This is a genomic window from Paracoccus versutus (assembly GCF_000763885.1).
GTDB classification, from domain to species: domain Bacteria; phylum Pseudomonadota; class Alphaproteobacteria; order Rhodobacterales; family Rhodobacteraceae; genus Paracoccus; species Paracoccus versutus.
In genome coordinates, this window is the sequence record NZ_JRKO01000049.1 from 1 (window position 1) to 42024 (window position 42024).

At 63.3% G+C, this 42024-nt stretch carries 44 protein-coding genes, 1 tRNA gene and 1 pseudogene; 23 read left to right on the forward strand and 23 right to left on the reverse strand.

From position 1 onward, the window contains the following. Nucleotides 1-183: 183 nt before the first annotated feature. From IT40_RS19725 to IT40_RS19750, 7 genes are all read right to left on the reverse strand, one after another. Entirely contained in the window at nt 184-504 is a 321-nt protein-coding gene (locus IT40_RS19725) for a hypothetical protein (protein WP_036758850.1), read from the reverse strand. 373 nt (nt 505-877) lie between these two features. Further along, entirely contained in the window at nt 878-1288 is a 411-nt protein-coding gene (locus tag IT40_RS19730) for a single-stranded DNA-binding protein (RefSeq protein WP_036758853.1), read from the reverse strand. A gap of 827 nt (nt 1289-2115) precedes the next feature. Continuing rightward, nucleotides 2116-3033 (reverse strand): DMT family transporter, encoded by a 918-nt coding sequence (locus IT40_RS19735; RefSeq protein WP_036758857.1) that lies wholly within the window; start codon nt 3031-3033, stop codon nt 2116-2118. Continuing rightward, nucleotides 3033-3170 (reverse strand): hypothetical protein, encoded by a 138-nt coding sequence (locus tag IT40_RS28815; protein ID WP_157034089.1) that lies wholly within the window; start codon nt 3168-3170, stop codon nt 3033-3035. The genes IT40_RS19735 and IT40_RS28815 overlap by 1 nt, the downstream gene beginning before the upstream one ends. A 327-nt stretch (nt 3171-3497) precedes the next feature. Further along, the gene (locus IT40_RS19740) at nt 3498-3788 is read right to left on the reverse strand and encodes a hypothetical protein (protein WP_036758861.1); all 291 of its coding nucleotides are present in this window, start codon (nt 3786-3788) and stop codon (nt 3498-3500) included. Nucleotides 3789-3857: 69 nt separating this feature from the next. Next, nucleotides 3858-4535 (reverse strand): DNA methyltransferase, encoded by a 678-nt coding sequence (locus IT40_RS19745; protein WP_036758864.1) that lies wholly within the window; start codon nt 4533-4535, stop codon nt 3858-3860. Between the two features lie 319 nt (nt 4536-4854). After that, the gene (locus IT40_RS19750; protein ID WP_036758868.1) at nt 4855-5271 is read right to left on the reverse strand and encodes a hypothetical protein; all 417 of its coding nucleotides are present in this window, start codon (nt 5269-5271) and stop codon (nt 4855-4857) included. A 359-nt stretch (nt 5272-5630) separates the two neighbouring features. On the opposite strand from IT40_RS19750, the gene IT40_RS19755 reads away from it, so the two are divergent. Beyond that, complete coding sequence (locus IT40_RS19755; protein WP_036758871.1) at nt 5631-6203, forward strand: outer membrane protein; 573 nt, start codon at nt 5631-5633, stop codon at nt 6201-6203. A gap of 25 nt (nt 6204-6228) precedes the next feature. Here IT40_RS19755 and IT40_RS19760 read toward each other — a convergent pair whose 3' ends face one another. The 4 genes from IT40_RS19760 to IT40_RS19775 all read right to left on the reverse strand — a co-directional run bounded on the left by IT40_RS19760 (nt 6229) and on the right by IT40_RS19775 (nt 9090). After that, nucleotides 6229-6771, reverse strand: coding sequence for an AAA family ATPase (locus IT40_RS19760; RefSeq protein WP_036758874.1), 543 nt, complete (start codon nt 6769-6771; stop codon nt 6229-6231). Nucleotides 6772-6981: 210 nt separating this feature from the next. Further along, complete coding sequence (locus IT40_RS19765) at nt 6982-7791, reverse strand: SRPBCC family protein (protein WP_036758886.1); 810 nt, start codon at nt 7789-7791, stop codon at nt 6982-6984. Nucleotides 7792-7804: 13 nt separating this feature from the next. Then, nucleotides 7805-8395, reverse strand: a complete 591-nt coding sequence (locus IT40_RS19770) for an ArsR/SmtB family transcription factor (RefSeq protein WP_036758888.1) — start codon at nt 8393-8395, stop codon at nt 7805-7807. A gap of 236 nt (nt 8396-8631) precedes the next feature. After that, nucleotides 8632-9090 carry a nuclear transport factor 2 family protein gene (locus IT40_RS19775; protein ID WP_036758969.1) on the reverse strand — a complete coding sequence of 153 codons (459 nt, stop codon included), beginning with the start codon at nt 9088-9090 and terminating at the stop codon, nt 8632-8634. 132 nt (nt 9091-9222) lie between these two features. Here IT40_RS19775 and IT40_RS19780 point away from each other — a divergent pair, with 132 nt between their 5' ends. The 5 genes from IT40_RS19780 (at nt 9223) to IT40_RS19800 (ending at nt 13359) form a co-directional block, all read left to right on the forward strand. Continuing rightward, nucleotides 9223-10020, forward strand: a complete 798-nt coding sequence (locus IT40_RS19780; RefSeq protein ID WP_036758890.1) for a helix-turn-helix domain-containing protein — start codon at nt 9223-9225, stop codon at nt 10018-10020. A gap of 151 nt (nt 10021-10171) precedes the next feature. Continuing rightward, nucleotides 10172-10855: a helix-turn-helix transcriptional regulator gene (locus IT40_RS19785; protein ID WP_036758892.1), complete on the forward strand. Its 684-nt coding sequence runs from the start codon at nt 10172-10174 to the stop codon at nt 10853-10855. Nucleotides 10856-10927: 72 nt separating this feature from the next. Next, nucleotides 10928-11782, forward strand: a complete 855-nt coding sequence (locus IT40_RS19790; RefSeq protein WP_036758903.1) for an NmrA family NAD(P)-binding protein — start codon at nt 10928-10930, stop codon at nt 11780-11782. A 172-nt stretch (nt 11783-11954) separates the two neighbouring features. Continuing rightward, complete coding sequence (locus tag IT40_RS19795; protein WP_036758906.1) at nt 11955-12743, forward strand: phytanoyl-CoA dioxygenase family protein; 789 nt, start codon at nt 11955-11957, stop codon at nt 12741-12743. Nucleotides 12744-12849: 106 nt separating this feature from the next. Next, nucleotides 12850-13359: a hypothetical protein gene (locus tag IT40_RS19800; protein WP_052096169.1), complete on the forward strand. Its 510-nt coding sequence runs from the start codon at nt 12850-12852 to the stop codon at nt 13357-13359. A 4-nt stretch (nt 13360-13363) separates the two neighbouring features. Here the strand turns inward: IT40_RS19800 and IT40_RS19805 are convergent, their stop codons facing one another. Next, nucleotides 13364-14941 carry an ABC-F family ATP-binding cassette domain-containing protein gene (locus tag IT40_RS19805; protein WP_036758909.1) on the reverse strand — a complete coding sequence of 526 codons (1578 nt, stop codon included), beginning with the start codon at nt 14939-14941 and terminating at the stop codon, nt 13364-13366. A gap of 244 nt (nt 14942-15185) precedes the next feature. On the opposite strand from IT40_RS19805, the pseudogene IT40_RS30920 reads away from it, so the two are divergent. The 3 genes and pseudogenes from IT40_RS30920 to IT40_RS19820 all read left to right on the forward strand — a co-directional run. After that, nucleotides 15186-15317 (forward strand): annotated as a pseudogene (locus IT40_RS30920) (type B chloramphenicol O-acetyltransferase); the annotation flags it as partial. A 51-nt stretch (nt 15318-15368) separates the two neighbouring features. Next, nucleotides 15369-16121: a YecA/YgfB family protein gene (locus IT40_RS19815; protein WP_243700196.1), complete on the forward strand. Its 753-nt coding sequence runs from the start codon at nt 15369-15371 to the stop codon at nt 16119-16121. A 97-nt stretch (nt 16122-16218) separates the two neighbouring features. Then, nucleotides 16219-17031, forward strand: a complete 813-nt coding sequence (locus IT40_RS19820; RefSeq protein WP_036758974.1) for an aminoglycoside phosphotransferase family protein — start codon at nt 16219-16221, stop codon at nt 17029-17031. A 21-nt stretch (nt 17032-17052) separates the two neighbouring features. On the opposite strand, the gene IT40_RS28820 is transcribed toward IT40_RS19820, so the two are convergent. The 3 genes from IT40_RS28820 to IT40_RS19830 all read right to left on the reverse strand — a co-directional run bounded on the left by IT40_RS28820 (nt 17053) and on the right by IT40_RS19830 (nt 19618). Further along, nucleotides 17053-17550, reverse strand: coding sequence for a hypothetical protein (locus IT40_RS28820; protein ID WP_147307294.1), 498 nt, complete (start codon nt 17548-17550; stop codon nt 17053-17055). Nucleotides 17551-17993: 443 nt separating this feature from the next. Then, nucleotides 17994-18680, reverse strand: coding sequence for a type 1 glutamine amidotransferase domain-containing protein (locus IT40_RS19825; protein ID WP_036758918.1), 687 nt, complete (start codon nt 18678-18680; stop codon nt 17994-17996). An 11-nt stretch (nt 18681-18691) separates the two neighbouring features. Beyond that, nucleotides 18692-19618, reverse strand: a complete 927-nt coding sequence (locus IT40_RS19830; RefSeq protein ID WP_036758921.1) for an oxidoreductase — start codon at nt 19616-19618, stop codon at nt 18692-18694. A 186-nt stretch (nt 19619-19804) separates the two neighbouring features. On the opposite strand from IT40_RS19830, the gene IT40_RS19835 reads away from it, so the two are divergent. The 5 genes from IT40_RS19835 to IT40_RS19845 all read left to right on the forward strand — a co-directional run bounded on the left by IT40_RS19835 (nt 19805) and on the right by IT40_RS19845 (nt 24833). Continuing rightward, nucleotides 19805-21166: a tyrosine-type recombinase/integrase gene (locus tag IT40_RS19835; protein WP_084197306.1), complete on the forward strand. Its 1362-nt coding sequence runs from the start codon at nt 19805-19807 to the stop codon at nt 21164-21166. A gap of 26 nt (nt 21167-21192) precedes the next feature. Then, complete coding sequence (locus IT40_RS19840; RefSeq protein WP_166436109.1) at nt 21193-22347, forward strand: tyrosine-type recombinase/integrase; 1155 nt, start codon at nt 21193-21195, stop codon at nt 22345-22347. Between the two features lie 37 nt (nt 22348-22384). Beyond that, nucleotides 22385-22756 carry a hypothetical protein gene (locus tag IT40_RS28825; protein ID WP_147307293.1) on the forward strand — a complete coding sequence of 124 codons (372 nt, stop codon included), beginning with the start codon at nt 22385-22387 and terminating at the stop codon, nt 22754-22756. A 173-nt stretch (nt 22757-22929) separates the two neighbouring features. Further along, nucleotides 22930-23343: a hypothetical protein gene (locus tag IT40_RS28830; protein ID WP_147307292.1), complete on the forward strand. Its 414-nt coding sequence runs from the start codon at nt 22930-22932 to the stop codon at nt 23341-23343. Between the two features lie 557 nt (nt 23344-23900). Next, a complete protein-coding gene (locus IT40_RS19845) occupies nt 23901-24833 on the forward strand; it encodes an IS5 family transposase (protein ID WP_036758929.1) in 933 nt (310 codons plus the stop codon). Nucleotides 24834-24939: 106 nt separating this feature from the next. Here the strand turns inward: IT40_RS19845 and IT40_RS27875 are convergent, their stop codons facing one another. Together IT40_RS27875 and IT40_RS19850 are read right to left on the reverse strand one after the other, a co-directional pair. Then, the gene (locus IT40_RS27875) at nt 24940-25653 is read right to left on the reverse strand and encodes an NlpC/P60 family protein (RefSeq protein ID WP_084197308.1); all 714 of its coding nucleotides are present in this window, start codon (nt 25651-25653) and stop codon (nt 24940-24942) included. A 378-nt stretch (nt 25654-26031) separates the two neighbouring features. Next, nucleotides 26032-26436, reverse strand: a complete 405-nt coding sequence (locus tag IT40_RS19850; protein WP_036758932.1) for an oxidoreductase — start codon at nt 26434-26436, stop codon at nt 26032-26034. Nucleotides 26437-26510: 74 nt separating this feature from the next. Between IT40_RS19850 and IT40_RS19855 the strand changes: the two genes are divergently transcribed. Beyond that, nucleotides 26511-26876 (forward strand): MerR family transcriptional regulator, encoded by a 366-nt coding sequence (locus IT40_RS19855; protein WP_036758935.1) that lies wholly within the window; start codon nt 26511-26513, stop codon nt 26874-26876. A gap of 36 nt (nt 26877-26912) precedes the next feature. On the opposite strand, the gene IT40_RS19860 is transcribed toward IT40_RS19855, so the two are convergent. The 3 genes from IT40_RS19860 to IT40_RS19870 all read right to left on the reverse strand — a co-directional run bounded on the left by IT40_RS19860 (nt 26913) and on the right by IT40_RS19870 (nt 29847). After that, nucleotides 26913-28028 carry a DNA alkylation repair protein gene (locus tag IT40_RS19860; RefSeq protein ID WP_036758938.1) on the reverse strand — a complete coding sequence of 372 codons (1116 nt, stop codon included), beginning with the start codon at nt 28026-28028 and terminating at the stop codon, nt 26913-26915. 126 nt (nt 28029-28154) lie between these two features. Then, nucleotides 28155-28697 carry an AAA family ATPase gene (locus IT40_RS19865; protein WP_036758941.1) on the reverse strand — a complete coding sequence of 181 codons (543 nt, stop codon included), beginning with the start codon at nt 28695-28697 and terminating at the stop codon, nt 28155-28157. Between the two features lie 49 nt (nt 28698-28746). Continuing rightward, entirely contained in the window at nt 28747-29847 is a 1101-nt protein-coding gene (locus tag IT40_RS19870; protein WP_036758944.1) for an NADH:flavin oxidoreductase/NADH oxidase, read from the reverse strand. Between the two features lie 372 nt (nt 29848-30219). Here IT40_RS19870 and IT40_RS19875 point away from each other — a divergent pair, with 372 nt between their 5' ends. The 4 genes from IT40_RS19875 to IT40_RS19890 all read left to right on the forward strand — a co-directional run bounded on the left by IT40_RS19875 (nt 30220) and on the right by IT40_RS19890 (nt 33730). Further along, nucleotides 30220-30498: an SH3 domain-containing protein gene (locus IT40_RS19875; protein ID WP_036758951.1), complete on the forward strand. Its 279-nt coding sequence runs from the start codon at nt 30220-30222 to the stop codon at nt 30496-30498. A gap of 370 nt (nt 30499-30868) precedes the next feature. Further along, nucleotides 30869-31759, forward strand: coding sequence for a sce7726 family protein (locus IT40_RS19880; protein WP_036758953.1), 891 nt, complete (start codon nt 30869-30871; stop codon nt 31757-31759). A gap of 7 nt (nt 31760-31766) precedes the next feature. Continuing rightward, nucleotides 31767-32702, forward strand: coding sequence for a sce7725 family protein (locus IT40_RS19885; protein WP_036758956.1), 936 nt, complete (start codon nt 31767-31769; stop codon nt 32700-32702). A 5-nt stretch (nt 32703-32707) separates the two neighbouring features. Next, complete coding sequence (locus IT40_RS19890) at nt 32708-33730, forward strand: RES family NAD+ phosphorylase (RefSeq protein ID WP_036758959.1); 1023 nt, start codon at nt 32708-32710, stop codon at nt 33728-33730. A 376-nt stretch (nt 33731-34106) separates the two neighbouring features. On the opposite strand, the gene IT40_RS30565 is transcribed toward IT40_RS19890, so the two are convergent. Continuing rightward, entirely contained in the window at nt 34107-34241 is a 135-nt protein-coding gene (locus tag IT40_RS30565) for a hypothetical protein (protein ID WP_275600380.1), read from the reverse strand. On the opposite strand from IT40_RS30565, the gene IT40_RS27880 reads away from it, so the two are divergent. After that, nucleotides 34240-37122 carry a DEAD/DEAH box helicase gene (locus IT40_RS27880; RefSeq protein ID WP_084197311.1) on the forward strand — a complete coding sequence of 961 codons (2883 nt, stop codon included), beginning with the start codon at nt 34240-34242 and terminating at the stop codon, nt 37120-37122. The two genes, IT40_RS30565 and IT40_RS27880, sit on opposite strands and share 2 nt — an antisense overlap. 315 nt (nt 37123-37437) lie before the next feature. Here IT40_RS27880 and IT40_RS19895 read toward each other — a convergent pair whose 3' ends face one another. Then, nucleotides 37438-38337 carry an AraC family transcriptional regulator gene (locus tag IT40_RS19895; protein ID WP_036758964.1) on the reverse strand — a complete coding sequence of 300 codons (900 nt, stop codon included), beginning with the start codon at nt 38335-38337 and terminating at the stop codon, nt 37438-37440. Nucleotides 38338-38510: 173 nt separating this feature from the next. On the opposite strand from IT40_RS19895, the gene IT40_RS19900 reads away from it, so the two are divergent. From IT40_RS19900 to IT40_RS27885, 3 genes are all read left to right on the forward strand, one after another. Next, entirely contained in the window at nt 38511-39548 is a 1038-nt protein-coding gene (locus tag IT40_RS19900; RefSeq protein WP_036758980.1) for an aldo/keto reductase, read from the forward strand. Nucleotides 39549-40039: 491 nt separating this feature from the next. Next, nucleotides 40040-40189 (forward strand): hypothetical protein, encoded by a 150-nt coding sequence (locus IT40_RS19905; RefSeq protein ID WP_208021342.1) that lies wholly within the window; start codon nt 40040-40042, stop codon nt 40187-40189. A gap of 15 nt (nt 40190-40204) precedes the next feature. Continuing rightward, on the forward strand, nt 40205-41941 hold the full coding sequence (locus tag IT40_RS27885; protein ID WP_084197313.1) for a recombinase family protein: 1737 nt from the start codon (nt 40205-40207) through the stop codon (nt 41939-41941). Here IT40_RS27885 and IT40_RS19915 read toward each other — a convergent pair. After that, nucleotides 41898-41974 (reverse strand) — tRNA-Met (locus IT40_RS19915). The two genes, IT40_RS27885 and IT40_RS19915, sit on opposite strands and share 44 nt — an antisense overlap. Between the last annotated feature and the right edge of the window lie 50 nt (nt 41975-42024).

The window sequence follows — 42024 nt, forward strand, 5'->3', positions numbered from 1 at the left end:
TCCCCAGGGGGAGGATGTTTGAAGGAGGGGGCTTCCAGCCCCTTCCTTCATGGGGGTGAGCGCGAGAGGGGGGCGGCCACGCCCCTCTTTCGTCAGCGCCGGCGGCCGGTCGATCCGGCCGGCGGCGCTTCGGCTGCCAGCGGCAGGAACGGAAGGCGGCCGGAGCCGCCTCCCGTGGCCAGGTCAGTCGCCGGCCAGGCGGCGGATGACGGCACCGACGGGGTGCCAGCCGATATGCGTGCGGCCCTGGGCGACGAGGATGCCGACCGCGGTCGGGTTGGCTTCGATATCCCGGACGGCCTCATCCAGGTCGTCGAACGGTGCCATATTCAGGATCTCGATGGGCCGGCCCTGCGCGTCGATCCCGACCTGGATATAAAGCGGTGCCCACTGCACCTTTTGCAAGGACCGCTCGGCCAGGCGGATGAGGAGGAAGGCAAACCTGCGCTCGCGCCAATACTCCCTGCTGCCGCCGTCGATGCTGGTGATTTCCCGTTCGGTCATGGCATGTCTCCTTTTGCGCTCTGACGGGAGGAGGCCGCACCGTCGCCGCAAGGTGTCGGGGATCGCGCAGCGACCGCCCCCGGGCGGCGAGTGGGGGAGCCGATTTCCTGACGACGCCCTTGGGCGGCGGCTGGAAATTGGGGGAACCGCTCGTCCTCGACAGCGCAGCGGCAGGTGCAAACCTCCGGACGACAGAGCGCAAAAGGAGACATTTAAAACCGGGGGAGGTCTGGAGGGGGTGCCCCCCGCCGGAGGCTTCCCGGCCGGTCGATCCGGACGGGGGAGCCTTCTCTTGCCGACGTGGCCACGAGGCGATCGGCCAGAGACATGGGGAAACCCGGCGGCTGGAACCGCCGGGCCTCGAGCCTCCCGCTCAGGAGGGGATGTCGTCTTCGTCGATGAACCGGCCCTCGTCCTCGTCGCCGGTCTCGGACGGCTGCGCCCGGCTCAGGAAATCCACCGTCTCGGCGACGATCTCGCAGCCGTAGCGGTCGTTGCCGTCCGCATCCTGCCACTTCGTGTAGTGGATGCGGCCGCGCACCAGGACTTTCGTGCCGGACTCGCAATATTGCTGGATGGTCCGGCCCAGGCCGTTGAAGGCGACGACGCGGTGCCATTCCGCGTCCTCGACCCGATAGCCCTTCTCGTCGCGGACGACGCGGCCTTCCGAATAGCGCGGGCGCGAGGTGACCAGCTTGAAGCGGGTGACATCGGTGCCGCCGCGGGTGGTGCGGGTTTCGGGGGCCTGGCGGATGGCGCCGGCGAGGATGACGATGTTCTGCATTGTCTGTCTCCGTTGCTTCTCCGGAGGGACCATTCCCTCCGACGAGACCCGGCCAAGTCCGTCGGGAGGCACCTGCAACTGACGCCCCCTTCGGGCGGCAGCTTGCCCGCAAGGCTTCGGAGTGGTGCGGGCAGCCGCGCGCCCCGCGCGGCAACACGGTCCGGAGCCTTGGGGGTTGCCGGTGAAAACCGCACGGAGTTAGGGGATCGGAAAGGCGGAGGGATTGGTGCGTCCGGGGGGCATGACGGGGACGGATCGCAGAACGGCGGCGTTCTCGCCGGTGCCGTCCTGTCCGCATGGCCCCCGGGACCCGCACCACCCGCAGCGGTGCCGCTTCGCTTCGGCTTGCTGGTCATCCTTGCGTCCGCCGCCGGAAGGCCGGGGCGTTCGGGACGGGAAGGACCGGGCTATCGGGTCGAGGACGCGGGATGGCATGGCTGCCGTTGCCTCGGCACTGGGCCGGATCGTCCGGCAATATTGCGGGGCCGGCAGGACGCTGGCCGCATCGCGGCGGGCATCGACTGCACGGAATGGCAGGATGCGGAAGGCGGGGACCGTTATGGCAGCGGGGTCGGCGGCGGGGTGGATTTCCGTGCCGGGCGTGCTGGCCGGGACCGATGGGGGCGAGGGCCGGTTCGTCGGCGACGATGACATCCTTCTTGCGCGGGGCTAGCGGCCCGGTGGTTCCAGCCGCCGGGTTTCCCATGGACGAGAAAGATCGCGGGCATCGGAAGCAGGTCGCGCGGTCAGATTGCCCGTCGGCGCCGGAGGGTCGGCGGGGTCGAAACAATGCCTGCCACGAATGGCGGTTCAGGGCGATCCCTGCTTCATCGCCTGTCGCGCATGCTGACGGCGATGCCGCCCATGATCGCGGCGGCCCCCAGCAGGTGATAGAGATGCAGGCTTTCATCCATAAACAGCACGGCAAGGATCACGCCGAACACCGGGATCAGGTGGATCGAAAGCCCCGCCCGCGCCACGCCCACCCTCGCCACGGCCATGTTGTAGAGCAGATAGGCGCCGACCGAGGGGAAGATGCCGAGATAGGCCAGCGCCGCCACGCTGGCGCCGGTCCAGATCGGCGCCGGGCCATGCGCATGTTCCCACAGCCAGACCGGCAGGAGGGCGATCAGCCCGACGGTGATCTGCGCGCCCATCAGGCCGATGCGGTCGATCCCGGCGGGAAAGCCGCGCAGCCAGACCGTATAGAATGCCCATGAGATCATGCCGCCGAAGACGATCAGATCGCCCCGCGACAGGTCCAGCGCCAGCAGCCGCTCGGGCACGCCTTGGGTCAGGATCGTCAGCACCCCGGCGAAGGACAGCAGGATCGCGGCGATCTGCCTGCCTCCGATCCGCTGCCGGAAGGTGATCGCAGCCACCAGCAGGATCAGCAGCGGGATGAGCGAGTTCAGCAGCAGCCCGTTCGAGGCCGTGGTGGTCCGCAAGCCGACATAGATGAAGGCGTTGAACGCCACGATCCCGGTCAGCGAGACGGCGACGAGCCGCAGCCAGTGCCGACGGTAGAGATGGAAATCCCGGCGCATCGGTGCGATGGCAAAAGGCAGAAGGATCAGGAGCGCGATGATCCAGCGTCCGGTCAGCAGGGTGAAGGGCGGCACCATATCGCGCATCATGCGCCCGACAAGGAAATTGCCTGCCCAGAACAGCGGCGGCGGCAACAGCAGAAGCAGCCAGATCCAGCGGAAACGCTCCTGTTCGGCCTGTTCGACGGTCGTGGCCATCAGCGCAGCAACCACGCGCCGACCGATGCGGGCAGCCGATCGGCGACCCGCAGGCCTTTGGCATCGCATCCCCGGGACAGCGAGGTGGCCTCGGCCTTTTGCGAAAGCGCGCTGAACCGGAGGCGTTTCTTGTACATCGGTCGGACCCTTCTGAAGCGGGGCCTCGATAGCGCGCGCGGCATCCCCGGGAAACCTCAAAACAAGCGGCATCACCCTTTCCCGCCTCCGGCATGATCCGGACGGGCTCCGATATGGGTGGTCTCCGCCCGTCCGGATCATGCCGCGTCGTTCGCGCTGCCGCATCAGCCATGGGCGCACCTGCCGATATCTTCGCCTTGCCTTCGCGAGCCGGGCCATGCCCGGCGAGCGCGATTTTGTTTGGTGCCTTTCCCATGCGCCGCGCACGCGCGACGGCCGCCGATCCGATGGACCGGCGGCCGTGGTGTTGCGGGTGATCGTCCGACCTATGGCCGCAGCGGGCGCCAAGGTTCATCCGTCCCGGCCGGGCGCCAGGTCAACCGGCGGCACCGGAACGTGGCCCAGGCGTAAAGCAGCGGCTCCATGCCGTGCCACCAGTCGGCCGCGATGTCGCCGCAACGGCCCTCGAACAGCAGCCTGCCGCGCGCGGTGTAAAGCCGGAACTCCACCGGCAGAGCGTCGCCGTCTTCGGGCTTGCCGTGGGCGGGGACTCCGTCGGCGTCCTCGCCCAATCCAATGCAACCGCCGTGATGGTCCTTCGTGACAATCCAGCGCATGTCGAAATCCTTTCCGTAAAGCTGTGGGGTGTGGCGCCCGCCGCGGGGGCCGGCGCCAAGTGACGCGGCCTATGCCGCCGCCTTCCGGTCCCGCTCTTGCAGGGCCGCCATCCGCTTTCCGGCAGTCTGGTAATGCGCCAGGTCCAGCTCCACCCCCAGCCAGTCGCGGCCCAAAAGATGCGCCGCCGCCAGGGTCGAGCCGCTGCCACTGAACGGGTCCAGCACCAGATCGCCGGGTTTCGTGAACGCGCCGATCAGCCTGCGCAGCGCCGCCACCGGCTTCTGCGTCGGGTGCAGCTTGTTGCCGGTATAGGGGAAATCCAGCACATCGGGCACAGGGCTAGCCGGCAATTCGGGATCGCCCTTCGCCAGCAGATAAGCCTGCTCGTGCTCATAGCGCAGGAACCGCGCCGAGGAGGCGTAACGCTTGCGGAACACCAGATGCCCGACGATGCGGAAACCCGCCGCCTTCCATGCCTCCACGAACAAATCGACCTTGTTCCAGCCGTAGAAGCTGACGCAGAAACCGCCCTGCTTCAGAACCCGGTGCATCTGGGCGAAGGCCGGGCGCAGCCAGCGGGCGTTGTCGTCATTGGCGACGGTGCGGCCCTGCCGGTCGCGGAAGCGGGTGACATAGGGCGGATCGGTCAGGATGAAGTCCACCAAGCCGGTGCCGAACGCCTGCATCGCCAGGGTGCAATCGGCATTGATGACGAGGTTGCGGGGGGGGCTGGTCTTGCCAGTCATGTCTCTGTCCTTTCGGGTTGGGGTTCAGGGCAGCGAAGCGCCTGCTCCTGAACCCTTGCCCGTCGGCGAGACCGGGGGTGTAAGGCGCAAGAGAAGTCTTTGGCACCGTGGAATAATTGGAGGGGACCCGCTTGCGGGGAGGAGGCCGTTTATGCCGCGAAAGGCCGAAGAGTTTTCTTGCGGCGCGCCTGGGGCAGCGCCCCAAGCCCTTCACCTCAGAACAAATGGCTTATTGCATTATTCTTCTTTCGACCCTTGCCCTGTCTTCGGGAGTGATCGGAAGGATCGCATGACTGCGGTATGGCCGTAACGACCGGGATCAGGCCTGCGGCGCCAGTTCTCCGAACCCATTCAGATTGATCAGCGCGGCGATGCCGGTGATCAATCCGGCGGTGCCGCAAAGCAGTTTCAGCGCGATGGCGGATTCGATGGCGGTATGGGTGACGCCATGGACGACGGCATATCCGGCGATCATCGCCGGGATCACGAAGACGGCCCGCGCCAGCAGGCCAAGGATCGGGTTCCTCGCCTTGAACAGCGCCAGAAGCACCAGCCCGACCGACAGCAGCGCGGCGGTTGCTGCCGCAAGGACCGAGAGCAGGAACCCGGCCTCGGTCGCGTGGATGAAACGGAAGGTCTCGACCGCGACCATCACCGGCAGGGCCCAGGTGGCGAGATACCAGGCGATGACGCAAAGCGCGGCAGTGAGCATGACGGCAAGCAGGATCAGGATCATGGAAGCCTCCGGATCAAGGGGATCGGGGATCGTTCACGACAGGCTGCCAGAAGGTGATACGCTCCGCCTGCGACCAGGGTTCACTACGCCGTTGCTGCGAAAAACAGCATTCCCAACACCCTGCGATGGGTCAAGCGAACGGGCGGAAGACCGGACAGATGATGCGGATAGATGCCGAGAGCGCCCGGCGGCCGGCTATACACTGCCGGGGGACGGCCCAAACTCCCCTGTGATCAGTGCGTTGGCAAGGGACGCGTCGTAAAAATGACACGCGGGGGCGAACCTCGGATTCCGGCGGCTTCCCCGGCTCGCCCTCCGGGGATATGCGGCGAACAGGCATCGCTCGCGGAGACACTGACTTGAAAATCGCCGTTTACGCCCTTGCGGCTTCTTTCCTGGCCGGCGCCTCGTTCGCCGGTGGCTTCGCCGCTCCGGTCGGGCCGGCTGATGTCGCGCCAGCCGCCGCCGAGACCGACTGGACGGGCTTCTATGCCGGCCTGCATTATGGCCAGGGCGAATTCACCGCATCGCGCGGCCGGGCGAGCGCCGATCTGGGCGACATCGACGCCTTTGGTGTGCATCTGGGCTATCTGCGCGACATGGGCCGGTTCGTGCTGGGCGGTGAGCTGGACTACAACAATGTCGACCTGCAGAACGGGACGGCCGGCAGCAGCGACATGTGGCGGCTGCGTGGCCGCGCGGGCTACGACATGGGGCGGTTCCAGCCCTATCTGACGCTTGGCGTGGCGCGGCTGTCGGATTCCGGCGAATCGGAAACCGGGGTGACCTGGGGCTTCGGCGGCGATTATCTGGTGAACGACACTGTTTCGCTTGGCCTGGAATACAGCCGGTCGAGTTTCCAGAACGTGGTGGATACCGACATCGACCTGGACGCCGACCTGCTGCAGGTCCGTGCGTCCTATCGGTTCTGAAGGACCGCGTGCAGGCGATCCCCGATCAGGCGATGCGCAGGTTCTTCGCGACGAAATCGGCCCGCGCCTCGATTCCCGCCAGCGGCAGTTCGACGATCCGGTAGCCAAGCCGAGTATAAGTCTCGGCCATGATCCTGCCGGTCGCCTCGGCTTCCAGACTGTCCTGCTTGCGCTCCGTATCCTGCGTGAAGATATCCTCCCAATAGGGCGCGAGAAAGACATGCCTGTTATAGGGACATAGCTTCGCCGCCGCCTCGACATGGGCAGGAACGGGCAGACCGCAAAGCGTGAGATAGCCGATAACATCGGGAATGCCACGATCCATGATGACGATATCCGTCATCGCCGCGGCCTCGTGCCAGGACCGCATTTCCCAACTCAGCATGAGTTCGGCGAAGGCCGCCCGGTCCGCCCAAGGCAGGGCCGATCCGCCGATCCTGACCTGATCCTGTATGATAGCACGACCGGCCTCCGGCATGCTGCGATAGCCCCGCCAGATGAGCGCCTCGATCAGGCTGCTCTTGCCCGAGCCGGGACCACCGGTCACGACGAATATATGATCGTTCATGCGTCTTCCTCAAACTGGCGTCGTCATTGGCGCAGGGACAAGATGGCCGAAACCAGACCAGCGCCATGACCTAGCTCAGGCTGCATGACCAATACTGAGCCGAACAGGGGGACCGGGGCGGGCGATCAACCCCCGGCGCTTCGGATGATATCAGGCCACTGTCCCGACGATGGGCTGGCGCCGAGGATTCCTCCGATCCCGGCCAGGATGTTACGCGTCCCCTGCCTTCTCGATGGTTTCCCGCAGCCATTCGCGCCATCGCGGCTGGCTCGCCGCAGCGCGTTCCCCGGCGTCCTCGCCATAGAACCAGAAGCTCATGCTGGCATTCGTCGTCCCGCCCATGCCATAGGTCCCGATCAGCGCGATGCCGGGCGCGGGCTGCTCCAGCCGCAGCAGGACGTAGCGCTGGCTGTCGCCCTGCTCGATATATTCGACGGTGCCGGACAGGGACTCGGGCGCTTGGAGGGCAAATGTCTCGCCGGTATCCGTGCCGGCAAGCCCGAGCCCATGGGTCAGCCGCTTCCAGACCGCCAGCTGGGGCGCCTCGACGCTCGCCATGGCAAAACCCACAGCCGCCTGCATCCCGGCGAAATGCGCAAGGTAGAGCCGCAGCACCTGGAAGAAGCCGGGCCAGCCGCCCTCGAATCCCTCCATCTGGTCGTCCCAGTCGTCGGTCGAGGCGAACAGCGAATGGACCATGCGGATGACGCAGCGGCTGCCCGATCTGGCCGTCACGGTGATCTCGGTGGCCAGCGGCGGCGCCCCCTCGGCCCAGTCGCGCTCGACATAGCCGAAGCGCGAGGGCGGCTCCCATATCGTCACTTCGCCGGTGGATTCCCCGTTCTCGCCCATGTCGAAGCGCAGCGCCCCGCCGACATGTTCGTCGATCGTGGCCGGGGTGAACCAGGCGGTATTGCCCGGCCCGGTGGCGATCGCCTGCCAGACCTGTTCGGGCGTGCCGGGCACCAGCAATTCCATCTCGACCCAGCGCTTGCCGCTGTCGTCCTTCTTGACGGGCATGAGGGATATCCTTTCAGGGTTGGGCCTCGTCCGGGGCCGGATAGGCTGCGACGATCAGCCGGTGCGGCCGGCCGGCCGGCGCGCTTTCGTCGTGATAGCGCGTCGCGAGCGCCGCGACGGCGTTGGTCAGATCGGCGGCGAAGGCGGCCCGCTCGGCCGGCGAGCGGAAGCGGATGGTGCTGTCGATGGACAGCGTGGCAAGCCGCTTGTCCTTTTGCCGCGCGGCGCGCCACAGGGCGCCCACCTCGCGCAGGATGCGGGCGGCGAGCGCGATCAGATAGCTCGCCGACAGACGGTCGTTGCTGCGGGCCGGATCAGCACCGATCGGTCCCAGGGCCGCGGGCGAGACGACGTAAGAAGCCGCCGTCGCCGCCATCAGCCGCTCGATCAGCCCGCCCCATTGGCGCTGTTCCACCGCCCTGACAAGGCCGTGATCCTCCAGCACCCGGAGATGATAGTTCACCTTCTGGCGTGTCAGCCCGACGCGCGCGGCGAGCGAGGCGGCCGATGCCGGCTCGGAAAGCTCGGCCAGTAGGCGGGCCTTGATCGGGTCCAGCGCAGCCACGGCAGCAGCGGGATTGTCGATGACATCGAGATCGAGCATGGAGGCATCATCACATTGACAGATATTTTTGTCAATGCGGGTTGCCGCGACCTTTGGGGCCGGTCCCGAGGATTGTCGGCAGGACAGGCGTGGCCATGACTGCGGCGCGGCGGATACGGACCAGCACCGGCATCCGCGCCACCGTGACCAAACCTCGTATTCGGCTCGCGAGCGCGATGCGCTGGCCTGGACCACGGCACCGCCCCTTCCGACGCGCCGGATTTGGACCGCGCTTTTCACGAAGCGCAGGCCTGGGCGATGGACAGGCTGTTCTCATAGAGATGATGGCGGGTGATCCGGCCATCCTCGACCGTGAGGCGCAGGGCGAAAGGACCTTCGAAGGATTTGCCCGTCGCCCGCACTGTGCCCGACAGATGCCCCATCAGGACGGCGTCGGCGCCATCGACAAGCAAGGCATCGACCGAGGCCCGCACGTCCTCGGGCACCGTATATTGCATCAGTTCGGTGAACTGGGCCGCGCAGTCGGCAGCGGTGGATCGCGGCCGGATCCAGGGGGCGGCCGGGTTCTCGGCAAGCAGCCAGTCCACCTCATCGGCGAACAGCGAGGCCAGGCGCGCCGTGTCGCCCGCCAGCCGGGCGGCGAGGAACTGCTGCACGACGGCCCGGGTCCGGTCGGCGACGTCCTCGGCAGACGTGGTGGCTTGCGACGGCGGGCGGTGGTAGTCTTCAGGCATGATCATCTCCTTAAAGCGGGTGCCGCCCTGCCGGATGGCGGGGCGATGCCCCTTCATCGCGAATCGGCGTTGCGAAAGCGATTACCCCGCAGGTAATCGTTTCGCCGCCGCGCCTGCGTCGAGCGTCCTGCCATGAGCGACGTGACCGGCAGTGCGGGGGAATTGCTGCGCCGATGGCGGCAGAGGCGCGCGCTCAGCCAGCTTGCGCTGGCAAGCGAGGCGGAGATTTCCCAGCGTCATCTCAGCTTCCTGGAGTCCGGGCGATCCCGGCCAAGCCGGGACATGGTGCTGCATCTCGGCGAAAGGCTGGACATTCCGCTGCGGGAGCGCAACCTGATCCTGTCCGCAGCGGGCCATGCACCGCATTACCCGCATCGCGGGCCGGATGCCCCGGAACTCTCGGCTGTGCGCGGGATGATCGACCGCGTCCTGCAAGGCCATCTGCCTCATCCCGCCCTTGCGGTGGATCGCCACTGGACGCTCTTGGCAGCGAATCCGGCGGCCCTGAAGCTGATGGCCGGCGTCGCTCCGCATCTGCTGGAGGGCGAGGTCAATGTCCTGCGGCTGAGCCTTCACCCCGACGGGCTGGCCCCGCGCATTCTCAACCTGCCGGAATGGCGTGCCCACCTGCTGGCCCGGCTGAAGCACGACATCAGGCAGTCGGCGGATCCGACGCTGGCCGCGCTTCACGACGAAATCGCCGCCTTTCCGTTCCCCGCAAGCACGACGCCACCAGCCTCGGATCCCGACCGGGAAGGGCGCATCGCGGTGCCGCTGAGGCTGCGAAGCGGTGCGGGGGCCCTGTCCTTTCTCAGCACCACCACCGTCTTCGGCACCGCCACCGACGTGACCCTGTCCGAGATGACCATCGAGGCGTTCCTTCCAGCCGACGACAGGACTGCCAGGGCAATGATGCAGGCCGAGGGCTGAGCGCTTTGGAAACCGGTGACCGCGTCTGACTGCTGGGGAAAGGTTGCCGCCAACCGGTCTTCCAGGCGGTAGAAAGACCGCAGCACGCGACGAGATGCTCACTGGCCGGCTGGAACTTTGCGCATTCCCCTGCTTTCGCTATGCTTGGGAGATGCAGCGCTCCGGTCGGCTTCTTCAACTCCTGCAGACGCTCCGTGAGCGGCGGGGCGCCGTCACGGCAAAAGCCCTGGCGCAACGGTTCGACGTCTCGGAGCGCACGATCTACCGCGACATGGAAACCCTGCTGGAACTCGGCGTGTCGGTCGAGGGCGCAGCGGGCACGGGTTTCGTCCTGCGCCCGGGTTTCTTCCTGCCGCCGATGGCCCTGACGCAGGACGAAGCCGATGCCGTCCTTCTGGGCCTGCGCTTCGTGCAGGCGCGCGGCGACAGCGAGATCGCGAAGGCCGCCGATACCGCCCTGATCAAGATCGCGGAGGGCATGGGAGACGGCGCCGAGGCACGGATGCGCAGGAGCGGCCTGACCGTCGGCCCGTCCGAGAACGGTCGACCGGAGGAATTGGCGGCGATCCGGCAGGCCATGCGGAATCGCCGGAAATTGCGGATCACCTATCGGGCCCAGAACGCGATTCTGCGCAGCCGCATCGTTTGGCCTGTCGCGCTTGGTTTCCTCGACCGGGCCGAGATGCTGGCAGCATGGTGCGAGTTGCGGGATGGCTTCCGGCACTTCCGGCTCGACCGCATCGACGCCCTGTCCCTGCTGGAGGAAGAGATCCCGCGATCCCGCGACAACCTTCTGGCCGCCTATCGCCGCAGCGAACCTCATGCGAATATCTGAGCCCCGGCTCCTGACATCTTCTGTCGATTCCCGATGGTAAACCCCGACCCATCAATCGGAAAGGAGATCGGGATGCATATCATTCTTGGCGGAACCGGGCGGGTCGGATCGGCGGCGGCCCGCGCGCTGCTGGAGCAAGGACAGGAGGTAACGGTCGTCACCCGCGACGAAAGCCGTGGCGAAGAGCTGAAGCAGGCGGGCGCGAGGATCGCCGTTGCCGATATCCGCGACGTCGATGCCTTGCGGCGGGTATTCCGGACCGGCCGGCGCGCCTTCCTGCTCAACCCGCCAGCTGACCCGTCGGGCGACACCGATGCGGAAGAGCGCAGGAATGTGGCGGCCATCGTTGCGGCGCTGGAGGGGTCGGGGCTTGAGAAGGTCGTCGGGCAATCGACCTATGGGGCCTTTGAGGGGACGCGCTGCGGCGATCTTACCGTCCTGCATGAATTCGAGCGGGCATTGATGCAGCAGCCCATCCCCGCCGCGATCAACCGGGGCGGATATTACATGAGCAACTGGGCCGGAATGGCGGAAGCGGTGCGGATCGGCGGCAGCCTGCCCAGCTTTCTTCCCGCCGATCTCGTGATTCCGATGGTTGCGCCGGCCGATCTTGGCCAGGCGGCCGCGCGACGTCTCATGTCGGGCACGGAGGACGTCGGCATCAAGCATGTGGAGGGGCCGGACCGCTACACGGCCAAGGACGTCGCCGCCGCCTTCGCGCGGGCGATGGGCCAAAAGGTGGCGGTGCAGGAGATCCCGCGGGATGCGCTGGAGGACGTCTTTCGACAGTCCGGGTTCTCGGCAGCGGCAGCGGCATCCTATGCCTGCATGACCCGTCGGCTGATCGACGGCAAGGCCGACACGACGGATCAGCCGATCCGGGGCAGAATCTCGTTGGAGAGCTATGTCGCTTCCGTCCTGGGCTAACTGGGAGCCGATGCCGACCCTTGTAGCCTTCGCCTGCCGCCCCTAGATTCCGCCCATGATGTTCATGTCCACATTCTTCCCGCTGATCTGAACGGCCCTGCCCGTACGGCGCGTTCGCGCCATCAGATCGATACCGGCGCCTGCGATCCAGGCGCCAAGCGGAGAATGCATCATGACCAATTCCAAACCATCCGGCCTGACCGAGCGTCAGGTCCAGAACTTCATCGACAACGGCTTCGTCAGGATCGACGGTGCCTTTTCCACCGATCTCGCCCGGCAATGCCGGGACGAGTTGTGGGCGGAGATGGGCCTTGCGCCCGACCGGCCCGAAGGCTGGACACAGCCGATCATCCGCATCGCGTCGATGTCCACCCCTGCCTTCGTCCAGGCCGCCAACACCCCGCTGCTGCACAGAGCCTACGACCAGCTTGCCGGGCCGGGGCGCTGGATCCCGCCGCGGGGGCTGGGCAGCTTCCCGATCCGCTTTCCCTCGCCCGATGCCCTCGGCGACGACGGCTGGCATGTGGATATGAGTTTCGGCGACAGCCCGGATTTCATGGAGTGGCGGGCCAATGTCAAAAGCAGCCGCCGCGCCCTGCTGATGCTGTTCCTGTTCTCGGATGTGGGACCCGACGACGCGCCGACCCGGATCAAGAAGGGCTCGCATATGACCATCGCGCGCGAATTGCTGCCCCATGGCGAAGCCGGCGCGACGCTGCGGCAATTGTCGGCGGACGGCTATGCCTCGACGGAACGCTGCCCCGAGGCGCTGGCGACGGGCGCGGCAGGCACAGTCTATCTGTGCCACCCGTTCCTGGTCCATGCGGCGCAACCGCATCGGGGGTTGCGGCCCCGCTTCATGGCGCAGCCGCCCCTGCTGCCCAGGGGCGAGTTCGACCCCGCCCTGCCGCCCTCGCCGGTCCAGATCGCGATCCGCAGAGCCTGCGGGCTGACCTACTGAAACCGCCAAGGTCCGGGGCTGCCATGCGGCCCCGGATCCAGGCAAGTTCGGGCTTGTCGGCAATGGCATGTCGGGCAAGATGATCGGGCCACTCGCGGAGAGTTCCATGCGCCCCTGCCTGACCGCCCTTGCCCTGTTCTGCCTGCCGCAGGCCGCCTTGGCCGAGTGCAACGGCGAGGTGCTGATCTCCTGCGATACCGGCAAAGGCAGGCACCTCGAGGTCTGCATCGAGCCGGGGGATTCCCAGGGCAACGGCGCCTTCACCTATGCCTTCGGTCCCAAGGGGCAGCCGGACCTGACCCTGCGCGAGGAACTCAGCGCCGGCACCGCCACGCCCTGGAGCGGCGTCGGCAGGGCGATCTGGGAAAGCGTCGCCTTCCGCAACGGCGGCCACAGCTACGAGGCATGGCACAGCGTGGACCGGCTGACGGAAGACCCAACCCTGGAGGCCGGCGTCAATGTCCTGCGCGGCGAGGACCTGCTGGCCTCACTGACCTGCGAAAGCGGGCCCGGCACGGTGATCGCGCCCCTGTTCACCATTCACGACGCGATGACGGCTGCGGGCTTCTGCCGCGACCTGAACCGCCACGAATGGCGGCGGGGCGGTTGCGGCTGAGCCCCTACAGCCTAACGGTCCGGTCCAGCGCCAGCCTGTCGAGGAACGCGGCATCGTGGCTGACCACCAGCAGCGCGCCGTCATAGCCGGCCAGCGCCGCCTCCAGCGCCTCGGTCGCGTCGAGGTCCAGATGGTTCGTCGGCTCGTCCAGGATCAGCAGCGGCGGCGGCACGGCCTGCCCCAGGGTGCAGGCCAGACCCGCGCGCAGCCTTTCGCCGCCGCTGAGGCTGTCCGCCTGCCGCAAGGCGTCATCCGCACGGAAGCGGAAGCGCGCCAACGCCGCGCGGGCCTGGTTCTCGTCGGCCTGCGGGTTCAGGCGCAGGAAATTCCCGCGCAGGGTCAGGCCGGGGTCCAGCAGGCCCAGATGCTGGTCCAGCAGCGCGAAGGGAACCCGCAGATCGACCGTGCCTTGCAAGGGCGCCAGCCGCCCCGTAACCAGCGCCAGCAGCGTCGTCTTGCCGCTGCCGTTGGGGCCGTGGATCGCGATGCGCTCGGGGCCCGTGATCGCCAGCGACAGATTGCGGATCACCGGGCGCGCCGGATCATGCCCGCCGGTCACATGGTCCAGCCGCAGGACCAGCCTGCCCGGCGGCAGGCCGGTCGGCGCGATCCGCATCTGCAAGGGCTCGATCACCTCCAGCTTCTCGCGGGCTAAGGCCAAGGCGTCCTCCGCCTCGGCCATCCGCGCCTCGCGCAGGCGGAGATGCGCACCGCCCGCCGCCTCGGCCTGGTCCTTCCAGGCGTCGAGGATGATGCGCGGCTGGCCCCCCTTCAGATGCAGGTGCCGCCCGGCGCGGTCCTTGCGCGCCTTGCGCTCGGCAGCCTGTTGGGCGCGGCGGCGGGTCTCGGCACGGGCCTTTCCGGCATCGGCCAGATCGCGGCGGGCGGCATCCAGTTCCACCTGTTTCAGCGCCCGATAAGTGCTGTAATTGCCGCCATAGCGGGTCGCGCCAAGGCTGGTCAGTTCGACGATGGCATCCATCCCTTCCAGCAGTTCGCGGTCATGGCTGACCACGATGGCCGCGCCGCGCCAGCCCCGGATCAACTCGGCCACCGCCCGCCGCCCCTCGCGGTCGAGATTGTTCGTCGGCTCGTCCAGCAGCAGCAGATCGGGTTCCGCGAAGACCAGCGCGGCCAGCGCCGCCCGCGTCCGCTGCCCGCCCGAAAGCGAGGCCAGCGGGATATCGGGCGGAACGGAAAGCCCGCAGCGCAGCAGCGCGGCCTCGATCCGCGCTGGCAGGGTCCAGTCGGCCTGCGCGAGATCGTCGGCACCGGCCAGCCCGGCCTCGGCCCGGTCCAGCAGGGCCAGCGCGGGGCCTGCGTGAAACAGATCGGCGATGCTGCCCATGGGCGCGGGTTCGACGTCCTGCCGCAGCACGACCAGGCGCGGCGGCGCATGGACGCTGCCCGATTGCGGCGCGAGTTCGCCCGTGATCAGGCGCAGAAGCGTGGTCTTGCCGCTGCCGTTGCGCCCGACGAGGCCGGTGCACTCGGGGCCGAAGCTCAGGTTCAGGCCGGTAAAAAGCGGGGTGCCGTCAGGGGTGGTGTGTGACAGGCCGGAAAGCGTGACGGAGGCAGGCATGGGGCATAACTTCTCGCAGCGGATTCGGACGGGCGAAGGCGGCGGGAAGATTGCGCATGGCGAAAGGGCCTCATGGGTCGGTGTCGGAATGAGATAGGGACTGCTCCACAGGTTGCAAGGGCGTAGCGCCGCGCTTCCAAGCCAGATACCTCGCAGAAACCAGGTGACAGCGCGGCTGCTGGTCGTGGTCGGCCACTGCTCGATCCACGATCCCGAGACGGCGCTGGACTATGCCGCCCGGCTGATCGGGTCGCTGCTAAAGATGTGGTGGCGGGACTGGCCCGATGAGCGGTTGCACGCCGCCATGCCCTTGCTGACTAGCGGCGAGGTCGAGAAACTGCATCGGCATTGGCTGGAAAAGGTGCGAACCTCCTGACAAAGCGCGCCCGCTCCTCTGGAACGGGCGCATCCATGCCGGAACCGCGCGATGGGTGGCCCATGGCCGCATTGCGATTCGGCCTTCGGGCGGATAGGCAAAGCGTCAGGACGAAGGAGCCGCGTCATGGGCAGATCGGATCGGGATCTCGACCATCTCCACGAACTCCTGTGGGCCCTGCCGCAGGAAACCTATCCGATGAGCCTGAGCGAGCTCGACGGCTATGTGACCGGCATCCTGTCCTGCCCGGATCTCATCCCGCCCTCCGAATGGCTTCCCCATGTCTGGGGAGAAACCGGGGATGCCCGGTTCCCCGACCTGGCAACGGCGGAGGCGACGATCTCGGCGGTGATGGCGCATTACAATGCCGTCGCCGCGGAGATCGCGCGAAGCCCATGGATCGAGCCGATCTACGAGGTGGATCCGAACAGCGACGAAACGCTCTGGGAGCCTTGGGTCGATGGCTTCACCCGTGCCCTGCGCCTGCGCCCCGAGGCCTGGCAGGCGATGCTCGAACAGGCCGATGAGGAAACGCGTTCAGCCCTGATCTTCCTGATGGCCCTGCAGGACATCAACGAGGGGACCAGCACCTTTACCGACGAGGAAATCGACGAGATCGATCTGGATGCCCCGGATCTGATCCCCAATTGCGTCGCGGCGATCCTGCTCGTCTCGCGCCCAGGCGTCGTGCTGGAGCCCAGCAATCTCCCTCACGCCCCCACGCAAGGCAAACGTCCAGGCCGGAACGATCCCTGCCCTTGCGGTTCGGGCCGCAAGTACAAGCAATGCTGCGGCAAGAACTGACGGGGTTGCTGGGACGGGAAATGGCCGCCATACCGTGCATCCGCTTGGCTCCGGGCCCACGGCATTGCCAGCGTGCCCTGCAGCCCGGAGAATGCTGATGCTCGATCCCTACTCGCTCCGCTGGGGTCTGATCGCGGATGGCGAGCCGATCACCACGCCGACCGCCACCCTGTTCCCGGTGCTCCGGCGCGGCAGACCCGCCATGCTGAAACTGTCGTCGCAAGAGGACCAGCAGCGCGGCGCCGGGCTGATGGAATGGTGGAACGGGGACGGCGCGGCGCAGGTCTTCGCGCGGGACGAGAACGCCCTGCTGATGGAACGCGCCACGGGTCCGCAGTCGCTGGCCGATATGGCACGCGAAGGCTGCGACGATGAAGCCTGCCGCATCCTCTGCGCCACCGCCGCGAAGCTCCACGCCCCCCGGCCCGGCGCCCTTCCCGATCTGGTGCCTCTGACCCGGTGGTTCCGAGACCTCGAGCCCGCCGCCGCGAAACATGGCGGCATCCTTCTGCGTTGCGCGGACACCGCCCGGATGCTGCTGGCCGAGCCGCGCGATCGCGTGGTGCTGCATGGCGATCTGCACCATGACAACGTGCTGGACTTCGGCCCACGCGGCTGGCGCGCCACCGATCCCCACGGGTTGCTCGGCGAGCGAGGCTTCGACTTCGCCAATATCTTCACCAACCCGGACCTGAGCGATCCCAGCCGGCCCGTCGCCACCGAGCCAGGCCGTTTCGCCCGCCGTGTGGATGTGGTTGCCGAGGCAGCGGGGCTGGAGCGCAAGCACCTGCTGCAATGGATCCTGGCATGGACCGGGTTGTCGGCGGCCTGGTTCCTGGAGGACGGCGATCCCCTGGCCGGGATCGACCTGCAGATCGCCGAGCTGGCGGCGGCGGAACTGGATCGGTAAGCGGTGACGTAAGCCCCCTGCTCAAACGAACAGTGCTCCTTGCATACGACCAGATGATAGTGACCGAGATGCCATACGAATGGTGCTCTTCTCACGCAGGTTCGCAATGCGCGCACGTTGCCGCTCTTCCTCAGTCATGCTGTTCCAGACCTCAAGCCAAAGCTCGTCTTCGCGGACAGATTTTTTCAGTGCTTCTACGCGATCATATTCTGCGATACTATCGAAGATCAGGGTAATAAGACCGCCGCCCACCATAAGCGAGCTCATTCCGATTCGCTTCGCGACGGGGGAAGCCGTATCGAAGATAAGGCTAGCTGCTGTTCCGGTGAGGAATTGGATGTTGCTCGGCTGCATGTCAAAATGTGCCATCACAACGAATTCCAAAAAACCGCCGCGTATGACATGCCGGGTTATATTCCCGAGAGCGAGGTTCTTGCGCAACGATGCAACAGCAATTTCAGAAAGAGTGCCTTGCGCGGAATTGTCGTTATTATCATCAACGGGGTTTGGACCAGACATGCGTGTTCTCCATGAATACCTTGGGCATCACGGAGACGCAAAGCCCAGTACAGAATGATGAATACGCAGAACGATTCCGTCAAGTAGAGGCTTCACGAGGAAATATGGCGGCACACTCCTATGCTTTCTCTCAGTGGCCGCCTAGTCAGCCGAGGCATAGATTAGCGCAATGTCGCGATGATGCAGGGCACAGACTGCTCCCTCGAATCTGACCACGGTGCGCTGCGGTTCCAGGACGATGATGCGGCCATTCCGGAAACCGTATTGCCGGTCCCCGTCGGGCGCAGCTTCACATCCGGCAAGCACCTGAAGGGCAAGGCAAAGCGGCGATATCATCCTCATGGCGGGATTCCTGTTTGGAACGTTGCTTTCGGTTCAACGCCCTTGAATCCAGCGGGTTCGCTATAGCGGTTTCAAAGCCGCGACACGGCGTCTCCCTGCCTTTACCCGCGTAGAAGGCGAGCGATCCGTTTCGCAGTTGCCCTGGCCGATGCGGGGTTCTGTCCTGTCACCAGCCGCCCGTCGGTGACGACATACGGGAGGAAAGGCAGCAGCGCCTTGCGATAGAGCGCGCCGCGGCGGACCATCTCGGCCTCGGCATCGAAGAGCATCGCTTTCGCCACCCCGGCCAGGATTTCCTCGCGCCAGGAAAACCCGGTGACACGGCGGCCCGAGACCAGAAGCGTGCCGTCCGAAAGCCGGGTGTTCAGCAGCCCGCAGTAGCCATGGCAGACCGCACCGACGATGCCGCCCCGCTCCCAGATCTCGCGGGTAAGGCGTTGCAATCCGGCGCTGTCGGGGAAGTCCCACATCACGCCATGCCCGCCGGTGAAGTAGATGGCATCGTATTCAGCCGGGTCAATGTTGTCGGGCGCGGCGGTATCCTCCAGCAGCACCATCCGGGCGGGGTCGTGCAACCAGCCCCGCGCCGAGGCGTCCAGCAGCGGCCATTTCAGCGCCCGCGGTTCCAGCGGCACGCGGCCGCCCTCCGGGCTGACCAGGTGCTGCGCGTGGCCCTCGGCGGCGAAGATGTCCCAAGCATAGGTCAGTTCCGACAGCCACAAGCCAGTGGGGTGAGTCGGGTCGTCGTAATGCGCAACATTGGTCACGACATGCAGGATGCGTTTCATGGCCGATCCTCTCACGCCTGACGGCGGGCTTGCAACCAGGCGCGATAGCGGCGGCTGCGCCAGATTGTCCTGAGCTGGTCGCAGGCCACCACGCCGGGCGCCCAGGCACGGGGCGTCGGCCGCTTGCCTGCGCCCATGCGGCGCAACTGCCGTTTCGCCAGCGCCATGGTGGCAAGGCTCGCCAGCGGGCGGCTTTTCCAGCGGATCCCTGGCACCTCGACCGCTGCCTCTCCCGCGCGCCAGCGGTTCGGCAGGTCGGGCGCAAAGGCCAGCGCCTGCGCAAGGCCGACCATGGCCACGCCGGGGCGGCCGTCCTCGGGGGCCAGCGCGGCCTCGGCCGTGGTGCGGCGGCGGATGCCGCCCGTGACCAGCACCGGCATCCGCGCCTCTGCCACCACGTCGCGGGCGAAATCGACGAAATAGGCCTCGCGCGCCACGGTGCTGGCGGCGGCGGGACGGCCATGCATGGCGGGACTTTCGTAGCTGCCACCCGACAGCTCGACCAGATCGACGGGCATGTCGTTCAGCATCCGCACCACGGCGACGGCATCCTCGGCCCCGAAGCCGCCCTTCTGGAAATCCGAGGAATTCAGCTTCACCCCGACCCCGAAGCCGGGCGAGACCCGGGCGCGCACCGCCCGGACGATCTCGACCAGCAGCCGGGCGCGGTTCTCCAGGCTGCCGCCCCAACCGTCCGTCCGCAGATTGGTCAGCGGCGACAGGAACTGGCTGAGCAGATAGCCATGCGCGGCATGGATCTGCACCCCGTCGAAGTCCGCCTGTTCGGCCAGCGCGGCAGTCTCGGCAAAGCGGGCGATCACCGTTTCGATCTCGGCCCCGGTCATGGCGCGGGGCTTGGCGAACAGGCGCGATGCCCCCTCCATCCGCATCGGCACCGCAGAGGGCGCGATGGCCTCAGGTGTGACCGAAAACGCCACCTTGTGGCAGGGTCACACCTTGCGGCAGGAAGCCCGGATCAGCCAGCCGACGCAAGCGGTTAGCTGAAATCCCGACACGCCAGAACAGCTCACGCAGTCGAAATGGGAAAGCGCTTTCCGCCTTGTCCTGAGCGCTTTCCGGGGACTGCGTGGATTTCGTCCTGACGGAAAGCGGGAGTAACCAAGATGGCCCGACCGCAGATTGCCGCTGCCCCGAAACACCCGCCCGCGCCCGTGGGGCGTGACGATGACCCCCTTGCCGATGTCGTGACCTGGGACAGCGAGCTTCCCGCCCTCGGCCTGCGCAACCGCTTCGGCAGGGAAAGCTGGATCGTCCAGGCCCGGATCGGCGGGCGCAGCACCCGGCGCACACTCGGCGCGGCCTCGACCTTGACTCAGGAGGCCGCCCGCCAGGCAGCAGCAGCCGTCCTCGATACGCTGCGCGCCGAACGAGCCGAGGCGGCGATCAGCCCCGATACGACCATGGCCGAGTTCGCGGAACGGTGGTTGGCGGATTGCGCGGGCCAGTGGAAACCCTCAACGCTGGTGGGGCATCGCTACGGCATCAAGGGGCACATCCTGCCCTCTCTCGGTGAGACGCCCGTCGCGGCGCTGACCGCCGAGGACGTCGCGGGTTGGTTCGCAGCCCTGCCTTGTGCGCCGGGCGGCCGCAACCGGGTGCTGGCGGTTCTCTCCGGCATGATGCGCCATGCCGAACTGCTGGGGTTGCGCGCACCCGGCAGCAATCCCTGCGCCGGGATGCGGCGCAAGAAATCCGGCTTCACCGCCACGGTGCTGCGCGCGAAGGACTATGTCCGGCTCGGCCGTGCCCTCGACGCGCGGGAGGGGCAGGCGCCCCTGCTGGTTGCGCTGATCCGTTTCCTCGCCCTGACGGGCTGCCGGCGCGGCGAAGCGGCGACCCTACGTTGGGACTGGATCGACGGGCCGCGCGCCGCCTTGCCCGATGCCAAGGCCGGGCCGCGCTCGATCTGGCTCGGGACGCCCGCCCTCGATCTCCTGGCCTCCCTGCCGCGCACCGGCGATCTGGTCTTCGGGCAGGATGGCACGCCGGTCAGCACTCCTCGGCTCGACAAGCTGTGGCGCGAGATCAGGACCGCGATCAGGATGCCGGGTCTGCGGCTGCACGACCTGCGCCACAGCTTCGCCACCACCGCCGTCAGTGCGGGCGAACCGCTGCGCACCGTCGCCGGGCTGCTGGGTCACAGCGATCTGGCGATCACCGAGGGCTATACCCACCTGGCCGACGATACGCTGCGCAAGGCGGCGGCGAGCGTGGGCAAGCATCTGAACGATGCCCTCACCCGGAAGGGCCGCCAGCCCGCCACCGATGTCAGGGCCGGAAAATCTGCCGAGGCCGCCAAACCGCCAGCGAGCCAACCCGCCATCCCGCCGCAGCTGCTGCGGGAATACAAACGCTCCCGCCTGCTGATCCCGGCCTTCTGCGAAAAGCATGGACTGGACCCAAAACTGTTCTGGAAGGCGGTGAAAGCCGATCTTGCGCTCAATCAGAAGGAGCCCGGCCAATGACCGTCCCCAACCTCTTCACCCCGGCGGTGATCCGCAACGCCCGTCCCGGCAAGCGCGAATACACCCTGCACGATGCCCATGTGTCCGGCCTCGGCCTGAGGGTGCAGCCCTCGGGCGCCAAGTCATGGACCCTGCGGATGGGGAATCGCCGCATCACCATCGGCGCGGTGGATCGGATCGACCTGACCGACGCCCGCGCCCAGGCCCTGAAGCTGATCGCGGGGGAGGCCCCGCCTCCCCCGCCCCTCTCGGCCACCGCGCTGACCTTCAATGCCCTGGCCGACGCCTTCCTCTCGGCCAGGCAGGGTGTCTACAAGCCCGAGACGCTGGCTTCCTGTCGCGTCTACCTCGACACCCAGCTTCGTCCCGCTTTCGGCAAGCGTCCGGTGCTGCGGCTGACCACGCCAGAGATCGCGCAATGGTTCCACAGCTATTCCCGCACCCGGCCCGGTGGTGCCAATCAGGCGCTTGGATTGTTGGTCACCATGCTGAACTTCGCGCGATCCGCCAAGCTGATCCCGAAGGATGCGCCCAACCCCTGCGCACCGATCCGCAAGAACCGGCGCAAGGCGCGTGGACGGCTGCTGTCCAGCGATCAGATCACCGCCCTCGGCAAGGCCTTGAGATCCTGCCCGCCGTCGCATCGCGACGCGGCCGATGCCGTCCGGTTGATCCTGCTGACCGGCTGCCGGTCGGGAGAGATCCTGCGGCTACGCTGGTCCGAGGTCCTGCCGGATCGGCTGTCACTGGCAGCGACCAAGACCGGGCCGCGCGAGGTGCTGCTGTCCTCGCCCGCGATCCGGTTGCTTGCGAAACGGAAGAAGGGCGCGATCTCGCCCTTCGTCTTCCCGTCGTCACGCCTGCCGAATGCCCCCATCGGCAAGATCGATCATCAATGGTCCGTCATCCGCTGGCGGGCGGGCCTGCCCGACGATATCCGGCTGCACGACCTGCGCCATACCTATGCCAGCCACGCCATCATGCAGGGCCAGAGCCTGACCATTGCCGGGAAACTCCTCGGTCATGCCAGACCTGCCAGCACGGAACGCTATGCCCATCTTGACGGGCAGTATCTCGCGACAGCGGCGGAAAGAGTGGCCGGAATTGTCGGAAACATGATGATTGGCGCGCCACCAGTTCTTAACGGTCCAGGACTCCCAAAACCACTTGACGCAATTTAAACATATGTCACTATTGGTCAACACATAGGAGGAAATCTTGTCTATTTTTTATATCCCTCCAACAACAAAAAAACAGATCGTCATGATCGTAGCATTTCTCACATTTTCTTCGAACGCGACTGCACAGCCCATCGTTGAACAGGTTTCACCCAAAAAACCGCAACTTGATGATTCTCAAAAAAGCAAGTTAGGAGACCTTCTTCCATATCTAGAATCCGGAGAATTCGGACTTATTCCACTTGACCCAGGGATAAATGACGATCAAATCCCAGAAATTATAGATAATCTTGGCCTTCTCTACTGCCCCAATTGCTACCCCGGGGGTAGCAAAATTCCCGGCATGCCAAAAATACCGCCATTACCGATCCCAGAACCTACTCCAAATGCAAATAATATGGGAGGTCTATAAAATTGTGCAGAATAGTCTTCTTTGCCACAAAACAGACAATAATTTCTTTTGTTTTCTGCATATTGCTCTCCAGCAATACTTTCGCACAGCAATGCAAAGAAATTCCACTGCATATTAGATCTGTAGAAAAAGTTTATTCTCTGCAAAATGTGTGCAATTGGATTGCTTCCAGCATGAGCGAGAAAGCAAGTTGCATTTATTCAGGATACTGGGTCTGGAAGTCCGACCCTTGGTGGGTATCGATCTCTCCTATTACCACGTCCGAACAAGGATTCATAGAGCATGAAATAGTGATAGCAGGACCTGGGAAATTCTTGACTGGCACATATCGAGTGGGTTACGAGCGTTTAGTAATACGGATAATTTTATTTTACTCGTCAGATTGCGCCGAAATTCCGTATATTTATTTAAGACTTGCGCTTGGGAATCGAAAAAATAGCGACGAAATTTTTACGGAAGGCGGCAACACAAAAATTTTCGATCCAGGAGAAGGTTGGACTGCGGGCTTCGAAAAGCACATTCATGCAGCCATTAGGCATGGCGCGGAAAAAGAAATAGCTGCAATATGGGGAGAACATGAAGAATGATGCGCCTGCGGACCTTTAGAATCCTTGTTGGATCAATCATCCTAATATCCCACTTCTCGGCCATTTTCCTCATGGCTGGGTTTTCATTATGGTACGACCTCCCTACGAAAGAGTTGGTACGTAACGTGGTCGCTATTACACCAATAGCAGGACTGTATGCAATAACTTACTATCGGTATATAGCTGTAAATCCAACTGAGATCGCAAGCGAAGTTGGACGGCAGATAGGCAGAGCGAGCCTTCTAACACAATGTGGAGTTATCGGAATTTTTAGCTTAATCCTAGTAATGTCGCCAATATTTTTCTTTCCCGGCCCCGGAGTAATAGACGACGCCACAATATTTGTTGGAGGGTTGGAAACGGTTTTTGGAGCCTTTATCGCCAGGACATTTAACCTTCTATTTCCAAGTGAATTACTTGGTGAGGCAATGCAAGAGAATTCTACCGACTAAGGTTAGGATTACAGTTCGTTTTCTTGGGTGGCTCTAGCGGCGTTGTTGCAGAACTCTTATTCTGGAAGGATTCACTTGGCGAATCCAGTTGGTTAAGAGGCTTGGATGAGCAAGCCCGAAGCCGCCCGCTACCACACGACGAACTGGAAATCCTACAACGACGCCTTGAGGCGGCGGGGGTCGTTACTGATCTGGCTGGACAAGGAGATGGCGTGGCGTGGCCCCAAGACCGGGTGCAACGGCCGCCCTCCGGTGTTCAGCGATGCGGCGATCCAGTTTTGCCTGATGGTGAAAGTCCTGTTCGGGCTTCCGCTTCGGCAGACGACCGGGATGGTGGCGAGCATCCTGTCGATGGCGGGCATCGATTGGCCTGTGCCCGATTTCTCGACGCTCAGCCGCAGGCAGAAGACCATCGAGATACAGATATCAAGCCGCCGTGCACCGGGGCCGCTGAACCTGCTGGTGGACAGCACAGGGATCAAGTTCCTTGGCGATGGGGAGTGGCTTGCACGCAAGCACGGCACGCATCGCCGCCGCCAGTATCGCAAGGCTCATCTGGCCATGGACACCGCCACCGGTGACATCCGGGCGGTGGAGTTCACCTCCGCCAACAAGGGCGACAGCCCTATGCTGCCCCACCTGCTCGACCAGATACCGGCGGATGAACAGATCGGCACCGTCACCGGCGACGGTGCCTTCGACACAAGGCGATGTCACACTGCGGTCCTTGATCGGGGCGGCACCGCCGTCATCCCGATCCGTCGCAACGGTCGCCTCTGGCGCGAGGATTGCCCTGCCGCCACAGCCCGCAACGAGATCCTCCGGGCAACCCGACGCTTGGGCAGGGCCATATGGAAGCGCTGGTCAGGTTATCATGTCCGAAGCAGGATCGAGGCCAGGATGCGGTGCCTCAAGGCCTTCGGAGAGAGGATCGCATCACGAGACCCCGACCGCCAAGCCGCCGAAATCCATATCCGCATAGCCCTCATGAACCGCTTCAATGCCCTCGGCTCCGCCGAGATCAAACGCGTGGCATGAACACAATGGGGGAAGGGGCAACTGCGCTCACACCCTGACTTCTGCAACAACGCCATATCAAACTGAAAATGCAACTGCTATGCTAAATGACCAGTGACGTCAATATTTACGCTTCATCGTAAGACTTACTCCAGTCAGCTGCGCTGGTAATCCTGCGCCGAGGATACGGGCCGCCAATTGCTGGAAGCTGTGCGGAAAGGAAACGGGACTTATGCACCTTCGAAATCGAGACAGAGTCCCCCTGATTGCCACCCAGAACATGGAATGATTCCGAATCCTCTGAATAATAAAATCCGACATGTCCCTCACCTCCCGATACACTTTTCCTCCAGAACACCAGAATAGACCCGAAACATGGCTCAACAGCTTGACCAAATTTCATCCACTCTCGGGAGGCATAAGGGTTAACAGGGACCGGCGCTTCCGGTATGGCTATTGCAATACAGGTTTGAACGAAATCTCCACACCATAGATTTCTACTTGGGTCACCTAGAGTCCTTCCATCGGCAACAAGAAATTTACTTAGCTCTATTATATCCCTCCTCTCGTGCAAACCCATTTTCAGAAGCGCAATCTGCATCCATGGAAAATAATCCAAAGCTATTCTTGGAGGCCACTCTGGACCAGGAGGATTGCCCAACCAACCTGCTCGCAGCGCGTGAAGGGTAGCATTATCCACCCTTCCATTTGCTGGAATTCCTGATCTTTGCTGAAATGCAATCAATGCATTTCTCGTGTTTGCCCCCCAAATCCCATCTACTATTCCAGGATCAAACCCGTGCATGATTAGGCGCCTCTGCACCCATGCAATACTGTCCATCGCGACCACTCCACAACGCAACCATAGAAGGATATTCACAAGAAGTGATTCGTTTCTAGTAAAATTTTACCGCGACATCGCTAGAATTTTTTTCATTCTGTTGAGAAGGAACTTTGTGCTTTTATCCACCCTCCAACGACATCAAGAATCCAGCGCGGTTCCTTAGCATTGAGCATACGGCAGGCTGCTCACCCGCCTATCGGCTCATAGCCCGCCGTTTCCGCGTCGGATAAGCGAGCGGTCCCGCCCGGCCATTTGGTGCAGCATGAGCTCGCTTTCTTCTTGATTCAAGCAGCTTCGTATGGATAGATTTGTCCTGAGAAGTTTTCACACGAGACAGGAGCGAGCAGCAGGCTGAGCCGAGTTCTCCCTTAATCTTCAAGGGAATACGCATGGCTCAGGTGCGCGCGTTTTGGCAACATCCGCTGCGTCGGGTGTGGTGCGGGCAAAGACCTGACGGCCGGGATGGTTGATCTGCATCCACAACCGCGCGCCATTGATACGCCCCGCCGCCGCCCAGTCCCGGAACGGCGCCAGCGGCTGGCTGGCGTCGAGGATCACCCCGGCAGGCCCGGTGACTGCATCGGGCGCGACCATGACATTGCCGGTGATGATCAGTCCGGCACCGCCTTCCGCCCATTGCCGGTAAAGCCGGCGCAGGCTTTTGCCCGGCAGGTGGCGCAGGTCGGCCATGTTCTCCTCCATCGCCGCCTTGGCGATGCGGTTCGGGATGGTCTGGCCGTTCGGCAGTCGAAGCGGCTGGAACAGGGGGGAAGTCGACATGCGGCGCGATCCTTTTCTCTCGTGACGCATCGGGATATAGGGCTTGGACCTAGGTTTAAGGTCAAGGGGTCGCCATGAAGATCGGTGAGATCGCGAAAGCGGCGGGGGTGACCACCTCGCGCATCCGCTTCTACGAAAAGCGCGGCATCATCGCGCCCGCCGCACGCGGGGCAAACGGCTATCGCGATTACCCCGAGGAACTGGTCGCGCTTCTGCGTTTCATCGAACAGGCGCAGGGCTTGGGCTTCACCCTGCGCGAGATCGCCAGCGTCGAGGTCCGCTCCGGCCCGCATCCGATCTCCTGCGACGAGGCGATCCGCCTGCTGAGCGCAAAGCGCGATGCGGTGGACGCGCTGATCGCCGAAGCGAAGGAGCGAATGCGCAAGATCGACACGCTGATCGGGGAGTTGCGGGAAAACCAGGAGAGCCCCAAGGAATGACGAGGCCAGGCCTCTGTGCCTCTTGCTCCGGGGGGTTTACGCCGTCACCTCGAAGCCACCGAGCGGATGGGTCTCGCCATTGACGAAAACGTCGATGCGATGACAGCCAGGGAAGTGGCGGCGTGTCGTCATCGGGACCAGGGACACCGTGGCCGAAAGCGCGGCTATCTCGCCCGGCTGCATGGTCAGGCTGCGCAGCTTGAAGACCTTCGGGCGGATGCCGCCGTTGGCCTTCACGAAATGCACGGCATAGTCGATCAGCAGGTGCTGCGGCTGTGATGCGGTGCTTTCGACTTCGAAGGACAGGTGTACGGTGCCGCCCAGGGCGGCGCGCTGCGGCGTGATGGTGATGCGGCCGATGCGCACCGAGGGATCCGCCGCCCCACCGAGGATGCGGATCGCGTCCCGGTCGCCGGCCTTGACCAGCGAGCGCAGCGCATGGCGCACGATCCAGGCGCGACCTGCGGGGACATCCTCCGCCCAACGGCGGCAGGTCTCGACGGTCAGGGCGGGATGGTCCTTGGCGATGTCGTTGAGGTTGTTCGCCACCGAACGGCGCACATAGGGCACCGGGTCGTCCTTCAGCAGTTCCAGCAATTCCAGCACCGGGCGCGGATCCTGCTGATAGCCCCGCAGGCGCGGCGCCCAGGGCAGGCGTGGGCGCGTGCCTTCCGAAGCAAGACGGCGCAGATGCGCATTCTCGTCAACCGCCCAGGCCAGCATCTGGGCATGGGTGCGCTCGGGGTATGTCTCCAGAAATGCGCGGATGCTGAATTCGGCGGTGAACCGCTTGGTCAGTTCGGCCTGCACCCGAATGGCCGCCTCGTAATCGTCGAGGCCGTATTTCCGGACGAAGGCCAGATGCGGCATGTAGCGTATCGCCGCGCGGCCGATCTCGCCGGTTGCCGGGATCTCCGGCCCCAGCGACGCCTCGATCACCGCCGCCGCTGTGGCGAAGGGCTGGGGCAGATGTTGGTGCAGCGCTTCGGCGATATGGGCGGCGCGGCCGGTCAGTTCCAGTTCGTGCAGGCCGTCCATAGAGCGCGCAACAAAGGCGGTGGCGTCGAACGGGGAATGAGCGCTTTGCAGCTCGGCGGCGATCCCGCGCAGCAGCGCCAGATTGAAGACGTCCTTGATGGCCGTGCTGCTCATGTCGCTTACGCCCCTCCGCGATGTGCCGCCTCACCTGTTCGCACAGGCGGGGCAGACCGTCAAAGATCCGCGGAGCGTGACGGACTGATGCCCGGCACGGCATATCTGGAGCGACGAGCGATCCGGTCACGCGGCCTTCAGGCAATCCAACACGAAATCAGCGCGTTCTTCGATTCCCGCCAGCGGCAGTTCGGTGATCTGGTAGCCCAGGTGAGTATAGGTTTCCGCCATGATCCTGCCCGTCGCCTCGGCCTCTTGTCGGTCCTGCTTGCGCTCAGTGTCCTGCGCAAAGATAGCGTCCCAATATGGCGCCGAGAAAACCCGTTTGTTGTAGGGATGAAGCTTTGCCGCCGCCTCGACATGCGCCGGAACGGGCAGACCGCAGAGCGTCAGGTAGCCGACGACATCGGGTATGCCGCGATCCATCAGGACAGGGCCGTCCATCGCCAGCGCCTCGCGCCACGAGCGCAGTTCCCAACCCAGCATGAGTTCGGCGAACAGCGCCCGGTCCGCCCAGGGCAGGGCCGATCCGCCGATCCTAACCTGATCCTGAATGATGGCCCGGCCGGCTTCGGGCATGGTGCGGAAGCCTCGCCGGGTCAGGGCGTCGATCAGGCTGCTCTTGCCAGAGCCGGGGCCGCCGGTCACGATGAACATATGGTCAGACATGGGCTATCCTCAAATAGGGGTTGCGCCTGGTCGAGCCGAACCCGTCGCCTCATGCCTGACGAAACAGTTCCTTGTGCATGCGGGGCTGGCAGCGCAGGTATTGCGGGGCGGCGGGCACCTGCGCGCCCAGATGCGCCGCCGCGTGCCAGGGCCAGCGCGGATCGTAGAGGATCCCGCGGGCCAGGGCGACCATGTCGGCATCGCCCGTCGCCACGATGGATTCCGCATGCTCGAAATCGGTGATCAGCCCCACCGCCACCACCGGCATCTCGACCGCCGCCTTGACCGCACGGGCCAGCGGCACCTGATAGCCGGGCGCCACGGGGATCTGCTGCCGCGGGTCCAACCCGCCGCTGGAGACATGGATCGCCGCGCAGCCCCGCGCCTGCAATTCCTGCGCGAAGGCGATGGTCTGGCCGACGTCCCAGCCGCCCTCCACCCAATCCGTGCCCGACACCCGGACCGAGACCGGGTAGTCGCTCGGCACGACGGCCTTCACCGCCTCGAAGACCTCCAGCGGGAAGCGCATCCGGTTCTCGAGGCTGCCGCCCCAGGCATCCTCGCGCCGGTTCGACAGCGGCGAAAGGAACTGATGCAGCAGGTAGCCATGCGCGGCATGGATCTGGATCGCGTCGAACCCCAGCCGCAGGCTGCGTCGGGCGACCTCGGCGAAGGCGTCGCGGATGCGGTCCATCCCGGCCCTGTCCAGCGCCTCGGGCGCGTTCTCGCCGGAGGCGAAGGGCAGCGCAGTCGGGCCGACAGTCTGCCAACCATTCGGATGCCCAGGCAGGATCTGCGCCCCGCTCAGCCAGGGCTTCTCGGTCGAGGCCTTGCGTCCGGCATGGGCCAGCTGGATCGCCACCGGAATGTCCGACCATCGCCGGATCGCCTGCAGGACCGGGACCATCGCCGCCTCGGTCGCCTCGTCCCACAGGCCGGTATCGGCGTGGGTGATGCGTCCTTCGGGGCTGACCGCCGTGGCTTCGATGGTCAGCAGTCCCGCGCCTGACAACGCAAGCTGGCCGAGATGGATCATGTGCCAGTCGGTCATCCGGCCTTCCTCGGCGGAGTACTGGCACATGGGCGCGATGACCACGCGGTTCGGCATCGAAAGGCTGCCGGAGGTGATCGGGGTGAAGAGCTTGCTCATGGTTCGGCTCCGTCAGAGTAGGATTGCGGTTTACGGGGCAAGCTAGGGGATCGGACACCGCAGCGGAAGTCCGGCAGGGAGGCAGGTTCGAGCCGTAGCGCAACATCGACACGCCGATGTTCTGGGCACCCGGCTGGACAATCCCGCGCCGCAGTGCTGCCCGTCGAGTTCACCCCTTGCGGCGAGGCTGGATTCTCCGAAGCTGCCGCAGACTAGCGCCGCGGCGAAATCCTGACCAGAATCGCCGCACTATAAGACGGAACCGGCCTTTGATGGCTGGTTTTGTGCCACCCCTTATCCGCGTCCGGTACCTGCCTGCTGTCATTTGGCGCGATGGTATCGTAATGGTGGCAAAACGATTCAGTTTGGATCATGCGCACTCATCTTGCCGCTCTTCTCGCTCTCATGGTCGCCGCCGGCTGCGCGGTCGGTTCCGGTGCCGTGGTCAAGGGCGTCGGGCCAGACGATCTGCTGAAGCTTCGCGAAGGCCCTGGTCTCGACCACAAGATCATCATCGGCCTGCCCGACGGAACGCGCCTCACCCGCCAGAACTGCGTCACGAACAACGGCAAGGTCTGGTGCAGGGTCTCGCTGACCGACAGACCTGCCATCTCGGGTTACGTTTCAGCGGACTATCTGGCACATCGCTGACAGCAACAGTCTCGGCCCATGGCCGCCGGTCGGGTGGAGGTCTCGACACAAGGTCGCATTCCCGAAAGCCGTCTTCGGGCACTGTGCGGCGGAACTGTCGTCGGTATGGCAGCGTTGCGGGACCTCGCGGTCGTTGGCTGCACCAACGACGACTTTCCAGCTTACAGAGCGTAGTAGACCGTCGGCTTCCAGGAGGCCGAGCTGACAAATAGGAAGTAACCGTTGGCGATCCTGCTCGATCAGGAGCGCCTGGTTGACGATCTCACCAGTCTGGTCACCTCGATCCGGCACATCCCCGATTCCATCTTGGAGCGTTCTGCGTTAGAAGGGGTTCGGACTAAACGATGCGATTTGTGGATACAGTAGCGACATGAACATGTACAGCGGAGCACAACTGTCTGCTTTGACGAGGCTGTTCTCCGCCACCGTTTTCCATGAGATGGCGAAGAGAGGCCGGTCCGGTTTGTTCCGTCGGCTGCTCCAGCAAACCGATCTGATCGGGCGCGCCGACCCGCGCGCGACTGTCGGTGACGCCTTCGACTCCGCGTTCGAGATTCTGAAGGTTGCGGGGCACCGCGATGAATACATCTATCGCGCGGCTATCAGCCAAAAAGTGCTGATGGGAACGCACTCGCTTCGAACGGCCTCAATGCTCAATGAGTTTCGTGCCGGCAGCTCCAAGGCAGATCTCGTCATTTTGAACGGCACTGCGACCGTCTATGAAATCAAGTCGGAGCGGGACTCACTTACGCGGCTCACCAGTCAAATCGAGGATTATAAGCGCGTTTTCGCCAAGGTGAATGTGATCGCGAGCGAAGGTCATATCGAGAGTGTACTTGCAACGGTCTCCGACGATATCGGAGTGATGTGCCTTTCCAAACGCTATCGGATCACGACGTTACGCGAGGCGGTCGACTGCCCGGCGCGCATCTGCCCGGTGACCGTCTTCGAGTCGCTGCGCGTGGCCGAGGCTGTCACGATCCTACAGGCAATGGGCGTGACGGTGCCGAAGGTTCCCAATACTCAGCGGCACGCTGCGATGCGCGACCTCTTCGCCACGCTCGACCCTGTTGCGTTACATGTCGAGATGGTACGGACTCTCAAGCGGACACGCGATCTTGCGCCGCTCGGAGAGCTCGTCGAGCGTCTACCGAAGTCCCTGCAAGCTGCTGCGCTGTCGGTAACGGTGCGTCGTGCTGACCATTCGCGGTTAGTCGACGCTATCGAGACCCCGCTGAACGCGGCCATGGCCTGGAGCTGAACAACGAATGTACCACCCTTACTTCCGCGGAAAGCAGTTCGAGCTCATCACAATCCGCGAGATGGCGGCATTACTCGCCGAGAAGAACTTTATACCTGTGATCGAGCCGGTACGCGAAGCACTTAGCGGGCTCAAGAAGACCTTGAGTGCTGTATGCGCCGCCGGCGGGCGGGCGATTGTGATCGTGAATCCCTATCATGGTGACCATCAGGAAGACGGAACGAGTATCACAGATCTCCTCAAAGAGGGCTATATTGGCGTCGACAACATAGCCGCTGGCATCCTGCTGCGTAGCGACATGACGGTTGAAGAAGTTATGGCCAGCTACAACCATCATGCTGATCATCATCCCGTGCTGGTCCACGCGGGCTTCACGGCTCCTAAGGCGCTGGCGTCCGAGTTGGAAGTCGCAATGCCAGGCCTCACTAACGTCTTCGTCGAAGACCATGCAAAGCTGCTCTACCGGAAGCATTTCGATAAAAGCACGCGCATCCTTGTGCGCGACGGTTTCAAGCGGCAGCGCAATGCCGACTATCCCGAGATGGAAGAGTTCTCCGATCTCCATGTTACCTATGGTGATCTTGGCATGGCGGGCTTTGGCGATTTTCTAATGGTCGGCGATGCCTACAGCGAGGGTGGTGGCCCGGCCTATGCTGTCGCGATCCACCTGACCTTCATCGATCCTGATAAAGACGATGTTATGTATATTTATCACTTTGTCTCGGATACGAAGGACACCCCGACCGATCCCGCCGGCAAGTTCGCTCAGGCATTGGCAAAGCTGATCGAAAAACTGAACAGTGGCACCTCTCATATTCTTGAGACCGAAGCGATTCAGGAGTTCCGCGATCTCCATGCTAAAGGCCATTTTCCGGGCCTTGGCTACGTCAAAAAGCTCTCGATGAAGCATCACATCGAGACGCTTGCCGACTATCTTGGCTGATTTCCATGGCAAAGCGCTTCTGCTGCCCCGAATGCTTCGACGATCACAGCCTTCGCGATCAACTTTTCCCGTCGCTCGATCCTACCCAGGGGACATGCGACTTCTGCGGGACAGCTGATACTCAGCTTGTTGAGCCTAGTAGGCTTGCCAATTATTTCGAGCTGCTAGTGAATGTGTACGAGCCGAGTGATGACGGGAAGTCACTGGTCGAGTGGATGAAGGACGACTGGCAACTATTCAGCCATCAGCGCATGGACATTGCTCACGCTAAGGAACTGCTCGGCGAGATTCTCAATGACGGTGAGATCGTCCGAGGTGACTTTGCACCATCGGCAAGCTATATCAGCGAAGGCCTTGCACAGTGGGGCAAGCTGCGCGACGAGATGATGTACGCCAATCGCTGGTTTCTTGATGTTGCCATCGACCTAGATCGTCTACGCCAGCTGCTTGACATGTTGCTGGCGCCGCAGTTGCCTCGGCAATGGTATCGCGCGCGCATCCGCACCGATGGTGACCCCTTCACCATCGAAAAGATGGGCGCACCGCCGAAGCGACGCTCGTCACATGGTCGGGCTAATCCGGCGGGCATCCCCTATCTCTATCTTGGCTCTCTTCCCGATACCGCTGTCTCAGAGATTAGGCCTCATACCGGCGAAGTCGCTTGTGTGGCTGATTTTACAATCCCCGAGATTAGGGCAGTGGACTTGCGCAACCCACGAAAGCTCGTCTCACCTTTCATCCTGACCGACGCGAGTGAGATCGGCCAGTTGCGCGCCGACTTACCTTTCCTCGAACGCCTCGGCGAGGAATTGACGCGACCCGTCCAGCCGACGGGGGCAGCAATCGACTATATTCCGAGCCAGTATCTATGTGAATTCATTAAAAAGAGCGGTTTCGATGGCGTTGTCTATCGTAGCTCAGTCAGTGACGGCATCAATCTTGCTTTGTTCAATCCCAGGCATGCGGTCGGCGGTGGTGTGGAACTCTACAGCGTGACCAAGGTGTCGGTTGAGGTGACCGCCACCTAAGATCAGCGCATTTTTAAAACTGCAGCTCTCGCGAACCGCAGTATTTCCGACGCTCCCGTCCCGCCGCCTCTAAATCATCTGGTCGGCGTAGAAGGCCGCTGGCCTGAGGCAGCAGGATGTGGCCGGCCGGATCGATCACTCCCAATCGTTCGTCGTCAACATGGAAGGCTGCGAGAAGCGCCTTGACGTAGCGAGTTCCTACACCTGTATCGGGTGATTGAGCCGAACCGGACTCGTACCTCGAAAACATCTGACCCGGATCGGGCTTCGCCATAATGCTCGGAGTCTAACACCTTGATCTGGCTAAGCCGGAACGCCGCCGAACATGTGACCACATATCACATCCGTGAGTGAGCAAAAATAGCCGACGGCACTACTATAATCCATCAAAATATTCAGCACCGAGCCAGATTTCCCGCTTGGATCGGCATCCCGCTTCCATCATCATCGCACCAAGGTCTCCGCGGTCGGCAATCTCGCTCGACCGATACGTTATTTGTGGGTTCATCATGAAGTTCACCTTGCCTCAAAATCATGGGCTTGCTTCGAGCGTGCTCGGTAACGAGCTCCTACTTCCTAGTGAAAATGGGCAGCCGTCCCTGACAGATGCCCAATACGATGCACTCGCGGCCGGGGTTGCACGAGGTGAAGATGTCCTAGTCAGCGCTCCAACGTCCACCGGGAAGACCTTGATTGGATGGTGGGGTGTCACCTCGGCGTTAGCTGCGGGTAGTCGGGTGGTCTACTTGGTGTCATTCCGAGCGCTAGCGCATCAGAAGTTTGAGGAGGCCCAGCGTCTATTTCTTGATACCTATTTACAGGGTGATCGATCCTCTATTGTCTGCGCAACGGGCGATAGTGTCGAGGATGCATCTGGCAGGAAAACAAGCTCTCCCCTCTCTGCTAGTATTGTTGTAGCCACCTACGAGAAATTTTTGGGGCTTCTATCCACAGGCGGGCCGCCACGCGACCTCACTGATACTACATTTATTTGTGATGAAATTCAGCTTATTGGCGAGAAGAATAGAGGGCAAAACGTTGAACTTCTCCTTACGCTGATAAAGAAATCAGGATGGAGACAGTTTATTGGCCTTTCAGCCGTCTTGTCTGATGGTGACGCCACATCTCTATCTGATTGGCTTGAACTGAGGCTAGTGAGGAACCCCAATAGAGAGAAGAAACTCACGATTGAATGCCGATCTCCTGAGCGACTGATTACCGTTTCCTCTTCACCTTCTCGCGATCCGGTTTGGGATGAAAATAGGCCAAGAACGACAGTAGCTCTCTCTACTCACGAAGTACTCCGTGAACTAGTTTCAAATGCTAATCATCGGCCGGTCATCGTCTTCTGCATGAAGGTTGACGATACTTTTGACCTAGCAAGCGCTACGGCTGCTGTAAGCTCAACCACGAAGGTTGTCGCGACTCCCTCTGGTGTCGACATTGATAACCGCCTTTTGGAGTTTCTTCGCAAAGGCATCGCATACCATAATGCCGAACTAAGTGAAGAGGAGCGGCTTTTTGTCGAGGCCCAGTTAGCCAGTGGAGGAGTTGATGTTGTATTTGCGACCAGCACGTTGGCGGCAGGAGTAAACTTCCCTCTCGGAAGCGCAGTGTTCTCCTCCTGGAAGAGATGGAATTTTGATCGAGGCCGCCGAGAAGCTATTAGTCGAGCCGAATTTCAGAATATGGCTGGTCGCGTCGGAAGGATGGGGCAAGCAAGCGATGAAGGAAAGGTAGTACTCTGTGCAGCTGGAAGCTCTGAGCTTCAAGAGGCTCGGCGACTTATGGATATGTCAAACCAAGATGAGCTTGGTAGCGGCATCACTCCCGATGACTTCGGTCCACTCGTACTTCAAATTTTGGCTGGAAAACTTTGCGCATCTAGGGACGAAGCTTTTGCACTGCTCACGTCAACTCTGAGCGCATCGAGAGAGTTTAACCGCAATAGGGCTGGCTTGACACATTGGAGACCAAAGCTTGATGTGCATGTCGACAGACTAATTGGCTTGGGATGTTTGATAGAGGCTGGAACCTTGCTCACTGTCACTGCGCTTGGAGAGGCAGTGGCAAGGAGTGGCCTCAAGCCAGAAACGGCAATCTACTTCATCGACAATAGCGCTAGGCTCGGCGCCCAGCTGAGGAATCTTCTTCCTGCTGCTTCAGGCGTAGGTAGTGAGGATGATCTTGTCTTTGTTCTTGCGCAAGCGGCGTTGGCATCCCCTGAATATTCCAACTCCAGTGGTCGAGCTTCACGTATTGTAAGCTGGCGGATTACTCAGCCCAATCTTGTTAGCAACCCGTATGCCAGACGCTTGGATGGGATGTTGTTCTCTCGTCCATGGATGGGCGATGTAGGGGCTGCAAATGGGGCGCTTCTATTGGCAGACTGGGCCGCAGGAGAGGCAAGACGAGCAGTAGAGGCGCGCGTTGGTGGCGTTCGGCTAGGAACGGTGCAAGCAATCGCTCGTGATGTGGCTTGGATCTTGACAGGTGTTGCAGAAATCTTGAGTGCAGTAACCTCCCCGACGCTCGCTGATGAGAGTAAGCCTGCAGTATTGCGTTCGCAAGAGACAAGCCAACTTGTGCGCCAGATAATTCGCCCAATCAGGCGGCAGGCGGCGCGTATCAATCTTGGGCTACCTGGCGACATTTTATGGGCTAGCTCTCTGGATTTACAGGATCGTCCCCGGAGGTTGTCACGGCCTCACTTACTTGCTCTACGCACTAAAGGCCTAGTGAAAGCGATTGACATAATGGATGGCGCCCCTCCGGCTGATACTGCCCGGCGTGAGGCGCTTGATGCGACTACTAATCCACGGCTAGCAAACCTAGTCCGTGATGCTGCAAGGCGTTGGAAGCAGGATGATCGTGAATACTGTCGACGCATTCATTTAAGGCGTGCTTCAGTCCTCGGCGGAAGTGAAGTAATCGAAGCCTTATACAGTGCCCGTGGGAATGATTTTGAAAAGGCTTTCTCAGCACTTCTTGACTATCTTGCCATTCCGTATCAGCTGCTCGATGGTCCTGGCAAGGTAGGCTATCCCGACTTTCTAGTTAGCATCGAGAGCTTTCCAGGTATTGTTGTGGAATTGAAATCCAAGGCTCGAGATGATGATTTTGTTGCATTCAACGCGGCTACAGAGGTGCTCTCGGCGTCGGAACTAATAGGCTATCGGAACAACCCATGCCTAACGGTATGTAATCCGGCTGTTGAGCCAAGCGTGCCGAGATTGATAGAGGCTTGTGGTCGCCTGTCTGTTGTGGAGGTTTGCGATCTAGCAGAGGCTGCCGTCCGCATGAGGGAGGGAGTTCTTAGTCGTGGCGATTTTTATAACTGGTTGAGCACACCTGGAATCGCATTGAGGGAGGACTTGCCACATCCACACTAGTTTATTTTCCCAGCTGTGGGAGTGGGCATAGTTTTGGAGTGCGCTGGGTCTAGATCGCATCTGAAACTCAGAAGACGGTCGAAAGAGGCAAGATAATAAGGCCCTAAGCATTTTGGCAGCGTAATCGATAATAAAAGCCACCGAGATAGACTATTTTTTCTCGATCTGTCTTAGGCAGGCTTGTTGTACTGCACCCCGTTCGCAAGGCTGCCGCCACCATGCCGTTGTTGTCAGGCGGCTCTCCCACCTCCTGTGACGTAAGCGCCAATTATCACCCGAATGCCCGCTCTCCGCCCGACATGTCGACGCCTCCCCTCATCCATCTACCTGCGGCGTGAGGGTCCTGCGGATCTCCTGCCCATCCCGGCCCGGGGGCGATCCGAACAGGCGGCGATACTCCCGGCTGAACTGCGACGGGCTCTCATAGCCGATGGCGTAGCCGATCCGGGCGACATCGGCATTGTCGAAGAGCAGCAGGCGGCGCGCCTCCTGCAGCCGAAGCTGCTTCTGGTACTGCACCGGCGACATCGCCGTGACCGCCTTGAAGTGGCGGTGGAAGGTTGCAGGACTCATCCCGGCGACCTCGGCAAGATGGCGTATGTTCAACTGGTCCGCGAAGCCCTCGCGGATGCAGGCGATGGCCCGGCCGATCCGCGCCATGCGGCTGCCCGCCAGGCCGATCTGGCGCAGCGCCGGCCCCATCGGCCCGTTCAGCAGAAGCCAGGTGATCTCCCGCCGGACCAGCGGCGCGAGGATCAGAATGTCGCGCGGTCGGTCGCACAGGGCCAGCAACCGGCAGAGCGGATCGGCAAGCTCCGGCCCAAAAGCATGCACCGCCAGCGCCGCACCGGCGGGGGCGTCGTCGGTGCCATCCCGTTCCAGCAGCAGATCGGATATCGTCGCGGGATCCAGGGCCAGGCTGAAGGCCAGGTAGGGCCGCTCCGGCGTCGCGCGGGTGATCTCGGCCCGGATCGGCACCTCCATCGACGCGATCAGGCATTTCCCGGCATCATAGCGATAGGCGCGCTCGCCGAGCATGCTGGTCTTCGCGCCCTGTACCACGACGCAGAGCGACGGGCGATAGACGGCATGGATCGGCCCGGTCGGCGCCGTGACCGAGGTCAGGAACAGCCCCTCGATCGGGGTTTCCCGGCCATGCGCCTGCCACTGGCGGGCGATCAGGTCCTTGAGCGGGGCGAGATGATCGTTTTCCATGGCTCGCAATCTAGGATCTATGCGCGTGGTTCGCAGCCCGGAATCGGCGCGCATGAGAGGATCGTGCAAGGATTTGCGAGGATCGGCGTCGCAGCCCTGGGCACAGTAGCCCTATCTTTGCCCCGACCCGGCGGCATCCCGCCCCCGGCGTCTCCGACATGAAGGAATATTCCATGCGCTACCGCACTCTCGGCCCCAGCGGCCTTCTGGTTTCCGAACTCTGCCTCGGCACCATGACCTTCGGCGGCTCGGACGGCATGTGGGGCCAGATCGGCCAGCTGCGCCAGGACGAGGCCGACAGGCTGGTCAAGGCGGCCTATGACGCCGGCATCAATTTCATCGACACCGCCAATGTCTATGCCGGCGGCGAGAGCGAGCGGATCCTCGGCCAGGCCATCCACAACCTCGGCATTCCGCGCGACGAGGTGGTGGTTGCGACCAAGGTGCTGGGGCCGATGGGCGAAGGCCCGAACGCCCGCGGCGCCTCGCGCGCGCATATCCTGGCGCAGGCAAAGGCCAGCCTGCAGCGGCTGCAGATGGACCACATCGACCTCTACCAGATCCACGGCTTCGATCCGCTGACGCCGATTGTCGAGACGCTGGAAGCGCTCGATACGCTCGTGCGGCAGGGCCATGTGCGTTATATCGGGTTGTCGAACTGGGCCGCCTGGCAGATCGTCAAGGCGGTCGGCATCACCGAGGCGCGCAAGCTGGCGCCGATCCTGTCCCTGCAAGCCTATTACACGCTGGTCGGCCGCGACCTGGAACGCGAGATCGTGCCGATGCTGCGTTCCGAGGGCATCGGGCTGATGGTCTGGAGCCCGCTGGCGGGCGGGTTCCTGTCGGGCAAATACAGCGGCGGCAACACGGCGAACGACGGCCGCCGCGCGGGTTTCGACTTCCCGCCGGTCGACCTGGCGCGCGGCGATGCCGCCATCGCCGTGATGCGCGGGATCGCATCGGCCAAGACCTGCACGGTGGCGCAGGTGGCACTGGCCTGGCTTCTGCATCAGCCGGTGGTGACCAGCGTGATCGTCGGGGCGAAGCGGATCGACCAGTTGCAGGACAATATCCGCTCGACCGAGGTGGCGCTGACGGCCGAGGATCTGGCCGCGCTCGACAGGGTGACGAAGCTGCCCGCCGAATACCCGGGCTGGATGCTGGAACGCCAGTCGCAGTATCGCGCGCCGTTCGCCTCCCAGAAGGGCTGACATTCCTGCGTCATCCCGCCCGTATCTATGGGCGGGGTGCCGACGCTGGTTCCGGGCGTGGAACTTGGCTTTGCTGCACGCGGGCGGGCGGCCAGCCGACTTCGGAAAGATTGAGCTTTTGCAAGCTCCTGCAGCTGCCTTGCAGAGATTCCCACACGTGGCTTGCCGAACTCTACTAGGGTCCCACCCTCCCGCGACCTTTCATCCGAGCTGCGGAACCCCGCCGACGGTGTGACCTGCGACGATATATCCCGCGACTTTTTTGTACTTTTACGCCACTCTGCGAAGGTGCCGCCGCGCAGCGCCCTAAGCGGTAAGCGCGGCAGCGCCGGTTTACGCTGTGCTGCGCCGAGGCCTGATGCGATGCGTCCGAACCTGCCTGTGATTCTGCCTAGTCCTGCGTCACGCTTGTGCCTGCGCGGATCCTGCCGCGCGAGGATCGGAACGGGACGATGGCGCGGCAGAGGCAGACAGTGGCGGAACGGCTGCGGGTGGTCCCAGAACCCGTCCGGGAGTCCGCCGCTCCCCTGCCCTCCTCCGACCCGCGCCTTGTCGAACTGGTCCGCCTGCTGGCCCGGCGGGCGGCACGGGATTTCATCGAGGCCGAGAAGCGCGAGAGCGGCAGGAACCACCCCGACTGACCAGGAGGTCCGCATATGAAGGTTGCCATCTACGCCCGCTATTCCTCGGACCTGCAGCGCGAAGCGTCGATCGCCGACCAGTTCCGCATGTGCCGGCTGCGGGCGGAGAAGGAAGGCTGGCAGGTGGTCGAGGAATATTCCGATCACTCCATCTCGGGCTCCAGCATGATCCAGCGTCCCGGCCTCCAGGCGCTGGTCATGGATTCCGCGCGCGGCCGTTTCGACCTGGTGCTGGCCGAGGCACTGGACCGGGTCAGCCGCGACCAGGAGGACATCGCCGGCATCTACAAGCGCATGCGCTATGCCGACGTGAAGATGTTCACCCTGTCCGAGGGCGAGATCAGCGAGCTGCATGTCGGCCTCAAGGGCACGATGAACGCGCTGTTCATCAAGGACCTGGCCGACAAGACCCGCCGGGGGTTGCGCGGCCGGGTCGAGGACGGCAAATCCGGCGGCGGCAATGCCTACGGCTACGACGTGGTGAAGAAGTTAGACGCCCACGGCGAACCGATCCGGGGGGACCGCACGATCAACGAGGCTCAGGCCGCCGTGATCCGCCGCATCTTCGCCGACTATAACGCCGGCCTCTCCTCGCGCGCCATCGCCATGGCGCTGAACCGCGAGGGCGTACTCGGTCCCCAAGGCCGGGAATGGGGGCCGTCGACGATTCATGGCAATCGCGAACGCGGCACCGGCATCCTCAACAACGAACTCTATGTCGGCCGGCTGGTCTGGAACCGGCTGCGCTACGTCAAGGATCCCGATACCGGCCGGCGGGTGTCGCGGCTGAATCCGGAAAGCGAATGGGTGGTGCAAGAGGTGCCGGATCTGCGCATCGTCGATCAAGCGCTCTGGGACGCGGTGAAGGCGCGGCAGGGCGAACTCGCCTTCTCGACCCGCAGCCGGCAGGCAGGCAATCCGCTGAACGACCGCCGCCGCCCGAAGCACCTTTTCGCCGGCCTGGTCAAATGCGGCTGCTGCTGCGGCGGCTATTCGATGATCTCGAAGGATCTCCTGGGCTGCTCGACGGCGCGCAACAAGGGCACCTGCGACAATCGCGTCAACATCCGCCGCGACGCGCTCGAGGCCTCGGTCCTGAACGGCTTGCGCAAGCACCTGATGGAGCCGGAGCTGTTCCGGGAGTTCTGCGCCGAGTTCACCAGGGAGGTGAACCGGCTGCGCATGGAGCGCGGCGCCGATCTCGAGGTCGCACGCCGGGGCCTGGATCGCACGACCCGCGAACTCGACAAGGCCATCGACGCCATCCTGCAGGGCGTCCCGCCGCTGACGCTCAAGGACAAGATCACACAACTGGAAGCCCGCAAGGCAGAGCTGACGGAGAAGCTGGCCAATGCGAACGAGCCGCCACCCCTGCTGCACCCGAACATGGCGGCGCTCTATGCCCAACGCATCGCCGAGCTTTCCAAGAACCTGCGGCACGAGGACAGCCGCGCGCAGGCGGCGGAAATCCTGCGCGCGCTGGTCGACCAGGTGACGCTGGTGCCGGAGGGTGGCGAACTGGCCATCGTGCTGCGCGGCGACCTCGGCGCCATCCTGCGCTTCGCGGCCGGCAAGAAGGATCCGGATTTCCTGTCGGAAGCCGAGGCGCTGGACAATCTGCTGGCGCAATCGGGCGGCTCGCGGAAGCCGGGGCGTAGAAACGCAAAAACCTCCGCGCTTAATGCTACGGAGGTTTCGCAATTATCGTTGGTTGCGGGGGCAGGATTTGAACCTGCGACCTTCAGGTTATGAGCCTGACGAGCTACCGGGCTGCTCTACCCCGCGCCATTTGCATCGCGTGGTTTGCGGTGCTTTTTCGTTCCGAGAGATTTTCG

Excerpts from the sequence above, each read along its gene's own strand:
- IT40_RS19845 (WP_036758929.1), top strand. The coding sequence starts at position 23,901 with ATGAGCAAGCCCGAAGCCGCCCGCTACCACACGACGAACTGGAAATCC.
- IT40_RS19780 (WP_036758890.1), top strand. The coding sequence starts at position 9,223 with ATGAGCGACGTGACCGGCAGTGCGGGGGAATTGCTGCGCCGATGGCGG.
- IT40_RS19880 (WP_036758953.1), top strand. The coding sequence starts at position 30,869 with ATGAACATGTACAGCGGAGCACAACTGTCTGCTTTGACGAGGCTGTTC.
- IT40_RS19805 (WP_036758909.1), bottom strand. The coding sequence starts at position 14,941 with ATGCCTGCCTCCGTCACGCTTTCCGGCCTGTCACACACCACCCCTGAC.
- IT40_RS19800 (WP_052096169.1), top strand. The coding sequence starts at position 12,850 with ATGCGCCCCTGCCTGACCGCCCTTGCCCTGTTCTGCCTGCCGCAGGCC.
- IT40_RS28820 (WP_147307294.1), bottom strand. The coding sequence starts at position 17,550 with ATGTCTGGTCCAAACCCCGTTGATGATAATAACGACAATTCCGCGCAA.
- IT40_RS19820 (WP_036758974.1), top strand. The coding sequence starts at position 16,219 with ATGCTCGATCCCTACTCGCTCCGCTGGGGTCTGATCGCGGATGGCGAG.
- IT40_RS28830 (WP_147307292.1), top strand. The coding sequence starts at position 22,930 with ATGAGCGAGAAAGCAAGTTGCATTTATTCAGGATACTGGGTCTGGAAG.
- IT40_RS19770 (WP_036758888.1), bottom strand. The coding sequence starts at position 8,395 with ATGCTCGATCTCGATGTCATCGACAATCCCGCTGCTGCCGTGGCTGCG.
- IT40_RS19885 (WP_036758956.1), top strand. The coding sequence starts at position 31,767 with ATGTACCACCCTTACTTCCGCGGAAAGCAGTTCGAGCTCATCACAATC.
- IT40_RS27880 (WP_084197311.1), top strand. The coding sequence starts at position 34,240 with ATGAAGTTCACCTTGCCTCAAAATCATGGGCTTGCTTCGAGCGTGCTC.
- IT40_RS19785 (WP_036758892.1), top strand. The coding sequence starts at position 10,172 with ATGCAGCGCTCCGGTCGGCTTCTTCAACTCCTGCAGACGCTCCGTGAG.
- IT40_RS19745 (WP_036758864.1), bottom strand. The coding sequence starts at position 4,535 with ATGACTGGCAAGACCAGCCCCCCCCGCAACCTCGTCATCAATGCCGAT.
- IT40_RS19895 (WP_036758964.1), bottom strand. The coding sequence starts at position 38,337 with ATGGAAAACGATCATCTCGCCCCGCTCAAGGACCTGATCGCCCGCCAG.
- IT40_RS19815 (WP_243700196.1), top strand. The coding sequence starts at position 15,369 with ATGGGTGGCCCATGGCCGCATTGCGATTCGGCCTTCGGGCGGATAGGC.
- IT40_RS19855 (WP_036758935.1), top strand. The coding sequence starts at position 26,511 with ATGAAGATCGGTGAGATCGCGAAAGCGGCGGGGGTGACCACCTCGCGC.
- IT40_RS28815 (WP_157034089.1), bottom strand. The coding sequence starts at position 3,170 with ATGTACAAGAAACGCCTCCGGTTCAGCGCGCTTTCGCAAAAGGCCGAG.
- IT40_RS19860 (WP_036758938.1), bottom strand. The coding sequence starts at position 28,028 with ATGAGCAGCACGGCCATCAAGGACGTCTTCAATCTGGCGCTGCTGCGC.
- IT40_RS19890 (WP_036758959.1), top strand. The coding sequence starts at position 32,708 with ATGGCAAAGCGCTTCTGCTGCCCCGAATGCTTCGACGATCACAGCCTT.
- IT40_RS19765 (WP_036758886.1), bottom strand. The coding sequence starts at position 7,791 with ATGCCCGTCAAGAAGGACGACAGCGGCAAGCGCTGGGTCGAGATGGAA.
- IT40_RS27875 (WP_084197308.1), bottom strand. The coding sequence starts at position 25,653 with ATGGACAGTATTGCATGGGTGCAGAGGCGCCTAATCATGCACGGGTTT.
- IT40_RS19725 (WP_036758850.1), bottom strand. The coding sequence starts at position 504 with ATGACCGAACGGGAAATCACCAGCATCGACGGCGGCAGCAGGGAGTAT.
- IT40_RS19750 (WP_036758868.1), bottom strand. The coding sequence starts at position 5,271 with ATGATCCTGATCCTGCTTGCCGTCATGCTCACTGCCGCGCTTTGCGTC.
- IT40_RS19730 (WP_036758853.1), bottom strand. The coding sequence starts at position 1,288 with ATGCAGAACATCGTCATCCTCGCCGGCGCCATCCGCCAGGCCCCCGAA.
- IT40_RS19740 (WP_036758861.1), bottom strand. The coding sequence starts at position 3,788 with ATGCGCTGGATTGTCACGAAGGACCATCACGGCGGTTGCATTGGATTG.
- IT40_RS27885 (WP_084197313.1), top strand. The coding sequence starts at position 40,205 with ATGAAGGTTGCCATCTACGCCCGCTATTCCTCGGACCTGCAGCGCGAA.
- IT40_RS19825 (WP_036758918.1), bottom strand. The coding sequence starts at position 18,680 with ATGAAACGCATCCTGCATGTCGTGACCAATGTTGCGCATTACGACGAC.
- IT40_RS19870 (WP_036758944.1), bottom strand. The coding sequence starts at position 29,847 with ATGAGCAAGCTCTTCACCCCGATCACCTCCGGCAGCCTTTCGATGCCG.
- IT40_RS30565 (WP_275600380.1), bottom strand. The coding sequence starts at position 34,241 with ATGATGAACCCACAAATAACGTATCGGTCGAGCGAGATTGCCGACCGC.
- IT40_RS19760 (WP_036758874.1), bottom strand. The coding sequence starts at position 6,771 with ATGAACGATCATATATTCGTCGTGACCGGTGGTCCCGGCTCGGGCAAG.
- IT40_RS19850 (WP_036758932.1), bottom strand. The coding sequence starts at position 26,436 with ATGTCGACTTCCCCCCTGTTCCAGCCGCTTCGACTGCCGAACGGCCAG.
- IT40_RS19795 (WP_036758906.1), top strand. The coding sequence starts at position 11,955 with ATGACCAATTCCAAACCATCCGGCCTGACCGAGCGTCAGGTCCAGAAC.
- IT40_RS19790 (WP_036758903.1), top strand. The coding sequence starts at position 10,928 with ATGCATATCATTCTTGGCGGAACCGGGCGGGTCGGATCGGCGGCGGCC.
- IT40_RS19865 (WP_036758941.1), bottom strand. The coding sequence starts at position 28,697 with ATGTCTGACCATATGTTCATCGTGACCGGCGGCCCCGGCTCTGGCAAG.
- IT40_RS19835 (WP_084197306.1), top strand. The coding sequence starts at position 19,805 with ATGGCCCGACCGCAGATTGCCGCTGCCCCGAAACACCCGCCCGCGCCC.
- IT40_RS19775 (WP_036758969.1), bottom strand. The coding sequence starts at position 9,090 with ATGCCTGAAGACTACCACCGCCCGCCGTCGCAAGCCACCACGTCTGCC.
- IT40_RS19900 (WP_036758980.1), top strand. The coding sequence starts at position 38,511 with ATGCGCTACCGCACTCTCGGCCCCAGCGGCCTTCTGGTTTCCGAACTC.
- IT40_RS19735 (WP_036758857.1), bottom strand. The coding sequence starts at position 3,033 with ATGGCCACGACCGTCGAACAGGCCGAACAGGAGCGTTTCCGCTGGATC.
- IT40_RS19875 (WP_036758951.1), top strand. The coding sequence starts at position 30,220 with ATGCGCACTCATCTTGCCGCTCTTCTCGCTCTCATGGTCGCCGCCGGC.